This window comes from Leptospira montravelensis, assembly GCF_004770045.1.
Taxonomy (GTDB): Bacteria; Spirochaetota; Leptospiria; order Leptospirales; family Leptospiraceae; genus Leptospira_A; species Leptospira_A montravelensis.
In genome coordinates, this window is the sequence record NZ_RQFO01000014.1 from 56483 (window position 1) to 114153 (window position 57671).

At 39.0% G+C, this 57671-nt stretch carries 55 protein-coding genes and 3 tRNA genes (2 of these 58 running past the window's edge); 24 read left to right on the forward strand and 34 right to left on the reverse strand.

The window, feature by feature from the left end; translation table 11 throughout:
• From EHQ31_RS09590 to EHQ31_RS09600, 3 genes are all read left to right on the forward strand, one after another.
• Positions 1 to 387 carry the 3' portion of a type II toxin-antitoxin system antitoxin SocA domain-containing protein gene (locus tag EHQ31_RS09590; protein ID WP_135574586.1) on the forward strand. Its footprint begins 147 nt before the window's first position, so only the last 387 of its 534 coding nucleotides appear in the window; the start codon falls outside the window, past its left edge; the stop codon is at positions 385 to 387.
• Positions 384 to 740, forward strand: a complete 357-nt coding sequence (gene panD, locus EHQ31_RS09595; protein ID WP_135574270.1) for an aspartate 1-decarboxylase — start codon at positions 384 to 386, stop codon at positions 738 to 740. The genes EHQ31_RS09590 and panD overlap by 4 nt, the downstream gene beginning before the upstream one ends.
• Positions 741 to 805: 65 nt before the next feature.
• Positions 806 to 1657 carry a hypothetical protein gene (locus EHQ31_RS09600; RefSeq protein ID WP_135574272.1) on the forward strand — a complete coding sequence of 284 codons (852 nt, stop codon included), beginning with the start codon at positions 806 to 808 and terminating at the stop codon, positions 1655 to 1657.
• Between the two features lie 72 nt (positions 1658 to 1729).
• On the opposite strand, the gene EHQ31_RS09605 is transcribed toward EHQ31_RS09600, so the two are convergent.
• Positions 1730 to 1942, reverse strand: coding sequence for a hypothetical protein (locus tag EHQ31_RS09605; protein WP_135574274.1), 213 nt, complete (start codon positions 1940 to 1942; stop codon positions 1730 to 1732).
• Positions 1943 to 2028: 86 nt separating this feature from the next.
• On the opposite strand from EHQ31_RS09605, the gene EHQ31_RS09610 reads away from it, so the two are divergent.
• The 4 genes from EHQ31_RS09610 (at position 2029) to EHQ31_RS09625 (ending at position 6576) form a co-directional block, all read left to right on the forward strand.
• Positions 2029 to 2838, forward strand: a complete 810-nt coding sequence (locus EHQ31_RS09610; RefSeq protein WP_135574276.1) for a hypothetical protein — start codon at positions 2029 to 2031, stop codon at positions 2836 to 2838.
• Positions 2839 to 2910: 72 nt separating this feature from the next.
• On the forward strand, positions 2911 to 3222 hold the full coding sequence (trxA, locus tag EHQ31_RS09615) for a thioredoxin (protein ID WP_004786415.1): 312 nt from the start codon (positions 2911 to 2913) through the stop codon (positions 3220 to 3222).
• An 18-nt stretch (positions 3223 to 3240) separates the two neighbouring features.
• A complete protein-coding gene (locus EHQ31_RS09620) occupies positions 3241 to 5394 on the forward strand; it encodes a cAMP/cGMP-dependent 3',5'-cyclic-AMP/GMP phosphodiesterase (protein WP_135574280.1) in 2154 nt (717 codons plus the stop codon).
• A gap of 51 nt (positions 5395 to 5445) precedes the next feature.
• Complete coding sequence (locus EHQ31_RS09625) at positions 5446 to 6576, forward strand: acyl-CoA dehydrogenase family protein (RefSeq protein ID WP_135574282.1); 1131 nt, start codon at positions 5446 to 5448, stop codon at positions 6574 to 6576.
• Positions 6577 to 6709: 133 nt separating this feature from the next.
• On the opposite strand, the gene thiC is transcribed toward EHQ31_RS09625, so the two are convergent.
• The 3 genes from thiC to EHQ31_RS09640 form a co-directional block, all read right to left on the reverse strand.
• A complete protein-coding gene (gene thiC, locus EHQ31_RS09630) occupies positions 6710 to 8221 on the reverse strand; it encodes a phosphomethylpyrimidine synthase ThiC (RefSeq protein WP_135574284.1) in 1512 nt (503 codons plus the stop codon).
• A gap of 289 nt (positions 8222 to 8510) precedes the next feature.
• Positions 8511 to 10028 carry a hypothetical protein gene (locus tag EHQ31_RS09635; protein ID WP_135574286.1) on the reverse strand — a complete coding sequence of 506 codons (1518 nt, stop codon included), beginning with the start codon at positions 10026 to 10028 and terminating at the stop codon, positions 8511 to 8513.
• A 172-nt stretch (positions 10029 to 10200) separates the two neighbouring features.
• On the reverse strand, positions 10201 to 10572 hold the full coding sequence (locus EHQ31_RS09640) for a PilZ domain-containing protein (protein ID WP_135574288.1): 372 nt from the start codon (positions 10570 to 10572) through the stop codon (positions 10201 to 10203).
• Between the two features lie 109 nt (positions 10573 to 10681).
• Between EHQ31_RS09640 and EHQ31_RS09645 the strand changes: the two genes are divergently transcribed.
• Together EHQ31_RS09645 and EHQ31_RS09650 are read left to right on the forward strand one after the other, a co-directional pair.
• Positions 10682 to 11839 (forward strand): Lsa36 family surface (lipo)protein, encoded by a 1158-nt coding sequence (locus tag EHQ31_RS09645; protein ID WP_135574290.1) that lies wholly within the window; start codon positions 10682 to 10684, stop codon positions 11837 to 11839.
• 121 nt (positions 11840 to 11960) lie between these two features.
• Complete coding sequence (locus tag EHQ31_RS09650) at positions 11961 to 12584, forward strand: hypothetical protein (RefSeq protein WP_135574292.1); 624 nt, start codon at positions 11961 to 11963, stop codon at positions 12582 to 12584.
• On the opposite strand, the gene EHQ31_RS09655 is transcribed toward EHQ31_RS09650, so the two are convergent.
• The 5 genes from EHQ31_RS09655 to EHQ31_RS09675 form a co-directional block, all read right to left on the reverse strand.
• Positions 12581 to 13864, reverse strand: coding sequence for an MFS transporter (locus EHQ31_RS09655; protein ID WP_135574294.1), 1284 nt, complete (start codon positions 13862 to 13864; stop codon positions 12581 to 12583). The genes EHQ31_RS09650 and EHQ31_RS09655 overlap by 4 nt on opposite strands.
• A gap of 84 nt (positions 13865 to 13948) precedes the next feature.
• Positions 13949 to 14314 carry a phasin-related domain-containing protein gene (locus EHQ31_RS09660; RefSeq protein ID WP_135574296.1) on the reverse strand — a complete coding sequence of 122 codons (366 nt, stop codon included), beginning with the start codon at positions 14312 to 14314 and terminating at the stop codon, positions 13949 to 13951.
• Positions 14315 to 14449: 135 nt separating this feature from the next.
• Positions 14450 to 15025, reverse strand: coding sequence for a bifunctional nuclease family protein (locus tag EHQ31_RS09665; protein ID WP_135574298.1), 576 nt, complete (start codon positions 15023 to 15025; stop codon positions 14450 to 14452).
• Positions 15026 to 15051: 26 nt separating this feature from the next.
• Positions 15052 to 15125, reverse strand: a tRNA-Ile gene (locus EHQ31_RS09670).
• A gap of 61 nt (positions 15126 to 15186) precedes the next feature.
• Positions 15187 to 15669 (reverse strand): hypothetical protein, encoded by a 483-nt coding sequence (locus EHQ31_RS09675; RefSeq protein ID WP_208652763.1) that lies wholly within the window; start codon positions 15667 to 15669, stop codon positions 15187 to 15189.
• Between the two features lie 4 nt (positions 15670 to 15673).
• On the opposite strand from EHQ31_RS09675, the gene hemW reads away from it, so the two are divergent.
• From hemW to EHQ31_RS09695, 4 genes are all read left to right on the forward strand, one after another.
• Positions 15674 to 16846 carry a radical SAM family heme chaperone HemW gene (gene hemW, locus EHQ31_RS09680; protein ID WP_135574300.1) on the forward strand — a complete coding sequence of 391 codons (1173 nt, stop codon included), beginning with the start codon at positions 15674 to 15676 and terminating at the stop codon, positions 16844 to 16846.
• A gap of 81 nt (positions 16847 to 16927) precedes the next feature.
• Positions 16928 to 17001: transfer RNA gene (locus tag EHQ31_RS09685), tRNA-Ile, on the forward strand.
• A gap of 9 nt (positions 17002 to 17010) precedes the next feature.
• Positions 17011 to 17083: transfer RNA gene (locus tag EHQ31_RS09690), tRNA-Ala, on the forward strand.
• A 74-nt stretch (positions 17084 to 17157) separates the two neighbouring features.
• Positions 17158 to 17589 carry a CBS domain-containing protein gene (locus tag EHQ31_RS09695; RefSeq protein ID WP_100744638.1) on the forward strand — a complete coding sequence of 144 codons (432 nt, stop codon included), beginning with the start codon at positions 17158 to 17160 and terminating at the stop codon, positions 17587 to 17589.
• Here EHQ31_RS09695 and EHQ31_RS09700 read toward each other — a convergent pair.
• Positions 17586 to 18344 carry a ribonuclease H-like domain-containing protein gene (locus tag EHQ31_RS09700; protein ID WP_135574303.1) on the reverse strand — a complete coding sequence of 253 codons (759 nt, stop codon included), beginning with the start codon at positions 18342 to 18344 and terminating at the stop codon, positions 17586 to 17588. The two genes, EHQ31_RS09695 and EHQ31_RS09700, sit on opposite strands and share 4 nt — an antisense overlap.
• Positions 18326 to 19414: a pyridoxal phosphate-dependent aminotransferase gene (locus EHQ31_RS09705; RefSeq protein WP_135574305.1), complete on the reverse strand. Its 1089-nt coding sequence runs from the start codon at positions 19412 to 19414 to the stop codon at positions 18326 to 18328. The genes EHQ31_RS09700 and EHQ31_RS09705 overlap by 19 nt, the downstream gene beginning before the upstream one ends.
• Before the next feature lie 46 nt (positions 19415 to 19460).
• On the opposite strand from EHQ31_RS09705, the gene EHQ31_RS09710 reads away from it, so the two are divergent.
• Genes EHQ31_RS09710 through EHQ31_RS09725 form a run of 4 tightly spaced genes read left to right on the forward strand, consistent with a single transcriptional unit; the run spans position 19461 to position 23933 of the window.
• A complete protein-coding gene (locus tag EHQ31_RS09710; protein WP_135574307.1) occupies positions 19461 to 21215 on the forward strand; it encodes a phospho-sugar mutase in 1755 nt (584 codons plus the stop codon).
• Entirely contained in the window at positions 21212 to 22429 is a 1218-nt protein-coding gene (locus EHQ31_RS09715; protein WP_135574309.1) for an aspartate aminotransferase family protein, read from the forward strand. The genes EHQ31_RS09710 and EHQ31_RS09715 overlap by 4 nt, the downstream gene beginning before the upstream one ends.
• The gene (gene leuB, locus EHQ31_RS09720; RefSeq protein ID WP_135574311.1) at positions 22426 to 23505 is read left to right on the forward strand and encodes a 3-isopropylmalate dehydrogenase; all 1080 of its coding nucleotides are present in this window, start codon (positions 22426 to 22428) and stop codon (positions 23503 to 23505) included. The genes EHQ31_RS09715 and leuB overlap by 4 nt, the downstream gene beginning before the upstream one ends.
• A 17-nt stretch (positions 23506 to 23522) precedes the next feature.
• Complete coding sequence (locus EHQ31_RS09725) at positions 23523 to 23933, forward strand: response regulator (RefSeq protein WP_004785265.1); 411 nt, start codon at positions 23523 to 23525, stop codon at positions 23931 to 23933.
• On the opposite strand, the gene EHQ31_RS09730 is transcribed toward EHQ31_RS09725, so the two are convergent.
• Genes EHQ31_RS09730 through EHQ31_RS09745 form a run of 4 tightly spaced genes read right to left on the reverse strand, consistent with a single transcriptional unit; the run spans position 23914 to position 29155 of the window.
• Positions 23914 to 24654 carry a purine nucleoside phosphorylase YfiH/LACC1 family protein gene (locus EHQ31_RS09730; RefSeq protein WP_135574313.1) on the reverse strand — a complete coding sequence of 247 codons (741 nt, stop codon included), beginning with the start codon at positions 24652 to 24654 and terminating at the stop codon, positions 23914 to 23916. The genes EHQ31_RS09725 and EHQ31_RS09730 overlap by 20 nt on opposite strands.
• Complete coding sequence (locus EHQ31_RS09735; protein ID WP_135574315.1) at positions 24641 to 26212, reverse strand: glycosyltransferase family protein; 1572 nt, start codon at positions 26210 to 26212, stop codon at positions 24641 to 24643. The genes EHQ31_RS09730 and EHQ31_RS09735 overlap by 14 nt, the downstream gene beginning before the upstream one ends.
• Before the next feature lie 3 nt (positions 26213 to 26215).
• Positions 26216 to 27277: a hypothetical protein gene (locus EHQ31_RS09740; RefSeq protein ID WP_244247340.1), complete on the reverse strand. Its 1062-nt coding sequence runs from the start codon at positions 27275 to 27277 to the stop codon at positions 26216 to 26218.
• Between the two features lie 30 nt (positions 27278 to 27307).
• Complete coding sequence (locus EHQ31_RS09745) at positions 27308 to 29155, reverse strand: extracellular solute-binding protein (RefSeq protein ID WP_420844111.1); 1848 nt, start codon at positions 29153 to 29155, stop codon at positions 27308 to 27310.
• 54 nt (positions 29156 to 29209) lie between these two features.
• On the opposite strand from EHQ31_RS09745, the gene EHQ31_RS09750 reads away from it, so the two are divergent.
• Positions 29210 to 30538, forward strand: a complete 1329-nt coding sequence (locus tag EHQ31_RS09750; protein ID WP_135574318.1) for an alpha-amylase family protein — start codon at positions 29210 to 29212, stop codon at positions 30536 to 30538.
• On the opposite strand, the gene EHQ31_RS09755 is transcribed toward EHQ31_RS09750, so the two are convergent.
• The 7 genes from EHQ31_RS09755 to EHQ31_RS09785 form a co-directional block, all read right to left on the reverse strand.
• Positions 30528 to 32582 carry a RelA/SpoT family protein gene (locus EHQ31_RS09755; RefSeq protein WP_135574320.1) on the reverse strand — a complete coding sequence of 685 codons (2055 nt, stop codon included), beginning with the start codon at positions 32580 to 32582 and terminating at the stop codon, positions 30528 to 30530. The two genes, EHQ31_RS09750 and EHQ31_RS09755, sit on opposite strands and share 11 nt — an antisense overlap.
• Positions 32582 to 33445 carry a carboxylating nicotinate-nucleotide diphosphorylase gene (gene nadC / locus EHQ31_RS09760; RefSeq protein WP_135574322.1) on the reverse strand — a complete coding sequence of 288 codons (864 nt, stop codon included), beginning with the start codon at positions 33443 to 33445 and terminating at the stop codon, positions 32582 to 32584. Before nadC ends, EHQ31_RS09755 begins: the two co-directional genes overlap by 1 nt.
• Before the next feature lie 71 nt (positions 33446 to 33516).
• The gene (locus tag EHQ31_RS09765) at positions 33517 to 34935 is read right to left on the reverse strand and encodes a lipoprotein LipL71 (RefSeq protein WP_135574324.1); all 1419 of its coding nucleotides are present in this window, start codon (positions 34933 to 34935) and stop codon (positions 33517 to 33519) included.
• A gap of 65 nt (positions 34936 to 35000) precedes the next feature.
• Positions 35001 to 35336 (reverse strand): STAS domain-containing protein, encoded by a 336-nt coding sequence (locus tag EHQ31_RS09770; RefSeq protein WP_002975418.1) that lies wholly within the window; start codon positions 35334 to 35336, stop codon positions 35001 to 35003.
• Between the two features lie 93 nt (positions 35337 to 35429).
• Positions 35430 to 36545, reverse strand: a complete 1116-nt coding sequence (gene tgt / locus EHQ31_RS09775) for a tRNA guanosine(34) transglycosylase Tgt (RefSeq protein WP_135574326.1) — start codon at positions 36543 to 36545, stop codon at positions 35430 to 35432.
• A complete protein-coding gene (locus EHQ31_RS09780) occupies positions 36545 to 36982 on the reverse strand; it encodes a Fur family transcriptional regulator (protein ID WP_051012788.1) in 438 nt (145 codons plus the stop codon). The genes tgt and EHQ31_RS09780 overlap by 1 nt, the downstream gene beginning before the upstream one ends.
• Before the next feature lie 64 nt (positions 36983 to 37046).
• Entirely contained in the window at positions 37047 to 37598 is a 552-nt protein-coding gene (locus tag EHQ31_RS09785; protein WP_135574330.1) for an LPS assembly lipoprotein LptE, read from the reverse strand.
• Positions 37599 to 37721: 123 nt separating this feature from the next.
• Here EHQ31_RS09785 and EHQ31_RS09790 point away from each other — a divergent pair, with 123 nt between their 5' ends.
• Complete coding sequence (locus EHQ31_RS09790; protein WP_135574332.1) at positions 37722 to 39533, forward strand: M23 family peptidase; 1812 nt, start codon at positions 37722 to 37724, stop codon at positions 39531 to 39533.
• Here EHQ31_RS09790 and greA read toward each other — a convergent pair.
• The 5 genes from greA to EHQ31_RS09815 form a co-directional block, all read right to left on the reverse strand.
• Complete coding sequence (gene greA / locus EHQ31_RS09795; protein WP_135574334.1) at positions 39506 to 42271, reverse strand: transcription elongation factor GreA; 2766 nt, start codon at positions 42269 to 42271, stop codon at positions 39506 to 39508. The genes EHQ31_RS09790 and greA overlap by 28 nt on opposite strands.
• 206 nt (positions 42272 to 42477) lie before the next feature.
• The gene (gene flaA1, locus EHQ31_RS09800) at positions 42478 to 43464 is read right to left on the reverse strand and encodes a flagellar filament outer layer protein FlaA1 (protein ID WP_135574336.1); all 987 of its coding nucleotides are present in this window, start codon (positions 43462 to 43464) and stop codon (positions 42478 to 42480) included.
• A 16-nt stretch (positions 43465 to 43480) separates the two neighbouring features.
• A complete protein-coding gene (gene flaA2 / locus EHQ31_RS09805; RefSeq protein ID WP_135574338.1) occupies positions 43481 to 44197 on the reverse strand; it encodes a flagellar filament outer layer protein FlaA2 in 717 nt (238 codons plus the stop codon).
• Between the two features lie 11 nt (positions 44198 to 44208).
• Entirely contained in the window at positions 44209 to 44445 is a 237-nt protein-coding gene (locus EHQ31_RS09810) for a DNA-binding protein (protein WP_002975368.1), read from the reverse strand.
• Positions 44446 to 44611: 166 nt separating this feature from the next.
• A complete protein-coding gene (locus EHQ31_RS09815; RefSeq protein WP_135574340.1) occupies positions 44612 to 45082 on the reverse strand; it encodes a cyclic nucleotide-binding domain-containing protein in 471 nt (156 codons plus the stop codon).
• A 187-nt stretch (positions 45083 to 45269) separates the two neighbouring features.
• On the opposite strand from EHQ31_RS09815, the gene EHQ31_RS09820 reads away from it, so the two are divergent.
• Positions 45270 to 45890, forward strand: coding sequence for a response regulator transcription factor (locus EHQ31_RS09820; protein WP_135574342.1), 621 nt, complete (start codon positions 45270 to 45272; stop codon positions 45888 to 45890).
• Here EHQ31_RS09820 and EHQ31_RS09825 read toward each other — a convergent pair.
• Positions 45887 to 48304 carry a hybrid sensor histidine kinase/response regulator gene (locus EHQ31_RS09825; RefSeq protein ID WP_135574344.1) on the reverse strand — a complete coding sequence of 806 codons (2418 nt, stop codon included), beginning with the start codon at positions 48302 to 48304 and terminating at the stop codon, positions 45887 to 45889. The two genes, EHQ31_RS09820 and EHQ31_RS09825, sit on opposite strands and share 4 nt — an antisense overlap.
• Positions 48305 to 48468: 164 nt before the next feature.
• Between EHQ31_RS09825 and EHQ31_RS09830 the strand changes: the two genes are divergently transcribed.
• The 3 genes from EHQ31_RS09830 to groL all read left to right on the forward strand — a co-directional run bounded on the left by EHQ31_RS09830 (position 48469) and on the right by groL (position 52153).
• Positions 48469 to 50052: a helicase HerA-like domain-containing protein gene (locus EHQ31_RS09830; protein ID WP_135574346.1), complete on the forward strand. Its 1584-nt coding sequence runs from the start codon at positions 48469 to 48471 to the stop codon at positions 50050 to 50052.
• Between the two features lie 137 nt (positions 50053 to 50189).
• Entirely contained in the window at positions 50190 to 50480 is a 291-nt protein-coding gene (groES, locus tag EHQ31_RS09835; RefSeq protein WP_004784852.1) for a co-chaperone GroES, read from the forward strand.
• A 23-nt stretch (positions 50481 to 50503) separates the two neighbouring features.
• On the forward strand, positions 50504 to 52153 hold the full coding sequence (groL, locus tag EHQ31_RS09840) for a chaperonin GroEL (protein ID WP_135574348.1): 1650 nt from the start codon (positions 50504 to 50506) through the stop codon (positions 52151 to 52153).
• Positions 52154 to 52241: 88 nt separating this feature from the next.
• Here the strand turns inward: groL and EHQ31_RS09845 are convergent, their stop codons facing one another.
• The 6 genes from EHQ31_RS09845 to EHQ31_RS09870 all read right to left on the reverse strand — a co-directional run bounded on the left by EHQ31_RS09845 (position 52242) and on the right by EHQ31_RS09870 (position 57495).
• Positions 52242 to 54170, reverse strand: a complete 1929-nt coding sequence (locus EHQ31_RS09845; RefSeq protein ID WP_135574350.1) for a PP2C family protein-serine/threonine phosphatase — start codon at positions 54168 to 54170, stop codon at positions 52242 to 52244.
• The gene (locus EHQ31_RS09850; protein WP_420844112.1) at positions 54152 to 54484 is read right to left on the reverse strand and encodes a peptide chain release factor family protein; all 333 of its coding nucleotides are present in this window, start codon (positions 54482 to 54484) and stop codon (positions 54152 to 54154) included. Before EHQ31_RS09850 ends, EHQ31_RS09845 begins: the two co-directional genes overlap by 19 nt.
• A 104-nt stretch (positions 54485 to 54588) precedes the next feature.
• Positions 54589 to 55281 (reverse strand): hypothetical protein, encoded by a 693-nt coding sequence (locus EHQ31_RS09855; protein WP_135574354.1) that lies wholly within the window; start codon positions 55279 to 55281, stop codon positions 54589 to 54591.
• A gap of 47 nt (positions 55282 to 55328) precedes the next feature.
• Positions 55329 to 56381 carry an Mrp/NBP35 family ATP-binding protein gene (locus EHQ31_RS09860; protein WP_135574356.1) on the reverse strand — a complete coding sequence of 351 codons (1053 nt, stop codon included), beginning with the start codon at positions 56379 to 56381 and terminating at the stop codon, positions 55329 to 55331.
• Between the two features lie 11 nt (positions 56382 to 56392).
• Positions 56393 to 57256 carry a metallophosphoesterase family protein gene (locus EHQ31_RS09865; protein WP_135574358.1) on the reverse strand — a complete coding sequence of 288 codons (864 nt, stop codon included), beginning with the start codon at positions 57254 to 57256 and terminating at the stop codon, positions 56393 to 56395.
• The gene (locus EHQ31_RS09870; protein WP_135574360.1) at positions 57253 to 57495 is read right to left on the reverse strand and encodes a lipoyl domain-containing protein; all 243 of its coding nucleotides are present in this window, start codon (positions 57493 to 57495) and stop codon (positions 57253 to 57255) included. The genes EHQ31_RS09865 and EHQ31_RS09870 overlap by 4 nt, the downstream gene beginning before the upstream one ends.
• Positions 57496 to 57582: 87 nt before the next feature.
• Here EHQ31_RS09870 and EHQ31_RS09875 point away from each other — a divergent pair, with 87 nt between their 5' ends.
• A protein-coding gene (locus EHQ31_RS09875; protein ID WP_135574362.1) for a hypothetical protein crosses the window boundary here: on the forward strand, positions 57583 to 57671 show its beginning. It continues 748 nt past the right edge of the window; 89 of the gene's 837 nt are visible here — the first part of the coding sequence; its start codon is at positions 57583 to 57585; its stop codon lies beyond the right edge, outside the window.

Consider the following 57671-nt stretch of genomic DNA (forward strand, 5'->3'; position numbering starts at 1 on the left):
CACTTAGAAGACTCCCCTTACCCCGTCAAACTGAACGAAGCACTTTTATTTTTGAAAGAAAAGGGACATATCGATGCCATTCCCAAAATTGAAGGAAATGGAATCCAAGGATTTACGTTACGATTTTTAAGACCTATGGAAGGTTTAATCCTTTCTAGAGAAGACAAACGCGTAATGATGAAGGTTCTCGAAGCCTTTCGCGGCCGGGTAGTGGATGAAAATCGTCATTACCCCAACCTCTACGAAAATTACGTGGTCACTCCCCTCTTCGATTCCATTCCGTTTTCTGTGGATCGGATCAATACGAAAATCCATGTTCTCGTCCAAAAAAGCCTTTTGAATCTATCGGGCAAAATGTTTAGAGTTTTATTTGAGAGGTCAGAATGATCATCACTGTTTGCAAAGGCAAAATCCATAGAGCCATCGTTACCGAAGCGGAGCTCCACTACGAAGGTAGTCTTACTGTTGACCAAGACCTAATGGATTTGGCCGGAATGAAACCTTATGAACAAGTAAGCGTGGTAAACGTCAATAACGGAGCCCGGTTCGAAACCTACTTGATCGTAGGGGAACGCGGTTCTGGAACCATTTGTTTGAACGGGGCAGCGGCAAGGCTTGGAATGAAAGGGGACAAAGTCATCATCATCACCTATGGTCAGGTGGACGAAAAGGACCTTTCAGCCGATTACAAACCAAAAGTGGTCTTCGTGGATGAGAACAATCGCCCGAAAAAAGCCTAATTTCCCTAATTTTTCTAGGGCATTTCTTCGATACTAACTGTATAAACCAAATTGGTAGTCGGAACATGAACAAAACAATATTCGCCATTTCATTCACCCTACTCACTTGTGCACTTTTTGCCCAAGAAACAGGGAATACACAAGGGACAACGGGAGCTGTTGCCTCCAAAGACAACCGTGACTTGTATCCTCTTTCTATTTATGATTCCAGGATTCGTTTAAAAAGTGTAAACTTTGTTAGACGACATGCTGATACCGGTAAAGGCGAATTTTTGGATGTCCAAGTGGAATTAGAATCTAGAGTTCCAGATAACCAAGAATATGCTATTTATGTTCTAGCTGGATTTGAGGGAGACCGAACCAATCCAGCCGAAAGAAAACTAATTCCGTATCCAACATGGAGAAAGGCAGATCCTGAAAAAGAAGACAGAACATTATACTTTTCGAATGTAATGCCGACTCCAGTCACTGCCAAAGAAATTTGGGGGGAAGAAACTTTTGCAAAGAAAAAAGCAGAAGTAGAAAAACGTCATTTTGAAGGATTTGAAGCAGAAATGCCAGAACCTAGTTTTACAGAAGTTGTGGATTACCTATGCAAAAACAATGCAAAAGCACTCCCCTTCACTCTGTTTGGTGAAACCGGTCCAACCAAAGAAAAACAAGTAATCTATAACTATGTTGCACAAACTGAGGATGAGAAAAAACGCCAAGTGCACGAAACTCTTCCTAAACATACTTATACAATCTACAATAACAAGTATCGTGCGACCATCACAAGTCACCACTACACTCAATACAGACCTAACTTTCTTACTTTCAACAAAGTGGCCGTTCTCATTTTTGATACGAAAAAACCTACCAATAGCCTTCTTTTTAGAAAGTTCATTGATATTTCTGATTTAAAGATTACTTACTAATTTGATTTTCCAAGGCCTAAGATTGGGTCTTGGATTCCGACAAAATTGGCCATTCAAAATCCGTTGGGATTTTTAGTGGTCAGTGCCTTCTGGACGAATGGGGGGAGATTGTTCCGAAGCCCTTACCCGCCACTCTTCCTCTGGATGGTTCAAATGCAACCAACCATTGGCAAAATCCCATCTACCATCCAAATCCAAAAAATCCCAGAAAATAGCCTGGTTCATGTATTTATAGGTATCGAGTAAATCGAGTAGATCTCGCTGTTTCCTGGGAGAATTTTCCATTCTATTCCAGTTTCGGTAGGATGTCCGCCTGGTCGATGTTTTTTATGGACAAAACGAATCGATTCTGCCGAAAATGATACCAGACTATGGCAATCACAAAGGAAAAAAAGGCTGACTTCAATGACAAACTGGTAGATTTCAAAAACTACCTAGAGGAACTGAAAAAAGAAGCTAATATCTACAAAGTCCAAGCCAAAAAAAGTAAGGAGATGGAACCTTATTTCAATCTTTCCCTTGCCATTAACTCCATCAAAACCATTAACACTTGTATTGTGATCAATGAACTGTCCACTGCCATTTTAGAAATTAATAATAACAATTATTTAGAAACTGCCAGGAAAGAAATTTATAACTGTATTTCCTATATTGAAAAAACTGTAGGAAACAACGTAGACGGCTCCCTCTCCGAAAACAAAGAACAATTGGCGAAAATTGAAAGGTTTACACCTACACAAAGGTTAAACCTTATCAAAGGCCTCCTTCAAGCCATAAAAAAAACGACCACTGCGTTTGGAACCAACTCTAAGTGGAAGTGGTCTTGGCCAGACATCCATTTCCGCGTGGCTGCTTGCACAAAAAATCTTTTCGACTTTATCGCTTATGAAAAAGAACAAGATTTGGAGAATCCATATTACTACGTTCGCAAAGAACACTTCAATCTTGTCATAGAACTTGCCAACCAAGCTGCCCAAGATTATAGGACAAAATTTGAAATGTCTACGCAAGATTCCACAGATTTGAAACATTCTGTAGAAATGTTGGAGATGAACCGCAAAATTTTCCAAATTACTGGCGAAACTGAGGACTTGGAAAAGACAAAAACACTGATTGAGTCCTTCCAACAAAAAATCGCCGACCTCGAATCCGACGATAAAAAGAAAAAAAAGAAACAATAATCGACGTTTTTCCCTAGAATCCCCAGTCTAGTTTATAGAAAGGCAATACTTTTCAAAAGGAGATTTCGAAATATGGCACTAACGGAAGTCACAGACGCCAATTTCAAAGCAGAGACTGCTAAGGGCGTTGTTTTAGTTGATTGTTGGGCGGAATGGTGCGGACCATGTCGCATGGTGGCTCCTGTTCTTGATGAATTATCGCAAGAAATGGCTGATATCAAAATTACTAAATTAAATGTTGATTTCAATCAGAAGACGGCACAGGAATTAGGTATCCAGTCCATTCCGACTCTTCTTCTCTATAAAGACGGAGTTTTAGTGGATAAAGCAATTGGTGCTTTACCAAAACCACAAATTAAAAAATTTATAGAAAATCACAAGTAGGAAATAAATTATCCCCTAATGGTCAGTTCTGAACCGAATGGTTTTACCGCTCTCCCTAGAGGGGGATATTTAGTCGATACATCCGAAGGGTACATCCAAATTGGATCCCCTCCGGAAACAATTAAAGACACTATGGGGCTCGAAAAGAAAACCCCACTGGTGTTTGTCCTCCCAAATAAATTCTTTCATGTCGAAAAAGGCATCTCCATTGCGGAGTTAGAATTCCCTATTTATTTCAACTTCTTCTTTCGAGGTGGAAAAAAAACATTTATTGTTTGTTCGCCAGAGCAAAAAGAACAGCTAACCATTGTTCTAGGGGAATCTCTTATGGGTCCACAAGAACTCAACCTGGCATCTGAGTTTATTGATGGGACCACAAGTTTTGGATTTCCCGATATTAAGGCGGAAATGGCTTATTTCCGTAGTTACAAAACTATGGAAGAAGTGGTTGAATTTATTTTATTTGACGAAAACCACAAAGCGCAGTTTGGAAAGATCACCATCGAACAACTTCCCTCCAATGAATTTCTCATCGTGGACGGAGATAAAAAAATTAAAACTCCAGGAGAGGTCGACTTCCATGTGAAATATGACATTGGAAAAAGACTCGAAGAACCTTTCCAACCACCTATCATTGGGATCACCTGCCTTGGGCCTTCTCACGGGTTTGATCCTACAGACAACACATCTGGTTTTATCATTTGGCTCAATGGCCAGGGGATCATGGTGGACCCACCTGTTAATTCTACCGAGTGGTTACGAGAATCGAATGTTAATCCTAAGTTTATCAACTCTATCATTCTCACCCATTGCCATGCCGACCATGATGCGGGGACCTTCCAAAAGATTTTAGAAGAATCCAAAATCACGATTTATGCAACAGCCACCGTGATGGAATCTTTCCTCAAAAAATATTGTAGTTTAACAAAGATTCCGCGAAAAGAAATCACAGACTTATTTGATTTTATTCCCGTTGTTATTGGAAGACCAACTATTATCAACGGTGGAGAATTTTATTTTCATTACGCTCTCCATTCCATTCCGTCAGTGGGTTTCGAATTTTTTTTCCAAGACCAGTCTTTTTATTATACTTCTGACCACTTAAATGATCCAGAAGCCTTTGAAGAAATGTACAAAAAAGGTGTATTTCCAGAATCAAGATACCAGTTCTTAAAAGATTTCCCTTGGGATCGTAAAATTATTTATCATGAGGCAGGGGTTCCTCCTCTCCACACAAAGATCAGTTATCTTGCATCTCTCCCTGAAGAAGTGCAAAAACGAATTACTGTTTATCATATTGCCGCCAAAGATATGCCAGAAGGAAACCACCTAACACTCGCTAAATTTGGAATTGAAAATACTTTATATCCGGAAATCACTCCACCCAAACACCAAGAGGCTTTCCAACTTTTAGAAATCCTTTCACAGATTGATATTTTTTCTGGTTTCCCCATAGAAAAAGCCAAAGAGTTTTTACAAATTGTAAAGGAAGAACGATTCCGACGTGGGGAACAAATCATCAAAAAAGGTACTCACGGAGACAGATTTTTTATCATTGCTTCGGGGAATGTTAGGTTTGAACGCCTATCAGGTGATCCGTCTGCCGTGAAACGTTATGGAACCTACGAATACTTTGGCGAAGCATCCCTGATTTTGGATACGGCCCGCCAAGCGGATGTGTTTGCAGAAACGGATGTCCTTGCTCTCACAATAGAAAAAACCCGATTCTTTCAGTTCATTCGCGGATCCAAACTCCACGAAAACCTAACCAAACTGAATAGTATCCGAGAGACCAATACTTGGAAAACCCTCACAGAATCACAAACCTTTCGAGGTCTTACTAGTTACCAAGTCACCCAACTCGAACTCATTTTAAAACTGGAAACTGTTAAAAAGGAAGCCTCCCTCATTGAAGAAGGCCACACCTTTCATAATGCCTTTATCGTTAGATCAGGCACCGTTGTGGTTATGCAAAACCACAAAACCATTAGAGAGTTGGGACCGGGAGATTTTGTGGGAGAAATCTATTCACTTACAAAAAACCTTCCTTCCAATTTTAGCTTTGTGGCATGGCCGGGAACGGAACTGTACGTGCTTTCTGAAGAGGATGCCATCCAATACATCAAAAAAAATCCTGGTGTGTATATGAAGCTGAACACTGTTTATAATTGACCTCAATTCGCCATTTTTGTAACATTTCCATATCAAGGAGTCACAAATCATATGGAGCGTATCCTCCCCTTTACTGAAGAACACCATCAATTCCGCGAGATGGCTCGGAAATTTTTTGAAACAGAAGTAAAACCACACCACGAAGAATGGGAAAAAAACCATATCGTACCAAAAGAAGTATGGAGAAAGGCAGGTGAAAACGGCCTACTCTGTCCCGATGTACCACAAGAATACGGCGGTTCTGGGGCCGACTTTCTATATAACATCATCATCATTGAAGAATCATCTCGGGTTGGAAATAGTGGATTTTTTATTTCTCTCCATAATGACGTGATTGCCCCTTATATCTCCGCTTTTGCCAGTGATGAACAAAAGAAACGTTGGTTACCGAAATGTGCGACGGGAGAATCCATCCTTGCAGTGGCGATGACGGAACCCGGTGCCGGATCTGATTTAAAATCACTTCGCACTAGTGCCGTCGATAAAGGTGACCACTTTGTGGTAAATGGACAAAAAACATTTATCTCCAATGGACAACTTGCGGATCTTATCATTACTGCGGTCAAACATGACAACGGAACCATATCCCTTGTGATGATTGAAGAAGGAATGAAAGGTTTTGAAAGAGGACGTAATTTAGAAAAAATTGGACTGAAAGCCCAAGATACTTCTGAACTTTACTTCAACGATGTGATTGTTCCAAAATCAAACCTCATCGGCAAACAAGGACAAGGTTTTCGTTACTTAATGCAAAAGTTAGCACAAGAACGACTTGTACTTTCCGTTGCGGCTGTGGAAGCAACTCGCCTAGTTCAAAAAATCACACTCCAATACATCAAAGAAAGAAAAGCCTTTGGTCAAAAGATTGGGTCGTTCCAAAATACAAAATTCAAAATGGCGGAAATGGCAACGGAACTCGAAATGGCACAAGTGTTCTGTGACAAAGTTGTGATGGAACATATGAAAGGCGAAAACACAACAGCGGAAGCTTCAATGTGTAAATGGTATACAACTGAGATGCAAAAACGCCATACCGATGAATGTTTACAATTCTTTGGTGGATACGGTTATATGATGGAATATCCAATTGCAAGAGCTTACCTCGATGCAAGGATCCAAACCATCTATGCAGGAACCACAGAGATTATGAAAGAAATCATTGGACGTAGTTTGGGACTTTAGTTTTCAATGAAACCAAAATAGCCAATTCTCAAAATAGAATTGGCAAAGCCTTTTACTGAACCCGGTGCGGAATGCCCGGGTTTTTTATGTACATCAGTTAACTTAGTTCCAACTAATCAAAAAATGCTCGAAGCTAACTTTTCGAATCCACTGCACCCACTTCTTCCGCCGTTTCTTTCCGTAAATCCGTAGTCAGTCGCATCGAACAAAAATGGGGGCCACACATAGAACAGAAATGTGCCTTTTTCATTCCATCTTGCGGAAGGGATTCATCATGATAAGATCGTGCCAGTTCCGGATCAAGGGAAAGTGCAAATTGGTCCTCCCATCGAAATTCAAACCGAGCTTTGCTTAACAAATCATCTCTTTCTTTGGCACCGGGATGTCCTTTGGCAAGATCGGCCGCATGGGCTGCAATTTTATAAGCAATCACCCCGTCCTTTACATCCTGTTTGTTCGGAAGGCCCAAATGTTCTTTGGGTGTCACATAACAAAGCATAGCCGTTCCATACCATGCAATCATCGCAGCTCCGATGGCTGAAGTGATATGGTCATAACCTGGTGCTATGTCTGTCACAAGTGGACCGAGTGTATAAAAAGGGGCTTCCATACAAATTTCTTCTTGGAGACGCACATTTTCCTGAATCAGATGCATTGGAACATGACCTGGACCTTCTACCATCACTTGCACATCATCTGCCCAAGCACGTTTGGTCAGTTCTCCCAAAGTTTTGAGTTCCGCAAACTGAGCTTCGTCGTTGGCATCATTGATACAACCTGGTCTTAGGCCATCTCCAAGAGAATAGGAAACACCGTATTTTTGCATGACCTTAGAGATCGCATCAAAATGTTCATAAAGGAAATTTTCCTTTTTATGATGATTACACCACTTAGCAAGGATAGACCCTCCCCTAGAAACTATCCCTGTAATTCTTTTGTTAGTTAGATGGATATAATCCCGAAGCACACCGGCATGGATGGTAAAATAATCCACACCTTGTTCGGCCTGTTCCTCCAAAGTTTCTAAAAATACACCTATGTTTAGATCTTCTACCTTTCCTTTTACCTTTTCTAAAGTTTGGTAAAGAGGAACGGTTCCAATTGGGACTGGAGAATTTCTGATGATCCATTCTCTGGTTTCATGAATATTTTTCCCAGTCGAAAGATCCATCACTGTGTCAGCTCCCCAATGTAAGGCCCAACGAAGTTTTTCCACTTCATCTTCGATGGAAGATAGGATTGCTGAGTTTCCAATATTGGCGTTAATTTTCACCAAAAACTTTTTACCAATGATCATCGGTTCGAGTTCCGTATGACGTTTGTTTGATGGAATGATAGCTCTCCCAATTTTTACCTCGTTCAAAACAAATTCCGGTGCCATCCCTTCTCTTTTGGCCACATACATCATCTCTTCTGTAATGATATCTCTTTTGGCATAATACAGTTGGGAAAAATTCTTATCTCCCCTTGTTTCCCTTGATTGGATCCAGGGTTCTCGGAGTTTTGGGATTCCTTTTTTATAATCGTATTCATTTTCGTGAATACAAAACATACCTTCGGTTCGGTAAGACTGAAACTTTGTATTGTTAGAAAGTGTAATGGTTGTTTCTGGAATGGTGATGGGATGGTTGGTGTTTGTTTCCATAGTCAGGTTTCCTTAACCGGATCTGACCCAATGGAGGACTTGAGAAAACAAAAACGAAGAGAAACACTTTACAGTAAATCTTTAAGGAAAAAACACCTTATTCGATTTTTTTTATCTTCCACGTTTCCCTTCGCAAGCATTACCAGGATCAGGTTCAAAAAGGGTATTTCTCAGCCAACCCCCGCCCATATTAAAATAGAGCAAAGGAAATAGCACCCCTAACGGTTATCTCTCAAATGAAGACAAAAGTTTTTTTTGGCAAGTCCAATATTCCAGGTTCCAACAGAATTCATGTATGTTTCGTTTTATTGACACGAGGTAGATACTTAGCTTTCATTTGGGTGTATTTGACCTTAGACAGGATATTTTTTTCCCAATCGACCGGAAATTCGTCACCGATAAAAAATCGAAACATTCGCTGAAAAATAGAAACTTGTTTCCAATAAACTTTATTTTTAGCCACTTTATATAAATTTTTAAACTTTTGATTTGATAAAAAACTCTTTTTTACTTCTGGATATTTTTCCATTAACACTTCAAAAATATAAAGTGTATGATCCCCTTCATAATATTGTTCGATGATTTTATCCAATACGATATTGACAGAACCAATATCTTTCGAAAGAAAAACCCAATAGAATGTTGAATTAAAATAATACTCACAATGCATAACATCATCTGCGTTTTTTAGGGCTTCAATGACACGGTCTCTTCCTGAATACAAAGTTTGACCAATTAACAAAAATCTACTGATGAAATTATCACCCATTTTCATCATTGTATACAGAATATCAAAATGTTGTTTTGCTTCTCTTTCGGCCTTTTCTTCAGACAATTTTTCGGCTTTCGAACAAAGTAAATGGTAAATTTTAACAAACTCCAGAATGGGAGTTGATTCTTTAGTAAAAACGGAATCAATTGTTTCTGCAAATTCAACCTGAGGTAAGTAAGTTTTACTTCTTAGTTCATCAAACTTTGTTTCAGAAATTTTGGTTTTCATTAATTCGTATGGCTCTTTTAAACTTGGCTCTAATTCTAAAAGTTTGGGAACAATCATTTGTTCAAAAAAAGGAGAATACTCTCCTTCTCTTTGTATTGGTTCTGTTGTATCATAATATATCCAACCCACAGAAGGTATAAAATAATAAATTTCAGAATTAAGAAACCCTTGTTCCAAATAGTCTACTAATTCCTCTTTAAATTCTAACTGAATTCCAAAGGGAGTTTCAAATTCCTCCAATAACTTACTTATGATTGATTGCGGTTTTAAGTTTAAAACTTCTTTCTGAATTAGAAAAAAATCGGATGTTTCCCATTTATAATTATCTACTAAAAAGTTTTGGAGATTAACAAAGGATCTTGCAGCAATTGCATTGAAGGCCAATGCATACTTTTCTTCGAACCTATCTCCAGAATATGATACAATGGCCAATTCCACTTGGATTGGTCCAATCATTGATGGAAAAGATGGAATTAGATTTGCAGTTTCCACCTCCTCTACTCTGGTTAAATAAAAAATTGGCATGGCCAAATGGTTATCTAATAAATTCTGGATGAGCGAAACCATCGGTTTTCCATAAACTTTTAATTCATTTTCTTTAATTGAATCTACATTTAACTGGAAGGCAAAATAACTTTGATTTAAATCGGGTACACAAAGTTTTCGTAACGTGGAAAGAACCTTGGAAGCTTGGTCTGTAATCATCAATTCTCGTTTATGAGAATCTTCTAAGCCTTGTAAAAAAATCGGTGCATATATTTTGAGTTGGTCTAACCTAGAAACACCTGATAGTCGAAACATTGCCATACAACAACCTCCAAACATTAATATATGCTAACATTTGGAACTTTATGTAAATACAATTATTAGAATAATTCTAACGATGAGTTTGGAAATAAATAATAGAGAAAATCAAAACCAATATTTGGCAGGTGATACCATTGGTCTCAAAGAAATTCCAAGTTTAAACCAGATTGTTTTATTTTACTTCTCGACCTTGCCGCACCATACGGTTCACATAAACCTGTAAGTCTTGTTTTCCTTTAGTGCCAATTTCCGTAAATTGAACCCCGTATACACCAGATTCCTTTGATTTTTTCCCCACTTGCCTGATCACACCACGGGCCAGAAAATCTTCTAAATCTCCAGGAAGTGCCACAAGGATTTCCACTGTTTCATTCATATCCCATTCATCAAAATGGTTTGGTGCAATGATCCCGATACCACCCATACTTATGTCACTTGCCACCAAAACATCCAAAAGGGTGGTTCCCATCAAATGGATTTCTACTGGTTCATTTTCTAGCGGTTGTACTCGTACATATTTCCGTTTTTCTTGGATCGGTGCCATAGTTTTCATGTTCTATAGAATTTCTCACTTGTAAACTAGGAAATAGATCCCTGTCCATTTGTTAAGAAAGCATAGACCAATCTCCGATATTTGGTATACTAGGGGTGACATGAAATTACGTATTGGTATCCTTTCCCTCACATTCAGTTTGGTGTTTGTCCCTAATGGACTCGTCCATGCAAAAGTGACTTGTACTGGAGATGCCTGCGGAATTCTACCAACCACCATTCAAACTCAGCTAAATAGCGTAGACCAAGCCTTACAATTCCAATACACAGACAAAGTTCTCGCAACCATGTCTGAAGCAGCTGTTGTATCAAATATTAACTCATCACTAATGGGTCCAGGTATTGTAAATCGTTTCCAAGTGGGGCTTGGTATCTCTCTTGCCGGTCAACAGAAAGAAGATATCAACGTTGCCTACCAAAGTCTTAGTTTTCAAAAACTTCCGAATGTAGGAGCTGCATTAGCACCTAACTTTATTGTGGCGATCAATCTTGGTTGGTTAATGGGTGGAGGCCCATCCGATACAGAACCAGAACTAAAAACCTTTTTACATCGTTTTAACTTATATCTACATGGATTCAAATTTAATTTTGCACAAGGTGATGTGCAGAAAGCTTTAGAGGCGCAAAACAAAAATGTGGAACTCGGTGGGGACATCACTTCAGGTGGATTTACATTAAGATTTCATATTATCGAAAACTATTCCGATGGAATTGGATTATTCGAATTTTCGGGAATATCTATGGGACTGGGACTCCATTACCAAAGACAAGTAATCGATTTAACTTATAATGATAATAAAACACAAACTTTAACACTTGGTCCTGCGATTGGAACTTGGGGTGGCTCCACTAAATTCAATTATTCAAGCACAGTAACAAGTGTTCCACTAGACATTCGAACTGGTTTTCGAATGTTCTACTTCTTTACACTCTTTGCCGGAGCGGGAACTTCTATGAACTTCGGAAATTCCAATTTAAATTTATCAAGGTCTGGTCCCATCAATTTAGCTCTCGATTCTAATGCAGTTTCTGCATCCCTCTCTCCAGAAATTGCCGCTCAAATCCCCTCCTCAGCTCTGGGGCAAATGAAATCGGGAACTCTAACTATGGATTTAAGCGGAAAGTCCCAGGCACCCAACACAACAAACTTTCTCATTGCCGGAATTGAAGTAAACGCCCTCATTACGAAACTTACCTTGGAAGCTATTGTCGCACAAAACGTACAGTCTGTAATGTTTGGTGCAAAATTTACCTTTTAACTACAACTTGGCACCAATTTTGCACCTCTCTTAGAAACAGCAATTTTAGCACCCGAGCTGGTTTCTACCAGGCCTATGTGTTCATTTTTCAAACAGAATGCTGATTAAAAGGGAGAGTTTTATGGCCCAGACTATGCAAGAAATCAAAAAGCCCATCCTACATGTTTCTTGTGTCCCAAGAAAAGATACAACCTTACTGAAAATTTCCCTTTCGCAGGATGATTTAGGAATTCTCTACCGCGTCACCTCTGTGTTATACAACCATAGATGGGATATTTTAGAAGCAGTGGCAGAAACTGCAAGCGATGGTCATGTCCAAGATTTATTTGTGATCCGCAGTTGGGACGGGGGCGAAATGACGGAAGAACTTTTGTCAAAAATCAGAACCGATCTTTATTCTCTGTTTTACGAGGGAAAAACCGTTGCCATGTATTTACGAGAAAATGCAAAAGAAGAAGTCCTGGTTCGTAAAATCGGAGATTCTGAAGCAAGTCTCAAACTCTATAATCCAATCTCTTCTGATTTTACCGTTATGGATTTACGAATGAAAGACACTCCCGGAATTTTATTTCAAATTACAGAATCTCTTTTTCACTTAGGAATCGATATCATTAGTTTTACTGCTAATAGTTTTGACGGCAAAATTCGAGATAGTTTCCTCCTTCGCACTTCCCTGACAGGAGAGAAGTTAGATGAGAAACTAATGTTTCCTATGCTTCGTGCCAAATTGGAATCGTTTCTTTAAGAGGTTGTTTTTTCTTTTTGTATAAACAGTAAAAATCCAAACCCAATAAGAAGGACAAAGGATACAAAGAAGGCCAGACTAGGTCCTTTTTGAAAGTATAACAATGAGAATACGACTGGAGACACGGCTCTTCCGAGGGAACCAAAACTTCGAAAGAGTCCTAGTGACCTACCTAAATCTCCCTTCCCACTTTCTAGTGAGGCAAAAGAAGATAATCCTGGATTGACCAGTGCACTTCCAAATGCTAAAAAGAATAAGGAAACAAATAATCCCGTAAAATTGGTTCCAAAACTAACAAGTAAACCCATTCCAATTACTACAGATACGGCCCCATAAAGAGAAATTCGTTTTTCCGATATTTTCCCAGAAAGCCTGCGCACGACACCACCTTGCACGAGTATGATGATGATTCCGATATATAAAAAAGTAAATCCAATTTCTTTGGGAGAAAATTGGAAGGTATCAGAAAGAAAAAAATTCACAACGAATTCAAATCCAGAAAAACTAAGCACAAATAACAAATTAAGTAAAGAAATACGAACTAAATTCCTGGATTCGATTTTTTTCAAAGAGAGGAAAGGATGGATTTCTTTTTCAGGCACTACATCGGGTTTGTTATGTGGCAAAAATACAAAAACTAAAATGACCGTGAGAAGAGAAACTAAAATTGCAAATAAAGCAGAAGCGGGAAACACAACCATCGATCCTTCCTTATAAAAGGAATCTAGAAATGTCCACTGGGAACTAATTCCCCCCAGGAGAGGACCCATCACAAACCCAAGTCCAATGCCTGCGCCTAATAAACCCATTCCAGCGGCTCTTGATTTTTCATCGGTTTGGTCAGCCATTGCGGCCGATGCCACAGATAGGTTTCCCCCCATCATTCCCGTGATGACACGGCTAAGGACAAACATCCAAAACTGTGAAGAAAACAACCAAAGCAAATATCCAACGGTATTCCCAATAGTTGTGAAAAGTAAAATGGCTCGCCGGCCTGAATGGTCAGAAAACCTACCCCACAGAGGGGCCGCGATAAACTGTAAAAAACTATAAATACTTCCCAAAATTCCACCGAACAAGACAAAGGTGTATTTTGTATCTCCACCAAAAGACAAAAGGTTTGCTGCGGAATAGAACATTCTGAACAAAGTATCATCACCTTTAGATAAGAAGTATTCTAAGGTTTTGGGGAACAATGGAAACAAGAGAGAAAAACCCATCATGTCAGTAAAAACAATCAGGAAAAGTATGAACTTGATTCGTTTTGGGGACGTACTCATCTAGACTAATCTCTAAGCACAAATAAAAAAAGCCACAGAAAACTCTGTGGCCTCTTCTTAAATTTCACAATCAAAAATAAAAAACTATTTCGTTTTTGCTTTTTCGATCAAAACTTTTAGTTCATCTAACGTTTGTTTTAACTTTTCTTTCACTTGAGGTGGGATTGCCGTATCAATTTGTTGGTAAATTGATTGGTAATTTGCCTGAAGTTTAGCAAGCACTTCATCATAACTTGCATTTGTTTTCCCGATAGCTCCTTGTGCATCTGCTATCGTTTTACTTAAAAGGTCACGAATCTTTTGGGACTCAGCTGACTTGTCCAATTCTCCTTTCGATTTAAGATCATTATAAACTTTCTCTAAATCAACAACTGCAGTTTTTAACTTTTCTTCACCGGAACGAAAGAGTGCGATTCCAGCATTGACAACATCCATAACCAATTTTTCCATACAACTTCCCTATAAAGGGGAAAGACCCCTATTTTTGGATTCTAAGTTTAGGAAAATTGATATGGGATTACAATTAAAAAATTCGAATGTACGGATTTTCTATGTGACATAGTTAAGTAAAGGTCTCCCTTCTCCTTAACTGTTTTCGATAAGCTTTTTGATTTGGTCTCGGATTTTTGCTGCGGTTTCGTAATCTTCAGTTTTTAAAGCGTTTTCCAAAGTTTCTTCTAAAATTTGAAGATTTGATTTTGGCAATGCTTGGATTTTTTTCTCTGAAGAAATACTCTCCCCTTGGATCTCATCTTCTTTCATGATAATCCCCGTTTCATCTAACACTGATTTAGCGATATAAATTGGCGCATTGGCACGTAAAGCCAGGGCGATGGAATCAGAGGGTCTTGCATCCAAAGTAATGATTTCTTCGTCTTTGCGCAGTTGGATTTTGGCATAAAAGGTGCTATCGATGATTTCTTCGATGGTGATTTTAAGAACCGTGGCACCAAGTGAAGTTAACATATACAACATCAGATCATGTGTCATGGGTCTTGGTGGTTTGGTTCCATCGATGACAGTAGTGATGGAGTGGGTTTCGAGTGGACCTATAAAGATAGGAACCACACGTTTGTCGTCCGAATCTTTTGGTCGTAAAAATACAGCAAAACCCACATTGGTCAGGCTGATATCTGAGATTTTTACTTCATAAAACTCCATAGAATATCGTTACCTTTCCTATTTTGTGGGCCCAGAAGGGCTCGAACCTTCGACCCGCAGATTATGAGTCTGCTGCTCTAACCAACTGAGCTATAGGCCCCACTGACTTCCAATCTTTCGGGGAAATAAGTAGAGACAAGCATAAAACAAAAGATTGGAGCCTAAAGCGGAAGAAACAGGTTGGATTCAAAGAATTCTGTGAGATCTTTGCGATCGGTTTTCCATTGGATCCAAATCCACAGTCCAGGTTTTGTATCCAGGCCAATCCACACTTGGTTACGGAGGGCATTTTGGTTACGTATTTGGTCGGCTTGGAAAATTTGAAAGTTTAGGTTTCCTACAGTCTTCTGGATTTCTTTGGGTTCGGTTCCCCGAGTAAAAACCGATTCTTTCCAAAGAAATTTGTCAATCAATGGTTCGTTCCAGGGAAGAGTTCGCACTACCATAAAAAAACCGTCTCGTTTGGCTGGATAAACAGACAGTTTTTTGTTTGCGGTAGTTTCCAATTTTACCACTACAGTTTCAGGAAATACAAAAGAAAATCCCTCCCAAACAAAGTTTTGATTTGGTCCTATAACTGTCTGTGAAAGGATCGGAAAGGTAGAGATACCCAAAAAAATAAGAACGGATACCATCCATTTCATACTCATGGAAATATTAGAGAAACAGTCCATCTGGCAAGTCCGAAATTCTTATTTGGGAGTCTATGTCCACTTCCCCTATTGTTTTAAAAAATGCGATTATTGTGATTTTTATTCTGAAGGAATTGGCGCTGCGCCAGCTAACGATGAAAAGTCGCTTTTCCAGTCCTACAAAAAGGAAATTTTAGACAGGGCCAACCATTTTCCAGAAATTAAAAACCGCACCATTGATACTGTTTTTTTTGGTGGCGGTACTCCTTCCAAAGCTTCTGGAAAACACTGGAAAGACCTTTTAGATTTTTTAAGATCCGAGTTTTCTTTTTCGGACAATCCAGAGATATCGATCGAAGTCAATCCCGAAGATTTAAGTTCTGAACTCCTTGCCGAATACAACTCCATTGGGATCAACCGTGTGAATGTGGGTGTTCAGACCTTAGAAAAAAAAGGACTCGAATTCCTCGGCCGTCATTATGATGCAGACCGTTACCATTCTCTTGTAGATGTGCTTACCAAATCTCCCATCAAACGTGTGGGAATTGATTTGATGTATGGAATTCCTGGTGTTACGAAAGAATCATTTTTATCTGACTTATCTCTTTTTCTAAAGGCAGGCCTTCCCCATTTGAGTTTGTATTCTTTAACTTTAGAAAAGGGAACCCAGTATTCTCGCGATGTAACCGATCACAAAAAAACAGAACCGGAAGAAAACTTGCAATCCGAAATCCTAATCCAATTGCCAAAGATATTAAAAGACCAAGGATACCTTTGGTACGAAGTCTCCAATTATGCAAAACCAGGATTTGAGTCTTTACACAATTTGAAGTATTGGACTTATGAACCTTATTTAGGCATTGGCCCTGGAGCACATGGGATGATTGCAGGACATCGGTATGGGAATCCCAGGAATGCCGGACTCTATCAGAAAAAAGAAACATCAACCAAGTATGAATCTATTGATCCTACGACAGAACTTAGTCTCACATTATTTCGATTGTTTTCTCCCTTTCGGTATTTGGATTTTATTGATACCTATTTGGATCCAAAATCCAAATCAAAATATTTAAAAACCATTGAGGGTTGGGAAAAAAAAGGACTTTGTAGAGTAGAGGATGGAGTATTCCAATGGAATCCATCGGCATTACTCTTGTTAGATGACCTAATCTTAGAAATTTCACTCTGATTTTTTCTAGTTTTCTTTCTTAAAATAATCTTAAAAAAAGATTGCCCATAGACCCCTCTCGAAAAATACTGTTCGTATCCCGGGCCTGTAGCTCAGTTGGTTAGAGCACTCGCTTGATAAGCGAGGGGTCACAAGTTCAAATCTTGTCAGGCCCATTATGATACGGGGCGTTAGCTCAGCTGGGAGAGCATCTGATTTGCATTCAGAAGGTCATCGGTTCGATCCCGATACGCTCCAAAAACCCGTTTCACTTTCCTTACCATTCCAAAAATTTCTTGCTATCTAGTTAGAATTCCTATAAACCTTGAGGCATGTCCGTAAAAGATATTCTAAAAGACAAAGCGTCCTCTGTTCTTTCCATCGAAGAAGATAGAAATGTATTGGAAGCCACCCAGATGATGGTGGGTGCAAAAGTAGGATCTCTCATTGTTACTTTCCAGGGAAAACTGGTGGGAATTTTTACGGAACGTGATCTCATGCGAGTGGTTGCCAAAGACCATGCCAACCTAGACAAAATCAAACTCAAAGATGTAATGACCACTCAACTCACTGTGGCAGGGCCCGAAGAAGACGTAGATGATATTTTAAACAATATGATCACAAAACGTTTTCGCCATATGCCAGTCCTTGACGGGGATAAAATCATTGGTCTTATCTCCATTGGAGATGCAGTCAAAACCAAACTGACTAGGACACAGGCAGAGATGAGTATACTCAGAGAGTATATGTACGGGCCACACTAAAACAAACGGTTTTCTGTTAGGCGATTTATTGTTTTTTCCAAAACAATTTCTAAATTTTTAGTATCTTCTCTGTTGTAAGCGATTAGTTTTTCTAAAGCTTCTTTGTTATTAGTCCTTTGGTATTCAAACCAAAGGAGTGGAGCTTGTCTTCCATCCATTCCGGCTATTTCATCGGGTCGAACCAGACCAAGGATCACTTCCGATTTTTTAAGTCCCCCTTTGATTCCAATCGAATGCAAAAGATTCATCAAATCCAGTTGCGGATTTTTGACTCGGTACCGAAATTCCCTTTCTAAAAAGGGAACATCAAACCTTTTCCCATTGTAAGTCACAAGGATGTCTTCAGGAGAAATAGAATCAAAAAGAAATTCTAAACCTTTTCCTCTTTCAAAAGTTAACATCCGTTTGTCTTGGTAGAGACTCACAACTGTAGTGACAGAGGATTCCGAAATTCCCGTGGTTTCAATGTCTAAAAAACAAAATCGTTCGGGAAAATTTTGCCATAACCTCCAGTATTCGAGACTCGGAAGTTCAGTCGTAAAAAAACTAAAATTTGCCTCGGACAATTGTTCTTCTAATACTTCGAGGCGTTCCTCTAAAATGGTAACAGAAGGAAGGAGAGGATCATTTTTTTGTTTTTGGTATTGGATTAGAGATTCCCAATCATATACACCCACACCAAACAGTTGTTTCTCTTTTTTTTCTCCAATTCCAGGAAACAATTGTAAACTAGACTTTAAATGAGATCCGTACATTCTTTCCACCGAAGAAGACCTTCTGCCATCCTCTCTTCACTTTCCCCAAAACCAATGCGAAGGAAACCTTCTTCTTCAAAATTAGATCCAGGCAAAACAAAAACACCTGTTTTTTCAAAAAGCCTATCGGCATATGCTTCGGAAGATATACCCGGCTCTAACATAAGCCAACCCACAAGTCCCCCTTGCGGTATAGTAAAGTCTTTGGTAAGGGGAAGTTCCTTCCAATGCGAAGTAAACTTTGCGATATTGTTTCTCACCCGCGTTTGGATCCCAGGTAAAAACGATTCTTTATTTTCCAAAAGTCCAAGGGCAATTTTTTCGGAAATGGGAGAAACAGTATGAGTTAAGTAATCTTTAAAAGAACGGGCCCTTGTTATAAAAGATTCCTCTGCAATCAGCCATCCTACCCTAAGCCCTGTGACTCCAAAACATTTAGTAAAGGAACCAGTGCCATAAAAAGAATGGTTTGGATCCACTCCTGTCTTTCCCATCAATCCGACACTTGGTAAAAATCGGTAGTGTTCATCAAAGAGAACTTGTTTCTTTTTTTCGCGAAACCAACCGAGAAGACTCTCCCATTCGGAATCTGGAAAAGTTTTTCCTGTAGGATTGTGAGGATGGTTTAAGATATAAAGATCGGCATCAATTTCTTTCCAAGTAGATGTTAGGAATGCGACTTCATGCGGCACCTGAATGATTTGGGCTCCTAACATTTTGGGAATTTCATACAATGCTTGGAAGGCAGGCCAAATGAGAGCCACCTTGGTTTTGGGTTTTACCATGAGATGAAATGCCAAGTACAAGGCCTCACCAGTTCCCGTAGTGACAAGGACTTGTTTTGGCGAAACACCGGGATACAAATTGGCAATTGCCTTACGTAATTCCCCGGAACCTTGGTTCGGTGCATCATTCATAGGAATGTCCAGAAGTTCCGAGTAAGAAACATTTGCCATCCCTAGCACTTCTTCTAAACGAAAAAAACCAAGTCCACTTTCCCCTAAATTGCAAAATGCCTTTAGGCGGAAACGTTCCAATCGGTCTTCAATGAAAAATTCTCTAGGTTCCAAAATTGATTTCCAGACTACTTAGCTTCAAAAGATTAGTATGTAAGCTATGTTGAAACCAGAAGACAATATCCTATCTTGGACGAAATCACCTTTTTCATCGGAAATCCAGAATGAAGCCAAAAAGGCTCTCGAAGATTGGAAGGCGGGGATCCGTTCGGAACTCGTCGATGCCTACGCAAGTCCACTCACGTTCGGAACGGGGGGAATTCGGGGAAAAATTGGAAATGGAATCGGCAAGATGAACCTCTACACAGTAGGTCGCGCTGCTCTTGGTTTTATTAGTTATTTAAGAGATACTAAAAAAGATGCCTCCATCGTCATCGCTTATGATTCAAGAAGGCTCTCTAAAGAATTTGCAGAACTCTCTGCGGGCATTGCCGCCAAACTAGGTGTTAAAGTATATATTTTTCCTAAGGTAACTCCTACCCCACTTCTCTCTTATGCCATTCGTTATTACAAAGCAAGTGGTGGGATTGTCATCACGGCATCTCATAATCCACCCGAATACAATGGGTTCAAAGCTTACCTTGCAGACGGAGGGCAACTGGTTCCTCCAGATGACTCACTTATCATTGGAAGGATTAGTGGGAACAGTGACTGGTCGACAATTCCTCTTGTCAAAAAAACAGACAAAGATTATAAAAAATTCGTAAAACCGGTAGGACCGGTAGTTTTCAAAACCTATTTAAAGGATTTAAAACAAGCAGGGATCCTTTCTTCAGTAAAACCCAAAACAAGAAATGATTTAGGAATCGTATACTCACCGTTACATGGCACTGGTGGAGATTATATGAAAGAAATGTTAAATTTCTTTGGATATAAATCGGTTTTTCTTGTTCCTGAACAAAAAAAACCGGATGGGGAATTTCCAACCGTAAAATACCCAAACCCAGAAGAAAAAGAAGCTCTCGCCTTATGTGAGTTTTATGCCAAAAAGAAAAAAGCAGCCACCTTCATTGCCACAGATCCAGATGCGGATAGACTTGGAGTGGGAGTTCGACGCCCTGATGGGGAATACGAATATCTCAATGGAAACCAAATTGGTTCGATTATGGCAGCTTACCTTTCCGAACGAAAAAAATCTAAAACCAAAGTCTATCATTTGGTAAAAACCATTGTGACAACTGACTTACAAGAAGCGATTGCGAAAAAAAACGGAATCAAAATCAAAAACGTACTTACAGGGTTCAAATATATCGCAGAAGAGATGAAACAAATTGAATCAAAGAAAAATAATGTCTTCTTGTTTGGTGGTGAAGAATCTTATGGATACTTACCTGTACCCTTTGTTCGAGACAAAGATTCGTTATCCAGCGCCTTACTCTTTGTAGAAATCCTTGCTGAAAAAGGAGACCTCCTTTCCTACCTCAATGCGATTTATTTAAAATATGGATTGTACCGTGAAAGTTTGTATTCTTTGACCTTGGAAGGAAGTTCGGGCCAAGACAAAATTAAAAAATCCATAGAGACACTTAGGTCAGAAAACTTAATTGGGAAAACCATTGGTGAAAGAAAGGTTGTGGGAGTCCTTGATTACGAAACACAAAAAGCTGATGGGAAAGCCAAAACTTCTGTGTTCAAAGGAATGCCAAAATCCAATGTCATCCAAGTGGAACTGGAAGGAAATGCCAAACTCACCATTCGTCCTTCGGGAACAGAACCAAAGGTAAAAGTTTACTCTTCCTTTGCTTCCTTAAAAAAACCAAAAAAACAATCCGAGATTTCCGGTTTATGGGAGTCTCTTGGGAAAGAAATTTCCTTAGCAGAAACAGAATTTTTACAACTAGCAGGCCTAAAATGAGCAACGATACCAAAACCAAATTCGAAGAAATCAAAAAACTCTCTGATAAATTCCTCTTAAACACATACAACCGTTATCCGGTAGCTTTTGAGTATGGCGTTGGAGAGATGATTTTCGATCAAGATAACAAAGGTTATATTGATTTTCTTGCAGGGATCGCAGTTTCCAATTTAGGCCACGGGGAAGCAGACTTAATTGAAGCCATGCGCAACCAAATGGACAAAATCCTCCATTCATCGAACCTCTATTACTCGGAAGAACAAGCAAAACTTGCCGAGGTCATCATCGAAAATAGTATTCCTGGAAAAGTATTTTTGTGTAACTCAGGAACTGAGGCAAACGAAGCCGCTTTTAAACTCATGCGTAGACATGGGGTGAAAAAAAACATTGATAAACCCGTGATCCTTGCCCTCCACTCTAGTTTTCATGGCAGAACTCTTTCTGCCATGACCATGACAGGAAACGAAGCTGTTCGTAATGGATTTGGGGAATTGGCATCTGATGTTTACTTTGTAGAAGCCAATAACGAAGACTCTCTCATCCAAGCCTTTGACCAATACGGCGAGTCCATAGCCGGAATCATTATGGAACTCATCATTGGAGAAGGTGGAGTCATTCCACTCAGCCAATCGTTTGTGAATTTAGCTCGTAAACTCACTGAAGAAACAGGTTCCCTACTTGTTTTTGATGAAATCCAAACGGGAATGGGAAGAACAGGAAAGATGTTTTGTTTTGAACATTACGGAATGTATCCGGATGCTTTTACTCTTGCCAAAGCTCTTGGTTCCGGATTTCCCATTGGTGCTCTTGTCGTAGCAAAAGAATACGAAGGAGTTTTAGAACGAGGGATGCATGGCTCAACATTTGGTGGAAATCATTTGGCCTGTGTTGCCGCCTACGAAACATTCAAAATCATTTTATCACGAAACTTACTCGACCATGTTTCCACAATCTCAGAACAAATGTTTGCACGTTTGAAAACGATGATGGAATCAACTGGAAAAATCAAACAAGTCAGGGGACGTGGATTACATATAGGTGTGGAATTGTATTCCGAATCAAGACCTGTAGTAGAAGAATGTTTGAAACGTGGCCTTGTTGTGAATAGTACAGCTGGGAATGTCATTAGAATTATACCTCCTCTCATCTTGAGCATTGAAAAAGCGACAGAAGGATTGGATATTTTAGAATCAGTATTAAAGGATATGAAATGAAAAAAGTAGCAGTACTTGCCGGTGACGGAATTGGACCAGAAGTAATGGACGTGGCCCTATCAGTGGTCAAAAAAGCATTAGGAAACAAATCTTCTGAATTTACCTTTGAACATGCATTAGTTGGTGGGGCAGCCATCGATGCCACAGGATTTCCACTTCCTGAGGAAACTCTAAAACTATGTGAATCATCCAGTGCTATCTTTTTTGGATCTGTTGGTGGACCAAAATGGGAAACCCTTCCTCCTGAAAGACAACCGGAACGTGGTGCCCTACTCCCTTTACGTAAACATTTTGATTTATTTGCAAACCTAAGACCTGCGATCATTTATCCAGAACTAAAAAAAGCAAGTCCCATCCGCGGTGACATCATCGGTGATGGCCTCGATATCTTAATCCTTAGGGAATTAACTTCCGGGATCTATTTTGGAAAACCAAAAGGGAGAGAAGGAAGTGGACCCGAAGAATTTGCTTTCGACACTATGAGATATTCTCGTCGTGAGATCGAACGAATTGCACGCACCGCTTTTGATGCTGCAAGAAAACGAAATAAAAAAGTAACAAGTATTGATAAAGCAAATGTTCTCACCACATCTGTGTTGTGGAGAGAAGTGGTTGTAGCGCTCCATAAAGCGGAATACTCTGATTGCACCTTAGAACATCTCTATGTGGACAATGCAGCTATGCAGCTCATTGTAAAACCAAAACAATTTGATGTGATGCTTTGTGAAAATATGTTCGGAGATATTCTATCGGACGAAGCATCCATCATTACAGGGTCCATAGGAATGTTACCTTCGGCTTCCCTATCTGAATCAGGATTTGGGCTCTATGAACCATCGGGCGGATCCGCTCCTGACATTGCAGGGAAAGGGATTGCAAACCCTATCGCACAAATCCTATCGGGAGCCCTTATGTTACGATACTCGTTTGGATTAGAAACAGAAGCGGTGGCAATTGAAAATGCCATTCGAACGGTTCTAAAGAAGGGTTTTCGCACGAGAGATATTGCCGAAGAAGGCACATCTGTCCTCGGTACGAAAGAAATTGGTGTTGAAATCGAAAAGGCACTTGGATAAACTACGGAAGAACTATTATGCAAACAGGCATCGGACCGACAGGCAGACCATACCAAATTCTCATTGCTGAGAATTCCAAATTCCAATCCAAACAACTCCAACAAATTTTGGAATCGGAAGGTTTCAAAATCATTGGAGTTGCTGAAACGGGAAAAGAACTTTTGCAAATGTACAAAGACAATCGCCAACAGATTGATCTTGTGACCATTGAAATTTTTCTTCCTGAGGTAGATGGTTACGCAGCATTCTGGGATATGAAAGAAATGGGTGTTCTTCCTAGGATTCTCTTTATTTCCGAAGAAAACACACCTTCGGTCATCAAGGCACTTCTCGAAAACGGGGCGATGGACTATATTGTCAAACCAATCAAACGAGAAAAAATTCTAGAGAAAATCAAAGAAACTCTTCTTAAGATTCCCAAAGTATAAAATTTAGATTCCTGCCTTCTTCTTTGGCTCTATGGCTAAAGTAAAGAGGGCTCTGGAAAACATTTGTCCGTAAATTATTTATCCCACCGATTTTTTGAAAACGTGCTTTCACTCTAGTTTCAATCGCAAGGCCCACATCGAGTAAAAACTTTCCCTTTCCTTTCTCGTGACAAACTTCCTTTCCTAACGGAATGAATAAATTGGCAACATCCTTTTCAACTTCATAATCGGCACCTTGGATATAAGGCCCAATTTCTAAATAAATTTCCTCTTCAGAAAAACCGGACTGAATGGCCCTCTCAATCATTAATTCAGTAATGCCAAAACTTGTTCCCTTCCAACCAGAATGGACAATGGCAACAAACGGTCGTTTGTTTGAATATAAATAGACTGGAACACAGTCTGCTGTGCGAACCACAAGAATGGAATTCGGCAATTCCGTATACAACCCATCTCCCTCCAGGACTAATTCCGAATTTGTGTAAACTAGATCCGGTAATACTTGGTGGAGAGAATCTCCGTGCACTTGGTTGAGTGTGAAAACGTTTGGTAGTGGAGAATCAAATTTTTCTTTCACCCAAATTTCCGTATATTCTTTCCAGGTTGTTGGATTTTTGGGATAAGAAGGAAATAATTTCTTCAAACAGTCTAAACTTTGTTTGCCGGCAGTACCAAACCGGATTCTTCCATAAGGAAGTAGAATTTCATTATCGAATTCCATTGGTCTCAACAAACATTTTTCGTTGTGTTTTGTCCCAGTGATTCTCAAACATTAATTGGTATAAATCAGAACAATTCCAATCACTACGTATACAAAGAGAATTCATTTTGGCAGGCTCGTAGGATAAAAGATAAAACGTAATTGGTATAGACCTCCAAGTGTATTGTATATGCGGTAAATTTGTTCCATGAAGTCGATTGTCGAGTAAGATCTCAATTTTACGGTCGAGTAAATCTTTTAATTCTAATTCACTTTCATGACCAATTCTCCCTCTTACAGAAACCTTCTTTTTCGCAAATTCTCTATCCGTCAATCCAGACTCCGCCTCAAACGCAAAAGATGGTCTTAAAAAATAAATAAAGTGAGCTTGGGCACCAAAAAAAGCAACACGGAACTCAGAAAGTGCATCCGTATCATAACCAGAGGTGTTAATCAAGTGATCCTCATAAAACATTCGTTCTTCGACGATTCCAAACCAATCAGGAATTCTCGTTCCCTTTATTTTTAAAGGGTCTGCATACACAGCAGCGGATAGAATAAAAAGAAAAGCCACAAGGATTTGGTTTTTGGAATATAAATATAAAAGATAGGATTTTTTATTGGACTCAATTTGAGAATCCAAATCCCAATCATGAATTTGTTGGAAAGCCAAATAAGATATATATGGTAAAATAGGAATCCAGAACCGAATCCCCATAAAATCCCCACCAACATACAAAACATAAAAAATGTATAAAAGAATTGAAGAAAGGAGAAATCGATTTTCCTTTTGGGACTTCAAACGTTTGTAGGTTTGCAAACCAAAAAGAACTAAGACAAAAAGGTAAAGAGGATAGGACTTTAAAAAGTATAAAAGATAATAGAACCCTTGGGAAAAATAAGCTCCTTTATTTCCCTTTGCATAAAACGTATTTGGAAGGAGATCTCCATAATAAAAATACCGGAAACTTAAAAACCCAAGAAACAAAACACCAAATAAAACCGGTGTCCAACTTCGCTTACGAATTATCCAATCAAGAGAAGCAATGAATAAAAAAAGAGCTCCTTCCGGACGAACTAGTGCAGAAAATAAAAACACAACAAATAGGAGAACCTTTTCTTTTTCCCATAAGAGGAGTCCAAAACAAACCAAAAATGTAAAAAGGGAAGTTTCTAAACCTGAGGTAGCAAAAATATGAAGATGAAAGAATAAAGACAAATGCACTAAGAGTAATGGATAAATTTTTCCAATTGATTTTTTATTTTCTTCATAAAAGAAAATAAAAAGTGTCATCAAGTAAAAGATAATACCCAGGAATAAGGAAAGAAACTGTGGTTCTAATTTTAAATAATAACCGAGGGAAAGTAAAAGAGTCCAAAGGAAATTTGTATATCCTTCGACCCTTTCTCCTACATTGAAAACAAAGCCAGAACCTTCGTATAAATTTCTAGCATAAACAAAACTGATATATGCATCATCACAAATCCACCTCCACTTATAACTTTGGTAAAAGGCAAAAACAAAAAATATTAGTGAAAGTAAATAAAAAGGAATAAGATTCCGTTTAAAAAACAACATGGATTAGTCCAGTTCAAATGATTTGATAAATTCTTCAATGATTTGAATGTGATCCATCTCCGGTGTTGGATTTTCTTCCGAAGGTTCATACAAATAATCATCAAAAACATGAAAATCAAAAATTTTTAATTCAAAGTCAGGTAAAGTGATGATGATATTTTCCGCATGGATATCAAAAATCAATTTTTCTTCCTCGGCTAAAAACTTAGTCACTTCTATGACTCGATTAAAATCCACTGCTATTTTTTTTAGTTTCGATTTAGAAATGACACCGAACCGATGAGAGTCAAAATTCAATTTCCATTTCGGAAACAGTTTGTCCATAATGGGATTTTGATCTAACTTTTCATTTCGAATTGTGAATTCTTTTAAATGTTTACCAGCAAGTAACGGTTGTTGGTCGCAGGGAGTGAGAGTGACGTTGGGAATTCCCAATGGATTATTTCTGACACGCATCCCCATAAAAAAACGAGTGGGCACCACAAGGTCTGGAATAAGAGACTTTAATTTCCAATAATGTAATCTTTCTAAACCCAAACGTTTGAATTTAAAATCAATTTCATCTTTTTTAGAATCACGGATCGTTTTGGTTTTTAAATAATCCCTGAGTTCAATTTCCTCAGGTTTCAAAAAACGAGAGATATCTCTTCCTACTTCTTTGAAAAGGGATCCAAATATTGCATCAGAAGGTAACTTTGATTTTCCGATTTTAACCACTTGGTTCCAAGGAAGTTTGTAAACAAACTTATAGGAACCTCGACCGATGTATCCATCCTTTGACAGTGGCATAAAGTTATCTAAAAACTCTCGTTTATACCGATATGTGATTCGGAATACATGAGAAACAGGAAAAAGTATTTCATATAAATTACGAAAGAATCCTGACTTTCGTAATACTTCATCAACGGGAAGGTCTTCAAGGGGGATGGGGATTTCTTTTTTATCAGGATCGACAAACAACTCTTTGTCGAGGCCTTTCTCTAGTAACTCCAAAAATTGGGGAATTTTTCCCCAATTAGGATATTGGTTCCAGAGTTCCGAGATTCGATCGCGTATCCCTTTAATCGGGCCCTTTTTTTCAGACACGATTAGGTTCTACTTCCACCTTACGATGGCTTCGTAATCTGTAAATTTTTCCTTACGAGATACTGCTTCCGATAATTTTTTATCTTTCTCTTCATCATACCACCAATAATCAGAAGAAAAACTTTCATCGCCATACTTACCCAATGGCAAATTCGGAACTCCATACTTTTGCCAATACAATAATCTGGTACTCGGTAAATGCCATAACAAAACATAAGGATATTCTTTATAAACAATCCTATCAATTTGTTTCAGAATTTCATTTCGTTTGGAAACGGAAAATTCGGTTTTTTGTTTTTCGATGAGTTTGTCTACTTCCGAAATTTTTAATCCAGGTAAGTTTGGTTGTCCCTCTTCATCAGCGTATTTTGAAAGCCATTGTGACTCAGGATCTTTAAACACCCCCGATCCCCAAGCGGCCCAAGTCATGTCAAAGTCGTATTTATCAACTCGTTCGCTCCAAGCAGCTAAATCTAAAGTGTCAATAGAAGCTCGAATCCCAACTTCCTTTGCTTTCTCTAAAAATACGGTGAAATACTTTTCTGTTTTTTTATCTCGATCCAAAATAGAAAACTGGAATGGTTTTCCATCCTTTTCCAAAATCCCCTCTGCATTAGGTTTCCAACCTGCTTCTGCCAGAAGTTTTCTTGCTTTTTCTATATTAAATTCAGACGGTTGGTTTGGATTTTTTTCACCACCTAAATAAAAATCGGGATAATAGCTGTTTGTTGGATCATACTCACCATACGCAAGTTTGTCGATCATCAGTTTGCGATCCACAAGTAGGTTCATTGCTTCTCGCACGCGTTTATCTGAGAAAATGGGTCGCCTCGAATTCATGGCCCAACCTTGAAATCCGATTGGTTTTAAATTAAAGATCCTTTGTTTTGCGATCCAATTTTTATCAAAGGAGTCCCCTTTCGCTTCCTCAACCCAGACGTAAGCAGAGTAAACAGGGTAAATATCAATATCACCCTTTTTGAATGCTTGGAGGGCAACGGCTTCTTCATTATAAACCTTATAGACTATTTGGTCAAAATTATTGCGGCCTTCATTGAAAGGATAGGCTCTTTGCCACCAGTCCCCTCTTCTCTCTAGTTTAATATAACGATTCTTTTTTACTTCGGTTATTTTATATGGACCAGAAACAATTGGAAACTCCATATTCTCTTTATTAAAATCTTTTCCTTCGAAATGATGTTTCGGTAAGATAAAAATAGAAGAGGCAACATCATTAAAATTATTCCAATGAACTTCCTTTGCTTCAAAAACAACTGTCAGATCATCTAATTTAATCGGTTTTAAAAATCTAGATAAGGAAACACGAAATACTGCTGTTCCATTTTTTGGATTCATGATTGTGTCATAGGTAAAAATCACATCGTCTGCTGTCACTGGTTTGCCATCAGACCAACGAGCATTTGGATCTAAGTAGAAAGTAAATTTCTTTTTGTCAGAGGAAATTTTCCAATCCCGTGCTAAATGAGGAATGGTTTCCAAAGTCAGTGGATGGTAGCCAGTCAAAGGTTCATATAGACTGGTAAAGATCCGCGCTGTAGTAGTAAACTGGTCTAAATAATAATTTAATGATTTCGGGAATTGGTGCGAGTAAATCCGAATCTTTCCCCCTTTTTTGGCTTTCGGATCAGCCACCGGGTTTTTCATTCGAAGGGCATTGGGAATGGAAGCCTGATCCCCTTCCCAAGGAAGATCATTCACCTTTGACATTGACTCTTTTGTATCTTCTTCAGAACAGTTTTGAAGAAAGAACATTGATAAAAGTCCTGTCAAACCAATCAAAACTATCTTGCGTAAGGAGGAACTATACTCGAGTATTTGAACTTTATTATGAAACATCCCTTCCATCAAATCCGTTTGTACGAGATAGGCTCAAGGCTTTTTTGTTCAAAAATGAAGGAACCTCTCGAAATAGCTCTTCATTCTCTTAAAGATTCCCTTCCCTTTTTATGGGCCGATGAAATTTGGCTAATGGGAGTTTGGAAAAATAGCCCCAAATCCCAAACCATCGCACGTTCCATGCCAGATCTCCAGCCAGGATTTCGTGCAGTAAAACAAAACCTTCTACCAGAAGATATTTATGGATCTCCCTATTCCATTTTTTCCTATACCGCAGACCCACTTGTTTGTGAAAATGACAGCCTAACAAACGTATACAAACTCACACAAAATTGGAAAAAAAAACTTATCTTAGACTTTGTTCCAAACCATATGGCAATTGATTCCCCCATCGTGGATTCCGATCCTGATTTGTTTTTGAAAGCAGATGATTCGACTTTACCGAGAAACTCATTCAAACATCCAAATGGATGTATATATGTTCACGGACGAGATCCCTATTTTGATGGTTGGACCGATACCATCCAATGGGATTTTTCTAACCCTGATGTCGGAACAAAACACATTCAAATTTTAAAACAAATCGCAAAACAATGCGATGGTGTTCGTTGTGATATGGCTATGTTACTCCTTCCCGATGTTTTCGAAAGGACTCATGGCAAAAAGTCTTTATATGATTGGAAACGAGTGATTGAAACAGTTAGGCAAAACTTTCCCAATTTTAAGTTTTATGCAGAAGCATATTGGGGAATGGAAAATCGGTTACTCGACTTAGGATTTGATGCTACTTATGATAAATCATTTTATGATGCTCTCAAAGAAAATCAGTTTCACTTTATCTCTCAAAGTTTATATGAAAATACAAAAGTATCCAAAATACGTTTTTTAGAAAATCATGACGAAGAAAGAGCCAAACACCAATTTGGTGAAAATTCCCATACTTACTTTAGTTTACTTTCTTTCTCGGAATGTATTTTATTATTTCACGAAGGTCAAGAACAAGGGCTCACTCGGAAAATTCCTGTCCAAATGGTTCAGACTGATTTGGAAGAACCTAATTTCGAATCAAATTCATTTTATAAAAGAGCACTAGAAACTATCGCCAAAAGAAATGCAAAGAGCCTTACCTTTCAACCAAATTACAAAGAATTCAACGGTATCTCCATTTTTATCAGAGCCATTCAAACTGGAGATGAGACTGAACTAATTCTATGGAATGAAACAAATTCGGAAGTTTCAGGACGAATTCCTTTTCACGATGGAATCCAATTCCAAACAAGTTTGACTGATCTTGTCTCAGGTATTGACTACTCACAAACAAAATCTGAAGAAGGAATTTATTTTAAATTAAAACCAAACCAAGTGCAGTGGTTTATTTTTTAACTCTTTCCGCAAAAACCACACCTTGGATCATTCGCAAGTTTTCCAAAATTTCTTTTAGTTGATCCAAATGATCCACTTCTAACATAAATTTGGCGGTGAGTGTTCCATTCGGATGCGATGATGCACCTGCCTCCAAAATATTTGTTTCTGTACTAGAAATTGATTCCACCATAGATAAGTAAATTCCTTGTACATCTTTGGCACGCACTTCAATTTGGATTGGAATGGGTTCCCCTGGACCTTCCCAACGTACAGGTATAGTTTTCATCCACTCGAGTTGTTTAGTTGCGGTGGTACAATCTTTTTTATGAACACTCACTCCTCTTCCTCTTGTGATAAAACCAATGATTTCATCTCCTGGGATAGGAGTGCAACAGGAAGCAACACGAACTGGCACATCGTTCCAACCCGCAACGGAAATTCCAAACTCTTTGGATTCTTCTTGTTGGGCATTCGATTTATGTGTTTTTTTAATTTTAACTTTTTTAATTTCTTTGATCGTGTTTTCATCAATAGAAGGAGATTGTGTTTCTAGAACAGAACCAATGGTTTCTCGTTGAGAATCCTCTTGCAATTTACGAAAATAGGCACGTAACTTCTGTCTGGCGCCAGATGTTTTTACAATTCGTAACCAAATAGGAGATGGTTTGGAACTTTTTTCAGTAATGATCTCAACCTGATCTCCAGATTTCAGCTCCGTACGAAGTGTAACCATTCTTCCATTTACTTTACCACCACGAGCATGAAGGCCGACATCTGTATGAATTCTGAATGCATAATCGAGAACTGTTGCCCCCTTTGGCATCTCGATAATTTCTCCTTTAGGAGTAAAAACAAAGACCTCATCTTCATGAAGGTCATATTGTAATTCTTCCATAAACTCTTTGGAATCAAGACTAGGATCTTGCCAAGATTTCAAAATTTCCAACCACTTCATTCGGAAGGCATTCTCAACACCATTCTGCAAAATAACGGAAGTTTTTGAAAGGTTGGTTGATTCTTTATAAGCCCAGTGAGCTGCCACCCCATTTTCTGCAATGGCATTCATATCTTTGGTTCGAATTTGCACTTCCATAGGACGACCATCGGGTCCAAATACAGTTGTATGTAAGGATTGGTAAAGGTTAGTTTTAGGTGTGGCAATATAATCTTTGAACCTACCAGGAATCGGTGTCCAGAGAGTATGTACGATCCCGAGTACACCGTAACAATCTTTAATTTCATTAGTGATGATCCGAACAGCACGGAGGTCAAAGATTTCAGAAAATGATTTTTCTTTAGTTACCATCTTTCGGTAAATCGAATAAAAATGTTTAGCCCGACCATCAATCCGAGCATCTATACTAATTTCAGCTAACCTTTGTTTCAGGATGATTTTTATTTTTTCGATGTATTCGTCGCGTTCCGATTTTTTAGCCGAAACTCGTTTTTTAATTTCTTGGTATTCATCTGGATGTAATGACTGAAAAGCCAAATCTTCTAATTCAAATTTAACTTTATAAACACCTAGGCGGCCAGCAATCGGCGCATAGAGAGCCAAAACTTCTTTTGCGATTCGTTTTTGTTTTTCTTCCGGTTGGAATTTTAAGGTGCGAACATTATGTGTTTTGTCAGCTAACTTGATGAGCATCACCCGCACATCTTTGATGGTTGCAAGTAACATTTTACGTATATTTTCAGCTGCTTCTGTTTCCTTGGATTGTGACTTGATTTCCGAAATCTTTGTCACTCCTTCCACAAGAGCTGCAATGTCTTCCCCGAACTCGCGGGCCATATCTTCTTTTGTGTAATTTGTATCTTCTACAACATCGTGTAAAAGTCCTGCGGCAATTGCCCTCTCATCCAAACCAAGTTCATCCAAAACAGAGGCAACATTCATTGGGTGAATGATATATGGTTCTCCCGAGAGACGTTTTTGTCCTTCGTGCATTTTATCGGCAATATGGTATGCCTTTTCAATTAATTTGGCCTTTTCTGGCCCAAGTCGCTTTTGGACTGCTTCAAATAACTCCTGTTTATCTTTGATGTCTTGGTATAATCCCATTATTTGATGTCCAAACTTATATCTAAAAATTTTACCGTATGAGTTAAATAACCCATACTCACGCCAATATCTTGAAATTTAGATAGGAACTTTAATTTATTTGGAGTGATTCCACCAGAACATTCAATACGAATTTTTGGAGACTTCTCTTTAATAAGTTCTATGGCTTTTTCTGTATCTGTATCAGAAAAATTATCTAACAAAATAATATCAGGATTTGAGGCGATAGCTTCATTCAATTGTGACAGGCCGTCGATTTCTAGTTCTATTTTTTTTCCTGGATTAGCATTTCGAACAATTTGCACAGCAGATTGGATAGATCCTGCTTTTGCTACATGGTTGTCCTTTAACATTGCCATCTCAGACAAATTCAATCTGTGGTTAGCACCCCCACCCATATACACCGCATACTTAGCCAGTTTTCTATAACCAGGTAAGGTTTTTCTTGTATCTAAAATTAGTAGATTTGGGAATTCTTTTGTCACCTTACTTGCATTTGTTGCAATTCCAGAAAGGTATTGGATAAAATTTAATAAAATCCTTTCCATTTTTAAGACACTTACCAGTGATCCTTCCAAGGTTCCAATGACGGATCCTTTCGAAAGGGAGACTCCATCAGAAAGCATAGGTATCCATTCCACATTAGCCTTAGTTTTTCGAATGAGACAAGGTATTACGGCAAGCCCACATAAGACTCCCTCTTCTTTGGCCAGTAAGTTTGCCTTACAACTTTCATTTGCATGGAACAAAGATTCGGTCGTGATATCTCCCGCAGGTAAATCTTCTTCCAAGGCAAGAGTTACCAAAGCCTCAAAGTCGTTCTCCGATATTTCTGTGACTGGTGTTGTGTATCCTCTAATCATATTTTCCTATTATTTAGACAAAAAAAAAGCTGTCCTTACGACAGCTTTTTTTCCTTTCACCTAAGTCTTGTTTATTCCTTAGGAGCTTTTCCAATTTTCCCTGTTTTTGGAGGGATATTTAACTTTTGTTTTGGATAAATTAAGTTTTTGTTACGAATCGATTTACGATTGGCTTCAAAAATTCTTGGCCAAAGTTTTGCATCATTATAGATATCTTCTCTATCAGCAATTCTCCAAAGGCAATCGGTTGGATTTGATTTTTCTACAGTGTAACGTTTCCAACCACCGGTTAATTCTTCTACTTGGGATGAAGAAGCTTTGTCAGTCGTTTCTTCTGTGGAATTCGTTGTAGCGGTTGTGTTAGTAGTCGTATCAGCTTCAACTGTTTTGCGATCTTTTTTCGCAACACTAGTTTTCCCTTTTAGAGTTTCGATTTGGTCAATGGAGATTTCCGCCAAACGGATAGCTTCTTCTGATTGAGCAATGGAATCATCGAACTTTTCTTGCTCTAATAAATTTTCAGAGGCTTTCAATGACTCATTAGAAGCACCTAGGTTTTCTTGTGTGCTAGCATATGATTCTTTTGCATTGGATTTAAGATAAGTTTCAGCATTCAACTCACCAAACCGTGCATTGGCATCTTCTACAACTTCACGAGCTTGCATGTTACGGTTTTTAGCTTGGTCTTTCACTGCATCTGCTAATAGGGATGCAGAAGCTAAACGAGCAGATTTTATTTTTTCATCAGCTGTTTTTAATCTGCCAGCCTCAATATCTTCTCTTGCAGAAGCAATTTTGGCTTTTTCTTCATCAATGGCAGGATTTCCACCTTTAGAATACGTATAAGCTTTTTCCAATAATGCATCTACTTCGTCAGCAGATTGGCGCACAGATCCTGACCTGTCAAGAGCCACTTTTTTCGCATCTTGGCTGATCTTTGCTGCTTCTACAAAACTATTATGAGCGTCTTCGTATTCTTGGAGAGCAACAGTACGTTTTAGTTCCTTTGCAGTTTCATCTTTGTCTTCGCGAAGGTAAGAAGCAAGGCTTGCATCTGCTTGCGCTAACTTGGTTTCCCCTGCGTCACGAGCAGACACGGCTTTTTTAAATTCTTCAGGAGTGTATTCGGAAGCATAAGCTTCGTCAGCGGCATCAATCGCAGTCACTGCTTCTTCACGAGATTTTGCAGCAAGTTTTGGTAATGTTTTTTCTAAAGCATCATAAGCTTTTGAAATGGCATAGTCCGCACTTTTTTTCGAGTCAGATGCTTTTTCTTCAGAAGCAAATTCATTGGCAGAGGCTAAACTTTTTTTAGCTTCTGAAAATTCTTCGGGTGCAAACTCTTCCGCAGAAAGTCTTTCTGCTCTTTCTACTTGTGATTTTGCCAAAGCTAGTTCTTTTAATGGCAACTCTTGTGCACAATTAACAAATCCAATGGAAAACAATACCAATCCAGAGAGAAAGACTGCTGTCTTTTTCTTTCTTAACATAACAAACTCCTTAATGTTTCTTCGGGGGGATTTTGTAAGAGAGAAGCGCAAATACGCTTCCCCTGTTACTTAAAAGCTGTGACGGCTTCGTCTTCGCTGTCAAAAATTTCAAAAAATGAAGTCAACTTGGTGAGTTCAAATACCTTACGAACAGAACCTGCTACGTTGATGATTTTGAGCCCACCTTGGTATTTCTTCAAGTTGGACAAACTCGAAATTAAAGCTCCAATGCCGGAAGAGTCGATGTAGGAAACCTTCTCGAGATTGATGACGATGCAATATTTTTGTTCTTCGATCAATTTGGCAATTACATCCTTGATCTCAGGCGCGTTATAAAGGTCGATTTCCCCGTTAATATCGAGGACTACGATTTTATCTTTTTCCCTTCTGGTGATTTCCATGTGTGTCTAGAGACTCCTCAATGAAGCTACAATCTATGTAGAAATGACGGTACAATTGCATTCAAAAAAAAGAGATACGTCAACCTAATAATTTTAACTACCAAACAAATTTTTCCAATGGTCATAAAAACCCTGAAAATTGCCTATTTCTATAGACTTTCGCATCTTTTCCATGAAGCTTTGCATAAAAAATAAGTTGTGATACGTTGAGAGCGAAAAGGCAGTCAATTCCTTCACTTTATGTAAATGCCGGATATAGCCAAGACTATATGTTTGACATACCTTACATCCGCACTCAGGGTCAATGGGGCTATCTGACAATCGATGTGATTCATTTCTTAAATTAATTTTGCCAAGAGAAGTGAATACCTGGCCGTTCCTAGCGTTTCTTGTAGGCAGAACGCAGTCGAACATATCTACCCCATTCTTCACACCTTCCAGTATGTCTACAACGGTCCCTACACCCATTAAATAACGAGGGCGAGCCTTATCGAAAAATGGTGCCATACATTCTAAAATTCGAATGTATTCCGGTCTTGGTTCTCCAACACTAAGCCCGCCAATGGCAATTCCAGGAAAATCGATATTTTGTAATGTATCTAAACTTCGTTTCCTTAATGATTCATTCACTCCGCCTTGGACAATGGGGAAAACGTTTTGTCCATTGGGTTTCTCCATCCAATATTGATAGGATTCCAAAGCCCAGCGGTGGGTTCTGTCCAAAGCCAATTCCAATCGCTTTAAATCACTTCCATAGGGAGCACAATCATCTAGAACCATCATAATATCAGAGCCAATGGAACGTTGCATATCGATGACAGAAGCAGGTGTGAATTTATGATGGCTTCCATCAATATGAGATTGGAACCGGACTCCATCTTCTTCAAATTTAAAGAGACTAGCTAAACTAAAAACTTGGAAACCACCAGAATCGGTGAGTAATGCCCTTTTGTAAGACATGAAGTTTTTAAGACCATGAAAGTGATCTAAAACTTCTTTTCCCGGTTTTAAATATAAATGATAGGTATTGGCAAGGATTAAGTTATAACCCAGTTCATCGATGTCTGAGGAAGAAAGCGATTTGATACTTCCCCTGGTTCCCACCGGCATAAAGATCGGAGTTTCAATTTGAACTCCGTTAAGTATGAGTGTTCCAGTCCTTGCGTAAGATCCAGGGTCTTTCGATTTTTCTTTAAAAATAGAAGACACTATTTTTTGATTTTATGTTCACAAGTGGCAAAGTTCAAACAATTACCAAAAATATTCAAACTATGACCAGTGATGGTAAATCCATTTTCTGAAGCGGCTTTGTTTTGTAATTCTTCAATTCGTTCATCGATGAATTCTACAATACGTCCACATTGCATACAAATGATATGGTCATGGTGCTCATGACCGATGATATGTTCATAGTATTTGTAATCTTTACCAAAATCATGTTCTTCTAATAGGCCAGCTTCTACCATGATTGCGAGGATTCGGTAAATAGTTGCTTTAGAAATTCGATCCTTATTGTCTTTTAGTTCATCCAAAAGACCTTCGGCAGTAAAATGATTGTGAGAAGAAAAAATCTTTTGAGCAACTAACAAACGTTGGTTGGTAATTTTTAGACCTTTTTCTTTCAAATACTCTTCAAAGGCGAGCATCTCTTTTTTTGTGTCGTCTGTGGAAATAGGATCGTTTTGCAAGGTTTATCTCCTAATGATTCAACTAATTCAAATTCCCAGAAAGAGAATAATACCAAGCTCTTTCTGATTCTTCAGCAATTCGAAGTGCCATCACCCTAAGCAGGCGATTCTGAGCTTCCAATTCTGATTCCCGAAACCCAATCTGAGTAGAAAAATGAACTCGTCCAGGAATTTCACTGCGTTCCATTGGGATTTTGTTTCCCGTCTCCGCCTCAATGATTTCCACCCGAGTGACTACAAATAATTCCGAAGTAATTTGTCTGTCGGCAAGATCCATAAGATCTCCAACCTGTTGGTAGTGAACAATTTCTGCATACAACCTGTATTTCGCGAGAGTTTTTTCTCGGGTTGTGATAAACCTTCCCCTTCTGTCAATTTCTTCCATTATCATTTGGGTAAGACGAGTGTGCATTCCCGGTGAATAGGTATTGTTTCTGACATTTTGAATATAGATCATTCGTTTGGAATCAGGGACGGGTACTCCATCAATTTTGGGAGGTCTACCTGGTTCCTTGAATAAAAAGGCACAACCAGTAAAGGCGAAAATGAGTAAGGATAAAATGCCTTGTTTCATAGGGAAATGTTCCCTGTCATCTTAGGTCCCAAGTCTAGTTTGTCAAGGGAATCGAAACGAAGGGAAATTCACGATATTTCAGGAAAGACATGACAAAGGAAGTGGGAGGTTTCTCATTCTCCCATGAGTTTTTCTCCGTTTCGTATTCTCATTTTTTTGCTATCTCTCTGTCCACTGGCCGTCGGAAGCCAAACGAAATTCCCGGAAATTCCCGCAAGTGAAGTAGGGTTTCCCCTTCCCTATTACTCACCTGTATCAGGGACCTTTGCCGAAATTCGAAATCACAATTTACATTTGGGTTCGGATTTTAAATCCTATGGACTTAATGGTCATAACATCTTAGCCACGTTTGATGGTTATATTGAAGAAATTAGTTATTCTAAAACAGGTTACGGACTTTCTCTCAATCTTTATAATCCTAAATACAAGGTGAAATCGAAATACGCCCACTTACATTCCTTTGGCGGTAGTTTGTATGATTTAGAACTTTTACGCAGAGCTATTCTTCTTATGGGAGATCCTGCAGGATTCCAACTAAAACTCACCCCAGGAATGTTTTCTGTAAAAAAAGGAACATCTTTAGGAAAAACGGGAGAATCCGGATCAGGGATATCTCACCTCCATTTAGAATTTCGGTCGGAAAAAGGTATCATCAATCCCCTTTACTTTCCAGAAATCCATCAAAAAGATACAACTCCTCCCACCATACTATCTCTGTATTTGGAGGGAGATCATTTAGAAAACCCAATTCTTCTCACTGCAAAGGAAAAAACAAAAGGTAAATATGATTTATATACAGACGCGGGAGACAAATTTGATTTGATTCCACTGACTGGAAAGGTACGCATTCGAATGAGCGGATTCGACTTCATTCGTTCCCGTAATAAAAACAATGTATATGGAATGGATTTGTCAGTGAATGGGAAAGTTACCTTCAGCCGTAATTTTGATTTTTTATCTTACGAAGATGGTTCCAAAAAACACCAGTTTTACGATATCAACAGGTCTTCCCTTGCGCCACCTGTATATTTTTATCATATGTATGAACAGTCAAAAAACTTTAAAGAAGAAGGTTATTCCTTAAACCTAGAAGATTACAAACCAAATGAAACATTATATCTAGAGGTTTCCCTTCGTGATGCCACAGGAAACAAATCTTCAGTTTTTTTTACAGTGGTTCACGAGAAAAACGAAACGGAAACAAATCGTCTTTCGAAAAACAAACAAACGGGAAACAAATATAACTCTGCAGATGGAAAAATAGTTTTGGATTTATCCAAAACAGAAGTATCCGGCGAAGGAACTTTACTTCTAACGGAAATTAAAGAAAAAGACATTCCCTTCAAAATTCCAGCAGGTTTACCCTTAAAAGGAAAAATCTACCAAATTGATACAAAAAAAATGAGTTGGAAAGGAGAGGGCCTTGGAGAATGGAACATTGGTTATATGCCAACAAACAAAGAATCCCTTTATTTTTATGATTCTTCCATTGGAAAATTCCAATCCATCACACAGAGGAAAAAAGCAAACGGATTTAGTTTCAAACTTACGAAACTAGGTTACATCATGATTCTAAATGATGAAACACCGCCGACGATTTTTCCAATGACTTCCTTGGCACGTTATATTGAACTTCCAGAAGTAAGAAACCATTGTTTTGAAGACAGGTATTATGTATTGGGGGATACAGGAAGCGGATTTCGAACCAGTGTAGATCTTACCATTGATGGACAATCCTATCCTTATGAATACGATCCTGATAGGCGCGCCATTCGCGTGATCATTCCAAAAAGCTTACAAAAAGAAAGGCCTTATCTTCTTTTGGAAGCTAAGGCCTTTGACTTCGCCGGAAATGTTTCCGAACCGTTTGTGGATTTAATTTCTACGAACGGTTGGGGTGAAGAACTTCAGGCCTCTTGTCCTGTCATTGAATAACGAGCGATATCTAATACTTCGTAAACTGTTTCTGTTGATCCAAATACGAGAGTCGCTTCGTTTCCAGTGTGTTTTCCAAGAAGTGATTTTGCTAAAGGAGACTGATAAGAAATGATATTCTTTTCCGTGTCCGCATCCCAAGCTCCGAGAATTGAGTAAGTAACTACTTCTCCAGTTTGTTTGTTTTTCAACCGCACTGTAGTTCCGATTCCCACTTTGTCAGTTTTGACATCACTTAAATCAAGGATCCTGGCACTCTTAAGCTCTGCTTCCAATCGTTTGATGGCCGCTTGTAACTGAGCTTGTTTTTCCATCGCTGCTTTGTATTCTGCGTTTTCTCTTAAGTCCCCTTTTTCTTGGGCCTCTCCGATATCACGAGAGTTTTCTGCCATCTCCACATTTACGAGATGTTCAAACTCTAGTTTTTTAGCATTGAAAGCACGACGAGTGACAAGTACAACATCGTTAGGAAGATTTGCGAATGGATCATCGTCTGCATCTTCTTCCGAATCATATTCATCCCAAACAATGTTTGGTTTTAATTCGTTGATAAGAGCATACAATTGGTCTTTTTCTAAATCAGTTACATAAGGAACTTCTTTGAAAAGGGCAAAAAGTTTTCGAACATACTCATCGTCTGCGTTCGTTAGGATGTCCCTGAGAAGACTATTGTCTTTTCCAAAAAGAATATCCATTGCTTGGTTTTTGAGTTTGGTTCCTTTGTCTTCAATCTTCGCAAGAGGTTTGAGAATACGGAATACACGAAGAATCAAATCTTCTTCGCTTACTTTCAACCAATCGAATTTCCAAGTATGTGATAAAATGGATTTTGCCACCCAAAGGAATACTTCAGGGTTTTCTTTCGATTTATTAGAAACTGTTTCAACAAACAAATTGAGTTCGGCAAACTTTTCATCTGCTACTAAGTTTTGGAATACCGACCGGTTAACTTTTACTGGAACTTCAAAAAGAAGTCCAATAAGGATATTGATGGCTTCTGGGTGGTGTTCACGAATAAGATCTTTAAATCCCTTTTTGATATCCGTGTTTTCCAAAGCTTTGGAAATTTTCAATGCATCATCTTTGGAAAGAGATTGGATGAGAGAAGCAAGTTCTTGTTCCCGAATTTTATGAGAAAATTCTTCCGTAGGCCATGCCTTTCCTGCCTCTTCCAAATATAAATAAGCAGAAAGTTTACGAATTGAATCTCTTGCCGCTTCTTCTTCAATATAATGAGAGATGAAAAAATCAGCAGCTTCTGCCGCTTCCTCAGCATCACGAACCGCTTCCATAGCGATTTCTAATTTTTTATTAGCATCAGTCGTAGCTTGGAATTTTTGTGTCAGTGTTTCTGCATGAGTGATCGGTTTTTCATGATAAACGACTTCATCCTTTTTCTTAGGATTCATTCCGATATTCGCTTCTTTTTTAAGAACCGATTTTACCTTTGCCCACCACTTAGACCATTCATCTGCTTTTAAGAAGGTTCCAATAAGTTCGTTCTTCATGTCTCCAATGATCATTCGGTTGTCATAGGATTTCAGAAGTTGTTTTAAAAACTCAGGTAAGTTTTCAGCAAACATAGCATTGATGCTTTGTTTGTCTTCGTAATGTTGCACCCAAATATGATCTTTCTTCAAAGGTTTGAGGGAAGTGATTGCCATTTGGATGGAAAGTTTATGGTCTTTTTTCTCTTCAAAATCAACAAAGATGGAATCTCCAGTTTGTGAGATGGAAGTAATTTTACCAACACCCCAGTTTCTATGCATTACATAGTTACCGGTATCAAATACGATATTTCTTTCGAAGTTAGTGATACAAAGTTTGACTGGCTTACGATTGTTGCCAAGCTCACTCATCTTGAGGAAATCTTCCAGAAGTGAATGTGCAGTATACTTTTGTTTGTAGGCGCGAATGAGTTCGTTTCTTGCTTTTTGAGAAGCTGGCTCATGTTCTAAAATTTTCTTTAGAAAGTAAATGACATGGTCCCAGTCTTCCATTGCCTTAAAAGGCTCAACGATAGGATAAAGAAGACCGACTAACCGTGTTTTTTCTCTTTGTCCAAGAAGAATCCGTTCCATTTTATCAAAGAAAGAAACATCTTCATAATTGTTTTGAACGATGGTAGGCCAAATTTCCTCCATCGGAACATACTCTTTATTTTTTGCATACATCTCAACGGCAAGTTTGAGATAGGAGATCGCTTTTGGTTTGTCTTCTTCCATAATGGAAAAACCATACTTCTTTGCAATCTCAGGATTTTTACGATCTTGTTTAGCGAGTTTTTCAAGAACTACTTTGAGTTCTTTGTTTTTCTTGAGTTTATCAAGAGCCTCAGCTTTCACACGAAGGGCAAGTCTATGATCCCCAAATCGTAAAATAGAATCTGTAATGTATTCGATGATGGTCCATTTTGCATGAGCTTTAAAAGCATCCAAAATATTCTTCACCAAATTAGCATCTCCCATAGAATCTTCCATGAAAGAAATAATCATTAACATGTATTTGGCGGAGATGGACTCAGGGTGTTCTTTGAAATGGTCTTCAATTTTTTGTTTAGCTTCAGCTAAACGATTTTCTGCCTTATATGCATCAATGACATCGTCAAAGATTTTGAATTTAGAAACGGGAACCGTTCCTGCATCAGCACGCACATAAATTTCCTCATTAAAAAGAGGTGTTAGTTTGTCGTTGTCGGCGATTTTGTTTGATTTGTCTTCGGTAATAGTATCAGGCATGAAAAGAATCTCCCTCTTCGTATTTCCAATAAAGGGTGTTCATAGTTCCTATAAAGTTGTTACGGTAAATTTAGCGATGAATCCGCGAAAAGAACAGTCCTAGAGTTCATTTTTTAGGTCCATTCGATTCTGTAAAGCCAAAAAACCCAGCCGAATGGCTGGGTTCTTCTGGTCCCAAAGGCAGTCCCTTGGAGTGAATAAGGAAACTACTTATTTTGGGAAGACCCGTTACTTCCACCACAATCGCGAATTTTCGCACCTGTGGAGATCGCACCAGACTTCTGAAGCATTTGCTCCATTTTAACCTTAGTTTTACAGTCTTCTTCATCAAAGTCTAAGTTAGCCCCATCAAAGTGAACTTCAAATGTATCCGCAAGGACACGGAGTTCATCAAAGAAAAGGTAAACGGCCTCAGGTCCAGTGTTGAGTCTGGAACGGATTTTGAACTGTTTGAAGATTAGGTTCCTTGTCGCAGGGAAGGCATTTGCTTCTTGCGGGATTCCTGGAGGGATTGTGATATGAAGCGGTCTCCAACCCACAAAGTCCAAGGATCCAAAAGGGAAAATATGGCTATTGCCATTGTAGTCTTCGATCCAACCTTCTAAGTCGTATTCGTTACCACGACCCAATACCCATACGGAAATGGCTTTTACGTTTCCAGGAGCTTCAATCCCATAAACTTTTTCCAATTTCTTTTTGTTGTCTGCATCAATATAAGGTCTTGCACGAGTCACTTCATATTCAGGAGCACGCGGCGGACGAATTGTCACAACGTTGTTTCCTGGAAATGTGAATTGGAATTTTACTGCCAATACTTTTGCGTTTCCAGCATCTACGTTTTTCACATCACCTGGTTTTCCAGGAATCAGTTTTACTTCTCTCATCACAAGAGGAGACTTCACAGGGTCATTGAGTACTGGAGAATACTTGTTGTTCTCATCGTATTTCATATCACCCGTGCCATCTTTATTCACACCATCTTTGTCTGTGAATACTTCCCAACCAAATGGCGCAGAAGAAACAGGAGAGTCCCAAGATTCGATTGTGATCGCTTTAAGTTCCATAGCTCCAATATCGTTTCCAATTGGAGTGGCAACTCCATTAGAAACTTTGTATTGCGCTTGTGCAAAACCAATTAGAGCGATGGACGATAGAGCAAGTAATGTTAGGATTTTTGTTTTTTTGTTTTCCATTGTTCCCTTCTCCCGCTTACCAATTGTCCTTAATTTCAGATCCAGGGTATTTTGCTTCGGATCTGTCGGTTCTCACTTGGAGGTCATCTACATAAAAGTAAAAGTCCCCTGCTACTTCATGAACATCAGATGTCACAAAAAGAGAAACGAAATGTAGGTTTTTATCTAAAAGCGCAAATCTTGTACTTTGTGGGATAAAACCTGGAATGGTCGCTGTCAGTTTTCTCCATCCGAAGAAATCCAAACGACCCAAACGGATATTATGTGTTACGTCTTTATAATCTCTAAATTTTGCAAATAAAGTATGTCGGTACTTTCTGCCAAGAACCCAAACAGAGATTTGTCTTACTTTCCCTTTGATGATGTATTCATGCGGAGGATATAATTCCACACGATCCAATCCTTTAGCAGCAAAATGTGTTTTCACTCCTAAAATATGGTTTTTTTCGATTTTATCACCACCATCTTCTGGAACGGTTTTTTCATCGAATACATCTTTGATGAGCCCGCGTTGAACGAGTTTCAAAGTTCTTGTTTCTCCGAGTGGAGTGGTAGCTTTTACTCTCCAATCCTCAGCCTCTTCAAAATCATCTAAAACGATTTTTCTGAGAGGGCTATCCTCATCATTTGCAGTGTTAGCTGTATTTTGTCCGCCAGTATCTGCCTGTGCGTACAACATTCCTATTGAAAGGAAGAGGCCTAACAACAGTTTGGTCATTCCTAATTTCCCCATGAAACTCACTCCTAAAAGGCTCCTAACTCCGGGTCTTTCGTATTCTCATTATCGGATATCCGGCTTTTAAATTGATTCAAGATTTCGATCATTCGATCGATTCCTTCCGCCGGAAGAAAGATCGAGGATTTTTTGCTATTCGACCACTCCGATACTTTCAGGTAGAATCCAGCCTGGTTTTTCTTCAAATCCACCAAGAAGGTCTTATTTTGTGTTACGATCTTCTCGGTTAGGATTTCGGGGTCCACCATGCATTCCTTCTCCCTGCCTACGTAAATAGTATCGGATTCCGAAACCCATTCCTTAGCTGTATTAAGTAGAAACTGAGGAATGGAAAAGGTTTTTTCGAAAGTGATCGAGAAAAAATCTCAATTTGATTCGATTTTGCCTATTCTTATGTGAAGACCGGCTTTTTTAAGCGAAACGTTTCCTAAGCTCCCGTGCGTAGGCAAGGTCGTGGGTTAACTTTCGAAGTCTACGGATGTAATAATGGGTGACCTCTTTGTAAAATTTGAGCTCCATTTCTTTATTTTTGGCGAACATATCGTGCAAATCAGCGTAACGAAGTTCATATAGTTCGGAATTTTCTTTGGCTTCGACTTTAGCGGAGCGTTTTTCGTCATCGAAAAAAGGCAATTCCCCAAAATGATCCCCTTCTCCAAGAGTAATGAGGTTCACGTCGTCCCCGTGGCTAGTCGCCGTGGAAATTTGCAAAGTTCCATACTTCACAATGTACATGGACTCTGCCTCTTCTCCCATATCATACAAAACATTTCTAGGAGGTAAGTGGACTTCCCGGATCTTTTCGGCAATGTGTAACAATTCGTCTTGGTTTAACTTTTGGAAGAGATATATTTTTTTGAGACTCTCTACTTTAGAATTCATTCATACTCCTAGATTTCTCTGAAAATGGGGGAAATTCGCGAATTTGCAAGAGAAAATTAAGTGGAACAAACCACGAATTTTTATGGACAAATGGAACGGAATAGTACTAATATTTTCAATTCTCCTCGTCTACTAGGGGGAAACGCTAGGGACAAAAGATTCCTAGTTCCAGAAAAAAGGGAAATTTATGACACCTAAAAAGAAGGTATTGCTTGTCGAAGACCACGCGGTCACTCGCGTCGGCGTAAAACATGTTGTGAACTCTTCGGCTGATTTTGAAGTCGTGGGGGAGGCAGAACATTCCTCTCAAATTGCCCCTCTCCTAAATGAAACTAGACCCGACTTTGTTCTCCTCGATTTGCGAATTCCGGGGGAGAACGTGCTGAACATGGTGAAGGATTGGAAAAAGGAACATCCCCATTTGAAAGTGGTCACACTCACCATGCTCGATGAACAACCCATTGTTCATTCTGCGATTGAAGCGGGTGTGGATGGATATCTTTTAAAAAGCGATGACCTCAGTAGTCTCACCAAAAATCTAAATGAAATTGCTTCTGGAAAAACGGTTTATTCCAAAAATTTAAAACTAAGTTTTAACCGCAAACCCCAAGACGGAAAAGTAGCAAACAAAAAGGAAAAACAGATTTTGACTCTTCTTGGACATGGAAAAACCTACCAAGAAATTGGAACAGAAATTGGACTTTCCAAACGAACTGTAGAATACCATGTGGGCCGACTCAAAGACCGTTTTAATGCAAAAACTGTGGCCGAACTAATCGGCCGAGCAAAAGAACAAATGTTAATCTAAACAACTAGATCTAACAGTTTTTTTACGAGTTCTACCAACTTTGCATCTGGAGATGTTTTTGTTAAAAAAGCATCTCCGCCAATTTCAATGACTGTGGCTTCTAGTTTGTAACCAGTGTTTGGGTCAGTGTGAGAACTGGAAACGAGGATGGACCGAATTTCTTCCATTTCTGAGTTGGAATACAAATCACGTAAAAAATCCACACCTGTTTTTTCTGGCATAGAAAAGTCTACAATGATGAGGTCAGGTTTCAATCGACCTACAGAAAGGAGAGCATGGTCTGGGTACTCTTCTTCCCAAAGGATACAAGGTAAATCTTTTAATACTTTGCGAATTTGTTTTCTGTAACCTGGATTATCATCAAGGACTAAAACAATTTTTTCAAAGTTAGGAAGTAAAAACTCTACAGAAGTTCCCATCTCTTCTTCAGACCGGACGATGAGTTCAGCACCGTGACGTTCTGCCACCTCTTTACAGAAGGCAAGACCAACTCCCGCGCCCATTTCATCCGCTGTTCCCTTTCGAACAAAAAGAAAACCCTCTTCCAAAATGTGGTCGGCCCAATACGGTGGCATACCAATTCCTGTATCAATCACTTTCAAACTCCAATGTTTATTGGATTCTGTTAAAGAAATTTCAACAGTTCCCGATTCTTTTGTGAATTTCACAGCATTGGTGAGTAAATTCCAAATCAAATGTTCTATTAGATTAGGATCCCCAATTCCAATGGAAGACTCTTCTATATGTGTGATGATGGAGATGTTTTTTGGACCTGCCATTTCCTGGGCTCGTTCGATGAGTTGGTCTGTGATTTGGCGGAAATCAAAAAGTTGATAATCAGGAAACACCGATGCATTCTGGAACCTGGAATATTTAATGAGCTCCTCCACCATACTGAGGATATTTTTAAGGCCAGTGGAAGCCTCTCCTAACACCTGTTTGGCTCTTTCTGGAGAAAGGGAAGGTGGAGATTCGGTAAGTAAATTAAATACAGAAGAAATTCCAAATAGTGGAGAACGGATATCATGTGAAACAATGGAGATAAATTTATCTTTTAATTCCCCTGTTTTTTCAGCTTTTTCTTTTTCTTTTTTAAGTTCTAATGTTTTCCATTCCACTTCTTTTCGTAAATTCAGTGTTAGGTATTCAGCAGTTTCCCATGTATGTGCATTTTGTTTGGAAATCACAATGGCAAGGCACATACAAAAAATGGCGAATGCAAGTTCTGTAAGCATTGGTAAATCCCATCGCGTAAAAAACACAATAGAATCATAAATTGTGGCCGAAAGGATGACAACCGTTCCGAACAAAATAATACTACCGATGTATCTTGTTTCTCTTTGTAAACAAGAACGGATCGCAGCAACCATCGCAAGAACTAGAATTGTTGCCATATAACCTTGGCTAAAGATTAGGAGTTTTGTGTACACAGCATACGGTGTCGTTGCGATGACTAAAAACTCTAGAAGTATTGGTAATAAAAGGTATCTTTTGTATTTGTCTGGAAAAAAGTTTTTTTGGTTTTGGAAAAAAAACAAAAGACTGAAGATTTGAATCCCGCAAAACGCTATGTATTCCAATCGGATTTGTAACATCTCAATCCAATCTGCGGCAACAAACCAATCTCTAGACACTCTATCAAAAAGTAAAATACGGATGAGCCAAGAAATACACAGTAAGGAAAACCAAAGAGGAGATTTATCTTTTTTTCGATGGATAAAAAGAAACAAATGAGAAACAGCAAGGACAAGGAAAGTGGCAAAGAAAAATGCTTTTTTCCTTTCTTTAAATCGTAAATACAAAACAGTTTTTCCCACTTCACCAAGGACGGGTGAATAATAAGGACCACCGCGAGAATAGAGGTAATTTGAAATTTGTAAGTAAATGACTGTAGAAGGTGAGGCTCGAAAGGAACGACCAGTTTCTAAATAATAACCGATGGACCCCTCTTTTGTTTTGGAAACTTTTCCTGCTGAGCCAAGTAAAACAAGTCCTCGTTCTATATTGTGATAATAAACGCGGTAGGCAGAAGATGATTCCCTTAGATAAAACATTAAGTTGATTGGTTCGTTTACCTTTAGTTTCAAACGGTAAGTGACAAATCCGTGGGCCGGCAGGTTTTGATTTACCCAATAGGCGGGAATGGCAAGCCTTGTGGGTTCTTTCTTTTCAAGGGTCAGGAATTCTTCTTCTGTTTCGGGAAGTTCTCCCGGAAAGGCATCCCATTCTCCTGCCAATGGAAAAGGATCCAAGGTTTTTGGGTCTTCCTCGGAAAGATCAAGAACACCTGCCTCAATGGTCTTAGCTGGGGCCAAGGTGGGGATGGTGCGGTTGCAATGGATAAAAATAGATAGAAATAAAGGTAAAACCAAAAGTTGGGATAAAGATAAAATTGGAAAACGTGCCACGTCCAAACCTTACAAAGATTTTCTAAAAACTCAAATCATATTAGTACGTGTACGAGAAATTTATTCTTTCTGTCCTGAATTTTCGGATCTCTGGCCCAAGGATTTCCTTGCGATAGAAAACATTGACGAAGGATTCGAAACCGAAAGGAATAGAGGATTCGGGGGAAGTAATGGCTAAAAAATCAGAGGCATTTGTTTCAAAAATTAAGGAAGGGTATCCGGCCCAAGGGGCGCTTTACTTAGGTGCGGGGGTCTTTGATGGAGAAACACATAAAGAAGCTTCTGTTTCCATCCCCCTTGCCACTCTCAACCGGCACGGACTGATAGCTGGGGCCACGGGAACTGGAAAAACCAAAACCTTACAACTTCTGACAGAATCCCTATCGGAAGCGGGAGTTCCTGTAGTCCTTATGGACATCAAAGGTGACCTTTCGGGCCTTGCGGAGCCTGGAGAAGAAAATGACAAAATCAAAGAAAGGACGAAGTCCCTTGGGACCGTGTGGAAACCTACTTCTTATCCTGTAGAATTTTTGTCTCTCTCCAAAGAACCGGGAGTGCGCCTACGGGCCACCATTTCTGAATTTGGACCAGTTCTTATCTCTCGGATTTTGGAGTTAAACGATACACAAAGCAGTGTGGTTTCCCTTGTTTTTAAATACTGCGATGATTTGGGCCTTCCCATCCTCGATACAAAAGATTTTAAAAAAGCCCTCCAATACATCAATGATGTTGGCAAAGAAGAATTGGAAAAAGAATATGGGACAGTTTCTTCCCAAACTATCTCCATCATCTTAAGAAAACTCATCGAACTCGAAGGCCAAGGGGGAGAAGATTTTTTTGGAGAACCATCTTTTGATGTGAATGATCTTTTGCAGACAGAATCCAAAAAAGGAAATGTATCTATCATTCGTCTGACGGACATCCAAACCAAACCTCGCCTTTTTTCTACGTTTATGTTATCTCTTCTCACAGAAATTTATGCGACCTTTCCTGAAGAAGGTGATTTGGAAAAACCAAAACTTGTATTATTTATTGATGAAGCCCATTTAGTTTTTGATGAAGCTTCGAATGAATTACTTAAACAATTAGAAACAATGGTGCGACTCATTCGTTCGAAAGGAGTAGGGATTATTTTTTGTACTCAGTCCCCCACAGACTTACCTAAAGAAATTTTAGGACAACTAGGTCTTAAAATCCAACATGCCCTACGCGCCTTCACAGCAAACGACCGCAAGGCGATAAAAACTGCTTCCGAAAACTATCCCGAAACAGAATTTTATGATACCAAAGAAGTCATCACCACACTCGGAATTGGTGAGGCTTTTATCACAGCCCTGAGTCCCAAAGGAACTCCGACACCGCTTGTCCATACCCTCCTTGCACCACCTGCTTCTCGGATGGGCACTTTGACAGCAGACGAACTGGATTCCAAAATCAAAAAATCAGATCTCGTTAAAAAATACGAAACTACCCTCGATCGGGAAAGTGCTCACGAAATGCTTTCTAAAAAAATGGAAACCATTGCCGATGAAACTGAGGCCGCCGAAGAAGAATCGGGTGAGAAAAAAACCAAGTCGAAACGGGCAAAGGAAAAAGAAGACCCTAGTTTTGTGGAAACCCTTTCCAAAAACCCACTGGCACGGGAAGTCGGTCGCACTGTCGCCAAAGAAGTCACTCGGGGACTTCTCGGAATGCTAGGTGTCACGCCCAAACGTGGCTCCAAACGCAAAAAAACCGGCCTTTTCGGGTTCTAAGTTTCCATTAGCACTCTTCGATTGAAAGTGCTTGACAAATCCTGAGGCAAATCGTTTGATGGTACCAGAGTTTAGCACTCTTTTCGGATTGTTGCTAAACTCGGAATCATTAGTAGATTGCATACAAGGAGTTACTCATGGCATCAATCAAACCTTTAGGCGACCGAGTGGTCGTAGAGCCAAAGAATGAGTCGGAAGAAAAAATCGGATCCATCATCGTACCAGACACAGCGAAAGAAAAACCACAAGAAGGTAAAGTCATCGCAGTAGGACAAGGTCGTTATGAAGACGGAAAACTCGTTCCTTTAGAAGTAAAGGTAGGAGATACAGTTCTCTACGGAAAATACTCCGGAACAGAGATTAAACAAGGCGGACGTGATCTACTCATCATCCGTGAAAGCGACATCCTAGGTGTTGTGACAAACTAAATCATATAAGGAAATAATCAATCATGGCTAAAACAATTGAATTTGATGAATCAGCACGTAGAAAACTTCTTAGTGGAGTAAACAAACTCGCTAACGCAGTGAAGGTGACTCTTGGACCAAAAGGTCGTAACGTAGTCATCGACAAAAAATTTGGTTCCCCTACCATCACAAAAGACGGTGTGACAGTTGCAAAAGAAATCGAATTAGAAGATGCAATTGAAAACATGGGCGCGCAAATGGTGAAGGAAGTTTCTACAAAAACTAACGACATCGCTGGAGATGGAACAACTACTGCTACCATCCTTGCACAAGCCATCATCAACGAAGGTTTGAAAAACGTAACTGCGGGTGCAAACCCAATGGCTCTTAAACACGGAATTGACAAAGCAGTTCTTTCTGCCGTTGAAGAAATCAAAAAACATGCTATTAAAATCAATAGCAAAGCAGAATACGCAAACGTTGCGACAATCTCTGCAAACAATGATCCTGAAATCGGTAACCTCATTGCGCAAGCTTTTGACAAAGTAGGTAAAGAAGGTGTGATCACTGTTGATGAAGCAAAATCAATTGAAACCACTCTTGATATCGTAGAAGGTATGCAATTTGATCGTGGATACGTTTCCCCTTATATGGTAACTGATCCAGAAGCAATGATCGCTACTTTTAACGATCCATTCATCTTAATTTACGACAAAAAAATTGCGTCTATGAAAGACCTTCTCCCTGTGCTTGAAAAAATTGCACAAGCGGGAAGACCACTAGTCATCATCGCAGAAGAAGTGGAAGGGGAAGCTCTTGCTACTATCGTTGTCAACACTCTTCGCAAAACCATCCAATGTGTGGCTGTAAAAGCTCCTGGTTTTGGTGATAGAAGAAAAGCTATGCTCGAAGACATTGCCATCCTTACTGGTGGACAAGTGATTTCTGAAGACCTCGGAATGAAACTAGAAAACGCTGATGTGAAGATGCTTGGTCGCGCTAAAAAAGTGGTAGTGGACAAAGAAAACACAACCATCATCGAAGGTGCTGGTGCTTCTAAAGACATCCAAGGCCGAGTCAACCAAATCAAAAAACAAATCGAAGATACTACATCTGATTACGATCGTGAAAAACTCCAAGAACGCCTTGCAAAACTTGCAGGTGGTGTTGCTGTGATCCACGTGGGTGCAGCTACTGAAGTAGAAATGAAAGAGAAAAAAGCTCGTGTTGAAGATGCACTTTCTGCAACTCGCGCTGCTGTGGAAGAAGGAATTGTTCCTGGTGGTGGACTCACTCTACTTCGTGCACAAGATGCTGTAAAAGCTCTTAAACTTGTTGGTGACGAACAAACCGGTGCTAACATCATCTTACGCGCATTAGAAGAACCTATCCGCATGATCACTTCCAATGCTGGTCTTGAAGGATCTGTAATTGTGGAGCAAGCTCGCGCAAGAAAAGGAAACGAAGGATTCAACGCACTCACTATGGTTTGGGAAGACCTAATCAAAGCTGGTGTGGTAGACCCTGCGAAAGTGGTTCGTTCTGCACTTCAAAATGCAGCTTCCATTGGAGCAATGATCCTCACCACTGAAGTGACCATTACAGACAAACCTGAGCCGAAAGATGCCTCTGGAGCTGGAATGGGCGGCATGGGAGGAATGGGTGGTATGGGAGGAATGGGCGGCATGATGTAAATCATCCCCTATTCTCTCTTAGGTTTGTTTGGACAAAATCCAAACGACCCAAACCTCAAAAGCCTTGGACTTACCTCCAAGGCTTTTTTTATGACTTCACATGTAAGTGGATGATGGTGATGTCATCGTGGGGAGCACCAGATAGGCCGGTAAAGTAATGAAAGTTTTCAAGGATATTTGCCATTGGATCTAATGATTGTTTAGCGATAGTTTCAATAAAAGAAGTAGCAAGACGTTTTTCGCCGTATTCCAAACGGTCTGCATTTTCCTCTTCGGTAAGTCCATCCGTATAAAATAAAAATTGGTCACCTGGCTGAAATGGGTATTCTTCTTCACCATAAGTAAGGCCTGATAAAATGCCCAGAGGTTTTCCTTTTGGTTTGATCTCCAAAAGTTCTTTTGACTGGGCTTTCCAATGAAAAAAGGAAGGGTGGCCAGCACTAGAAACCATAAATTTCTTTGATTCCAAATCGATATAAAAATAGGTAGCGGTTGTAAAACGACCAAAGGATTTTTTCACCAAATCTTCGTTCATTGCGGAAAGTAAAAAGGAAGGATTGGCCCAATGTTTGTATGCTTTAAAAAAAGCGAACTTAGAAAGCGAAGCAATGATGGAGGCACCAAGTCCATGCCCTACTACATCGGCAATGAGTATCCCAAATTTTCTACCACCTAATGCCTGAAAGTCGTAGAAGTCTCCACCTACCTCATGAGAAGATTGGTAATGTACTGAAATTTCCATTTGGTCCCAATGGGGAGGAGAAGGAGGTAAAATGGCACTTTGGATTCTGGCAGCCGTAACAATTTCTTTTTGTAAAGTACCATATTTTATCTCAGAATTGCGAAATAAATTTTCACCATACAGAGTAAGACATACTACAAAAATAAAAAATCCCCAATGGGAGGACCTTGGAACTGACTCCAAAATTCCAAGAGAGGATAAAATATCGTGGGTGTTGAAGATAAATAAAGCGGAAGCTCCCATCACAAGCAAAATGGCTTTTGGTTTTTTGGCTGCAACTTGCCCCCAAGCGACTATGATTTGCACAACGAGTGTTGGCAAACACAACCATACAAAAGTGATAATCGCCAGTGACATTGATATCGTTTCTGTAAATGCTAAAGTTAGAATGACAATCGAAAACAAAACATGGAACTGCCACAACATTCGAATGACATTCCATCTTCCGGAACCAACCAATTGTTCGAAAAAATACAAACAACTAATAGGAATTAAGAATAATGTAAAAATAAAAATAATAAAACTAGGAAGGATCGAATCATAATAAAATAACCCAAAAAATCCAGACTGCGATAAAAAGTGAATTCCTGATATAGAAGAAAACCAAGTAAAGGCAAGTAGTTGTTTTTTCTTTCTCCTTTCAAATAGATAAAAAGAAAATAATCCTAAGACTAAAAAGAAAAAACCCAAAGATGCAAAAGACTGGCTTCTATTGGCTATGGCTTTTTGATGTTCTGTTGGATCACCCAATAGAGGGGGTTCTGAAAAACCAAGAGGAAGGATGCCTTCCGAAAAAAAAACGATATAAACATAATTACCTAAACATTCTTTGGGAAGGGAAAGGATTGGCACAAAACTTCGATTATATTTAATATTTAATTTTGAATTAGCCGAATTTTCATCCATTGTGGAGTAAAAAAACTGAGATTGTAACTTTACTTCTCCACAATAAGCATCAAAAAAAGTAACAAGCCCATGTAATAATAACGATGGTTCTTCATATCCCATCGAATCACGAAACCGTATTCGAGCTGATAAATATTTTGAACCCGATTTTTCTAAACTTACATAAGGTATTGAATAAGTTTGGTATTCTAAGGAGAGATCTTCCATCCCAGGACTAAAATGGACTAATTCCTCTTGTGTTAGAAAGCGGTATTCCCATCCAAAGGACCACTTTAAAGATTGGTAAGGAAGAAAAGAATCAAAACAAGATACAAATAAAAAAGGGAAAATAAGAACAATGAAATATGATTTTACATAGGTTCGATCCATTCCGATTTTTTTATCTCCAAATTCTTCTTCAAAGATTTACGATACTTATCTTGTTTTTTCTTTCGCAGTTTTTGTAAGTCAGAGTTGGATTTAGAAGGATTCATTTCTTTTTCCAATTCCAAACATAACAAATCTCTCGCTTTATAACGATTAAGACCTTGGGTTCTATAAACGGAGCATTTGATTTGTTTCCCAGAAGGAGTGTGAACCAAATGCACAGCAGTAGAAACCTTATTTACGTTTTGTCCGCCTTTACCACCAGACTTCACAAAACGTTCCTTTAGATCCGCTTCTGTAATTCCTAGTACTTCCATCCGTTTCTGAAGCGATAAATTCTTTTCGACAGAAACGGGAAAGGTTAAGGGCATTTGAGAATAGAGTTTAGATAGAATTGGTCAAGAAATTTTTTTCCTAAAGATCAATGAGTAGATGATTCAATTTCTAAAATGCGTCTTCGTAAATCAGAAGCCGTCTCATAATTTTCAATTTGAATCGCATTGAACTTTTGTATGTACAGTCCAATGAGTTCATCACCCATTTTTCCAGGAACAGTGAGAGCTTTTTTAAAATTATCAATATCAAGAGTAGGATGGTTGTTATGGAAGTAGTCTACGATCCTTTCCATTTTAAGCCAAGTAGCTTCCCTAGCTATTCCCGATGTATTTCGAAATTCTAAGGAAAGACTTGCCAATGTTTCCAAAGGTTCACTCACCTGCTCTAGATGTTCCGTAAGACTTGTAGTTTGCGTTTTCTTTTCTTTGGCCTTACAGAACTCCACATAACGCATTACCATTGAGTTGAACTGTTCCATTCTCTCTTGGATGTATTGGTTAGCAGAATCTTTGTTCTCTGGCATTTGAAAATCTGGGAGTTGTACTACATCATACAAATGAATATTGTCAGAGAGGATTTTCATGAGCTCCTCTTTAGAGGGAAGAGCCACTGGCGGGAAGGTAACCACCGGGTAGTTGTCTCCTATTTTTAGGAAACTTACTACCACATTTGATGCTATGATTTTACCGCCTGGTGCAATCGGGTTTTCACCGAATACATGGCAGTATGCGATTAAGTTACCTGTAGGGTTTGGTTTGGAACCGCGTTCAAAATTCATAGTATATCCTTTAGACTAAGAAAGACGGAAGAAGAAACAAGTGATTTTTAATCTTCCCACTGAGCAATTTGGTCTTCCAAATTTTTTGCAATGCGGAAATACGCCTGTTGCAAATGGGAATCCTTTGTGTCAAGTAGGGCTGGTTTTCCTGATTCTCCGGAACTCATAACATCCAGGGTCAAAGGAACAGAGCCAAGTTCGGGAACTCCCACTTGTTTCGAAAGTTTTTCCCCTCCCCCTTTGGAGAAAACATCTGTTACATGACCACATTTAGGGCAAGCAAAACCAGACATGTTTTCCACAATTCCGAGGATTGGGACTTTTACTTGTTTAAACATGGCAGCAGCACGCCCTGCATCAAGGACTGCCACTTCTTGGGGAGTTGTTACAATCACCGCCCCATCCAAATCAATGAGTTGGGCAAGTGACAGTTGGACATCTCCTGTTCCAGGAGGTAAGTCAATAAATAAATAATCCAACTCTCCCCAGACAACATCGTATAAGAACTGTTCAATGGCTTTTCCAAGCATGGGTCCACGCCAAACGACTGGTTGGTCTTCCGTAACAAGAAAGGAAAAAGAAATCAGTTTGATTCCATGTTTTTCAATGGGGTAAATTTTATCTTCTTCGGATTTTAATGCAACCCGACCATTGATCCCAAACATCTTTCCAAGGGAAGGTCCATAGATATCTGCATCAAGAATTCCCACCTTCTTACCGTTACGTGCAAGGGTAGAGGCAAGGTTTGCAGTGACTGTCGATTTTCCAACCCCACCTTTTCCAGATCCAACAGCTATCACTTTTTTAACACCGATGATGTGATTTCCATCTTCCATCTTTAGGTTTTGGTCTATTTCAAATTTGATTTTGACCTTTCCTGCACCTTCGATTTTGGAAATAAGCTGTCTTGTTTGTGCTTCCAATCCGATTTGTAATCGTCTATCCGCGTTTGGTGTTTTGATTAAAATTTCGATTCCATCATCTGTAGGCGTTACAGATGCAACCATTCCCAAACTTACGATGTCTTTTTTTAACTCAGGGTGTTTTACTTGCATGAGTTGTCTTTGGATCGTTGTTAAGTCGATTTTTGAATTAGCCATAGTTTGTCCTTTTAGATGACCCCTTCCGATTCTTCGTAAAAAATCGGATTGGTCTCAATGAATTTGTCTTCGGAATAAATAAAACGACGATACTTTGTAGATTTCTCTATCTCAATTAAGTGAAATCCACATTCATGGTTCCTATCAGAGAGTCTTGTACTGGATGCAGAATTCACAATGGGAAATGTTGTCCGAGCCCCAGGGAGTTTCACCCAATTGGTATGTGTATGTCCATGTAAATACAACTCAGGAGGATTGGTTTTTAATTTTTCAACCACCTCAGATCTGTTAGTCATTTGGTGTGTTTTGGATTCAATTTCCGTTTTGGGATTCCAAAGTGGATGGTGGCATACAAGAACATAAGGTTCTGTTACTAAACTAAGAGTTTTATCGATGATTTCGGGAGAAACATAACCATTGGCAGTGATCCGTGGAATTGCATAATTTGAATCCCAACCGATAAATAGTTTTCCGCCGATTTTTTTAGATCGAATGTAAAGATTTGGGTCTAAAGATTTCCCCATCCACTCACTAAATGTTTTTTCAAATAGCGGGTTTGGTCCAACTGCAAGTTTGTGATAACGATCATGATTTCCAGGGATTAAAAACGTTTTGTCAGTAAGCAGTGGACTTAAAATTTCTTTTGCATTTTGAAACTCACCAGGGTGAGAAACATTTGTCAAATCACCAGAAATGATGAGTGCATCATATTCTAATTTGCTAATAGCTTCTACCATAGCAGAAATTAGTACAAGTGGATGTTTAGATTTCCTTCTCAACCTGTAGCTGAGGTATCCGACAATAGCTTTTCCACGAAGAGAAAACAATGAGAGTTTCTTTGGGAAATGTAAGTCGGAAATATGGAGGATTTTCATTCGTTAATATCCATGATTCCGAGGATATCTCCTTTTTTCACCACCGATCCTTCTTCCATAATGATTTTTTTTAGGATTCCTGAATAGGGTGATTCGACGGGAAAAGCGGCTTTGTCGGTAACAAGTTCGATCATTTCGTCCCCTTGAGATACAGAATCACCTACCTTTCGGAGCCATCGAACTAATTCGATCTTTTCTGTATCACCCAAATCAGGAGTTTTTAAAAGGAATTCTTTCATGGACACAATCCTTTGTCACGGAATTGAAAACTGGTTTACAAAACCCTGTTTTCCCGTTTTTTTAACATAAAAGTTTAGCAAACCTCAATGGGAAACGAGAAAATCAAATATAAAGGCACTGAAATCATCGAAAACTTGGACGAGTTGATTCAAAAGGACTACTTCCATTTTGAACT

Bases quoted from the DNA above. Each gene is read 5' to 3' on its own strand.
- panD (WP_135574270.1), top strand. From the start codon at position 384: ATGATCATCACTGTTTGCAAAGGCAAAATCCATAGAGCCATCGTTACC.
- EHQ31_RS09600 (WP_135574272.1), top strand. From the start codon at position 806: ATGAACAAAACAATATTCGCCATTTCATTCACCCTACTCACTTGTGCA.
- EHQ31_RS09605 (WP_135574274.1), bottom strand. From the start codon at position 1,942: ATGGAAAATTCTCCCAGGAAACAGCGAGATCTACTCGATTTACTCGAT.
- EHQ31_RS09610 (WP_135574276.1), top strand. From the start codon at position 2,029: ATGGCAATCACAAAGGAAAAAAAGGCTGACTTCAATGACAAACTGGTA.
- trxA (WP_004786415.1), top strand. From the start codon at position 2,911: ATGGCACTAACGGAAGTCACAGACGCCAATTTCAAAGCAGAGACTGCT.
- EHQ31_RS09620 (WP_135574280.1), top strand. From the start codon at position 3,241: ATGGTCAGTTCTGAACCGAATGGTTTTACCGCTCTCCCTAGAGGGGGA.
- EHQ31_RS09625 (WP_135574282.1), top strand. From the start codon at position 5,446: ATGGAGCGTATCCTCCCCTTTACTGAAGAACACCATCAATTCCGCGAG.
- thiC (WP_135574284.1), bottom strand. From the start codon at position 8,221: ATGGAAACAAACACCAACCATCCCATCACCATTCCAGAAACAACCATT.
- EHQ31_RS09635 (WP_135574286.1), bottom strand. From the start codon at position 10,028: ATGGCAATGTTTCGACTATCAGGTGTTTCTAGGTTAGACCAACTCAAA.
- EHQ31_RS09640 (WP_135574288.1), bottom strand. From the start codon at position 10,572: ATGGCACCGATCCAAGAAAAACGGAAATATGTACGAGTACAACCGCTA.
- EHQ31_RS09645 (WP_135574290.1), top strand. From the start codon at position 10,682: ATGAAATTACGTATTGGTATCCTTTCCCTCACATTCAGTTTGGTGTTT.
- EHQ31_RS09650 (WP_135574292.1), top strand. From the start codon at position 11,961: ATGGCCCAGACTATGCAAGAAATCAAAAAGCCCATCCTACATGTTTCT.
- EHQ31_RS09655 (WP_135574294.1), bottom strand. From the start codon at position 13,864: ATGAGTACGTCCCCAAAACGAATCAAGTTCATACTTTTCCTGATTGTT.
- EHQ31_RS09660 (WP_135574296.1), bottom strand. From the start codon at position 14,314: ATGGAAAAATTGGTTATGGATGTTGTCAATGCTGGAATCGCACTCTTT.
- EHQ31_RS09665 (WP_135574298.1), bottom strand. From the start codon at position 15,025: ATGGAGTTTTATGAAGTAAAAATCTCAGATATCAGCCTGACCAATGTG.
- EHQ31_RS09675 (WP_208652763.1), bottom strand. From the start codon at position 15,669: ATGAAATGGATGGTATCCGTTCTTATTTTTTTGGGTATCTCTACCTTT.
- hemW (WP_135574300.1), top strand. From the start codon at position 15,674: ATGGAAATATTAGAGAAACAGTCCATCTGGCAAGTCCGAAATTCTTAT.
- EHQ31_RS09695 (WP_100744638.1), top strand. From the start codon at position 17,158: ATGTCCGTAAAAGATATTCTAAAAGACAAAGCGTCCTCTGTTCTTTCC.
- EHQ31_RS09700 (WP_135574303.1), bottom strand. From the start codon at position 18,344: ATGTACGGATCTCATTTAAAGTCTAGTTTACAATTGTTTCCTGGAATT.
- EHQ31_RS09710 (WP_135574307.1), top strand. From the start codon at position 19,461: ATGTTGAAACCAGAAGACAATATCCTATCTTGGACGAAATCACCTTTT.
- EHQ31_RS09715 (WP_135574309.1), top strand. From the start codon at position 21,212: ATGAGCAACGATACCAAAACCAAATTCGAAGAAATCAAAAAACTCTCT.
- leuB (WP_135574311.1), top strand. From the start codon at position 22,426: ATGAAAAAAGTAGCAGTACTTGCCGGTGACGGAATTGGACCAGAAGTA.
- EHQ31_RS09725 (WP_004785265.1), top strand. From the start codon at position 23,523: ATGCAAACAGGCATCGGACCGACAGGCAGACCATACCAAATTCTCATT.
- EHQ31_RS09730 (WP_135574313.1), bottom strand. From the start codon at position 24,654: ATGGAATTCGATAATGAAATTCTACTTCCTTATGGAAGAATCCGGTTT.
- EHQ31_RS09735 (WP_135574315.1), bottom strand. From the start codon at position 26,212: ATGTTGTTTTTTAAACGGAATCTTATTCCTTTTTATTTACTTTCACTA.
- EHQ31_RS09745 (WP_420844111.1), bottom strand. From the start codon at position 29,155: ATGTTTCATAATAAAGTTCAAATACTCGAGTATAGTTCCTCCTTACGC.
- EHQ31_RS09750 (WP_135574318.1), top strand. From the start codon at position 29,210: ATGAAGGAACCTCTCGAAATAGCTCTTCATTCTCTTAAAGATTCCCTT.
- EHQ31_RS09755 (WP_135574320.1), bottom strand. From the start codon at position 32,582: ATGGGATTATACCAAGACATCAAAGATAAACAGGAGTTATTTGAAGCA.
- nadC (WP_135574322.1), bottom strand. From the start codon at position 33,445: ATGATTAGAGGATACACAACACCAGTCACAGAAATATCGGAGAACGAC.
- EHQ31_RS09765 (WP_135574324.1), bottom strand. From the start codon at position 34,935: ATGTTAAGAAAGAAAAAGACAGCAGTCTTTCTCTCTGGATTGGTATTG.
- EHQ31_RS09770 (WP_002975418.1), bottom strand. From the start codon at position 35,336: ATGGAAATCACCAGAAGGGAAAAAGATAAAATCGTAGTCCTCGATATT.
- EHQ31_RS09780 (WP_051012788.1), bottom strand. From the start codon at position 36,982: ATGCTCGCCTTTGAAGAGTATTTGAAAGAAAAAGGTCTAAAAATTACC.
- EHQ31_RS09785 (WP_135574330.1), bottom strand. From the start codon at position 37,598: ATGAAACAAGGCATTTTATCCTTACTCATTTTCGCCTTTACTGGTTGT.
- EHQ31_RS09790 (WP_135574332.1), top strand. From the start codon at position 37,722: ATGAGTTTTTCTCCGTTTCGTATTCTCATTTTTTTGCTATCTCTCTGT.
- greA (WP_135574334.1), bottom strand. From the start codon at position 42,271: ATGCCTGATACTATTACCGAAGACAAATCAAACAAAATCGCCGACAAC.
- flaA1 (WP_135574336.1), bottom strand. From the start codon at position 43,464: ATGGAAAACAAAAAAACAAAAATCCTAACATTACTTGCTCTATCGTCC.
- flaA2 (WP_135574338.1), bottom strand. From the start codon at position 44,197: ATGGGGAAATTAGGAATGACCAAACTGTTGTTAGGCCTCTTCCTTTCA.
- EHQ31_RS09815 (WP_135574340.1), bottom strand. From the start codon at position 45,082: ATGAATTCTAAAGTAGAGAGTCTCAAAAAAATATATCTCTTCCAAAAG.
- EHQ31_RS09820 (WP_135574342.1), top strand. From the start codon at position 45,270: ATGACACCTAAAAAGAAGGTATTGCTTGTCGAAGACCACGCGGTCACT.
- EHQ31_RS09830 (WP_135574346.1), top strand. From the start codon at position 48,469: ATGGCTAAAAAATCAGAGGCATTTGTTTCAAAAATTAAGGAAGGGTAT.
- groES (WP_004784852.1), top strand. From the start codon at position 50,190: ATGGCATCAATCAAACCTTTAGGCGACCGAGTGGTCGTAGAGCCAAAG.
- groL (WP_135574348.1), top strand. From the start codon at position 50,504: ATGGCTAAAACAATTGAATTTGATGAATCAGCACGTAGAAAACTTCTT.
- EHQ31_RS09845 (WP_135574350.1), bottom strand. From the start codon at position 54,170: ATGGATCGAACCTATGTAAAATCATATTTCATTGTTCTTATTTTCCCT.
- EHQ31_RS09850 (WP_420844112.1), bottom strand. From the start codon at position 54,484: ATGGAAGTACTAGGAATTACAGAAGCGGATCTAAAGGAACGTTTTGTG.
- EHQ31_RS09855 (WP_135574354.1), bottom strand. From the start codon at position 55,281: ATGAATTTTGAACGCGGTTCCAAACCAAACCCTACAGGTAACTTAATC.
- EHQ31_RS09860 (WP_135574356.1), bottom strand. From the start codon at position 56,381: ATGGCTAATTCAAAAATCGACTTAACAACGATCCAAAGACAACTCATG.
- EHQ31_RS09865 (WP_135574358.1), bottom strand. From the start codon at position 57,256: ATGAAAATCCTCCATATTTCCGACTTACATTTCCCAAAGAAACTCTCA.
- EHQ31_RS09870 (WP_135574360.1), bottom strand. From the start codon at position 57,495: ATGAAAGAATTCCTTTTAAAAACTCCTGATTTGGGTGATACAGAAAAG.